General features: G+C 44.1%; 55 protein-coding genes and 1 other annotated feature (1 of these 56 running past the window's edge). Of the genes, 6 read left to right on the forward strand and 49 right to left on the reverse strand.

The features are described from left to right. Nucleotides 1–678: ISAs1 family transposase (locus D7Y06_RS10700; protein WP_330566432.1), on the reverse strand; the 678-nt coding region annotated here is incomplete at its 3' end. Continuing rightward, complete coding sequence (locus D7Y06_RS10705) at nt 674–1,255, reverse strand: hypothetical protein (protein WP_120407788.1); 582 nt, start codon at nt 1,253–1,255, stop codon at nt 674–676. The genes D7Y06_RS10700 and D7Y06_RS10705, both read right to left, overlap by 5 nt. 234 nt (nt 1,256–1,489) lie before the next feature. Next, nucleotides 1,490–1,718, forward strand: a binding site (T-box leader). A 93-nt stretch (nt 1,719–1,811) separates the two neighbouring features. Here D7Y06_RS10705 and D7Y06_RS10710 point away from each other — a divergent pair. Genes D7Y06_RS10710 through dtd form a run of 3 tightly spaced genes read left to right on the forward strand, consistent with a single transcriptional unit; the run spans nt 1,812 to nt 5,779 of the window. Next, entirely contained in the window at nt 1,812–2,840 is a 1,029-nt protein-coding gene (locus D7Y06_RS10710) for a phenylalanine--tRNA ligase subunit alpha (RefSeq protein ID WP_442970414.1), read from the forward strand. Between the two features lie 21 nt (nt 2,841–2,861). Next, nucleotides 2,862–5,303, forward strand: a complete 2,442-nt coding sequence (gene pheT, locus D7Y06_RS10715) for a phenylalanine--tRNA ligase subunit beta (protein ID WP_120407790.1) — start codon at nt 2,862–2,864, stop codon at nt 5,301–5,303. A 14-nt stretch (nt 5,304–5,317) separates the two neighbouring features. Then, nucleotides 5,318–5,779 (forward strand): D-aminoacyl-tRNA deacylase, encoded by a 462-nt coding sequence (dtd, locus tag D7Y06_RS10720; RefSeq protein WP_120407791.1) that lies wholly within the window; start codon nt 5,318–5,320, stop codon nt 5,777–5,779. Between the two features lie 203 nt (nt 5,780–5,982). On the opposite strand, the gene D7Y06_RS10725 is transcribed toward dtd, so the two are convergent. Genes D7Y06_RS10725 through D7Y06_RS10760 form a run of 8 tightly spaced genes read right to left on the reverse strand, consistent with a single transcriptional unit; the run spans nt 5,983 to nt 12,703 of the window. Beyond that, nucleotides 5,983–6,618 carry a cytidylate kinase-like family protein gene (locus D7Y06_RS10725; protein ID WP_120407792.1) on the reverse strand — a complete coding sequence of 212 codons (636 nt, stop codon included), beginning with the start codon at nt 6,616–6,618 and terminating at the stop codon, nt 5,983–5,985. A 47-nt stretch (nt 6,619–6,665) separates the two neighbouring features. Beyond that, a complete protein-coding gene (locus D7Y06_RS10730; protein WP_120407793.1) occupies nt 6,666–7,589 on the reverse strand; it encodes an RluA family pseudouridine synthase in 924 nt (307 codons plus the stop codon). 3 nt (nt 7,590–7,592) lie between these two features. Beyond that, nucleotides 7,593–8,126 (reverse strand): signal peptidase II, encoded by a 534-nt coding sequence (gene lspA, locus D7Y06_RS10735; protein WP_120407794.1) that lies wholly within the window; start codon nt 8,124–8,126, stop codon nt 7,593–7,595. A gap of 46 nt (nt 8,127–8,172) precedes the next feature. Further along, complete coding sequence (aroB, locus tag D7Y06_RS10740; RefSeq protein WP_120407795.1) at nt 8,173–9,261, reverse strand: 3-dehydroquinate synthase; 1,089 nt, start codon at nt 9,259–9,261, stop codon at nt 8,173–8,175. A gap of 14 nt (nt 9,262–9,275) precedes the next feature. Continuing rightward, nucleotides 9,276–10,046 carry a YlmH family RNA-binding protein gene (locus tag D7Y06_RS10745; RefSeq protein ID WP_120407796.1) on the reverse strand — a complete coding sequence of 257 codons (771 nt, stop codon included), beginning with the start codon at nt 10,044–10,046 and terminating at the stop codon, nt 9,276–9,278. Nucleotides 10,047–10,061: 15 nt separating this feature from the next. After that, nucleotides 10,062–10,577, reverse strand: a complete 516-nt coding sequence (locus tag D7Y06_RS10750; RefSeq protein ID WP_120407797.1) for a cell division protein SepF — start codon at nt 10,575–10,577, stop codon at nt 10,062–10,064. 15 nt (nt 10,578–10,592) lie between these two features. After that, nucleotides 10,593–11,285, reverse strand: a complete 693-nt coding sequence (locus D7Y06_RS10755) for a YggS family pyridoxal phosphate-dependent enzyme (RefSeq protein WP_120407798.1) — start codon at nt 11,283–11,285, stop codon at nt 10,593–10,595. A 26-nt stretch (nt 11,286–11,311) separates the two neighbouring features. Then, the gene (locus tag D7Y06_RS10760; RefSeq protein WP_243119257.1) at nt 11,312–12,703 is read right to left on the reverse strand and encodes an HlyD family efflux transporter periplasmic adaptor subunit; all 1,392 of its coding nucleotides are present in this window, start codon (nt 12,701–12,703) and stop codon (nt 11,312–11,314) included. Between the two features lie 114 nt (nt 12,704–12,817). Between D7Y06_RS10760 and D7Y06_RS10765 the strand changes: the two genes are divergently transcribed. Then, on the forward strand, nt 12,818–13,030 hold the full coding sequence (locus D7Y06_RS10765; protein ID WP_120407800.1) for a DUF378 domain-containing protein: 213 nt from the start codon (nt 12,818–12,820) through the stop codon (nt 13,028–13,030). A gap of 60 nt (nt 13,031–13,090) precedes the next feature. Here the strand turns inward: D7Y06_RS10765 and D7Y06_RS10770 are convergent, their stop codons facing one another. The 20 genes from D7Y06_RS10770 to D7Y06_RS10865 form a co-directional block, all read right to left on the reverse strand. Next, on the reverse strand, nt 13,091–13,510 hold the full coding sequence (locus D7Y06_RS10770) for a twitching motility protein PilT (protein WP_120407801.1): 420 nt from the start codon (nt 13,508–13,510) through the stop codon (nt 13,091–13,093). Between the two features lie 135 nt (nt 13,511–13,645). Next, nucleotides 13,646–14,647 (reverse strand): D-alanyl-D-alanine carboxypeptidase family protein, encoded by a 1,002-nt coding sequence (locus D7Y06_RS10775; protein ID WP_243119259.1) that lies wholly within the window; start codon nt 14,645–14,647, stop codon nt 13,646–13,648. Further along, on the reverse strand, nt 14,631–15,026 hold the full coding sequence (locus D7Y06_RS10780) for a methylglyoxal synthase (RefSeq protein WP_120407802.1): 396 nt from the start codon (nt 15,024–15,026) through the stop codon (nt 14,631–14,633). The genes D7Y06_RS10775 and D7Y06_RS10780 overlap by 17 nt, the downstream gene beginning before the upstream one ends. Further along, a complete protein-coding gene (locus D7Y06_RS10785; RefSeq protein ID WP_120407803.1) occupies nt 15,023–16,144 on the reverse strand; it encodes an FtsW/RodA/SpoVE family cell cycle protein in 1,122 nt (373 codons plus the stop codon). The genes D7Y06_RS10780 and D7Y06_RS10785 overlap by 4 nt, the downstream gene beginning before the upstream one ends. A gap of 8 nt (nt 16,145–16,152) precedes the next feature. Beyond that, nucleotides 16,153–16,431 carry a cell division topological specificity factor MinE gene (gene minE / locus D7Y06_RS10790; protein ID WP_120407804.1) on the reverse strand — a complete coding sequence of 93 codons (279 nt, stop codon included), beginning with the start codon at nt 16,429–16,431 and terminating at the stop codon, nt 16,153–16,155. 14 nt (nt 16,432–16,445) lie between these two features. Next, entirely contained in the window at nt 16,446–17,231 is a 786-nt protein-coding gene (gene minD, locus D7Y06_RS10795; protein WP_120407805.1) for a septum site-determining protein MinD, read from the reverse strand. A gap of 20 nt (nt 17,232–17,251) precedes the next feature. Continuing rightward, on the reverse strand, nt 17,252–17,932 hold the full coding sequence (locus tag D7Y06_RS10800) for a septum site-determining protein MinC (protein WP_120407806.1): 681 nt from the start codon (nt 17,930–17,932) through the stop codon (nt 17,252–17,254). 21 nt (nt 17,933–17,953) lie between these two features. Then, nucleotides 17,954–20,806, reverse strand: coding sequence for a penicillin-binding transpeptidase domain-containing protein (locus tag D7Y06_RS10805; RefSeq protein ID WP_120407842.1), 2,853 nt, complete (start codon nt 20,804–20,806; stop codon nt 17,954–17,956). Then, complete coding sequence (gene mreD, locus D7Y06_RS10810; RefSeq protein ID WP_120407807.1) at nt 20,799–21,317, reverse strand: rod shape-determining protein MreD; 519 nt, start codon at nt 21,315–21,317, stop codon at nt 20,799–20,801. The genes D7Y06_RS10805 and mreD overlap by 8 nt, the downstream gene beginning before the upstream one ends. A gap of 13 nt (nt 21,318–21,330) precedes the next feature. Further along, on the reverse strand, nt 21,331–22,197 hold the full coding sequence (gene mreC / locus D7Y06_RS10815; protein ID WP_120407808.1) for a rod shape-determining protein MreC: 867 nt from the start codon (nt 22,195–22,197) through the stop codon (nt 21,331–21,333). Between the two features lie 12 nt (nt 22,198–22,209). Further along, nucleotides 22,210–23,226 carry a rod shape-determining protein gene (locus D7Y06_RS10820; RefSeq protein ID WP_120407809.1) on the reverse strand — a complete coding sequence of 339 codons (1,017 nt, stop codon included), beginning with the start codon at nt 23,224–23,226 and terminating at the stop codon, nt 22,210–22,212. 12 nt (nt 23,227–23,238) lie between these two features. Next, nucleotides 23,239–23,940 (reverse strand): RadC family protein, encoded by a 702-nt coding sequence (gene radC / locus D7Y06_RS10825; RefSeq protein WP_120407810.1) that lies wholly within the window; start codon nt 23,938–23,940, stop codon nt 23,239–23,241. A 66-nt stretch (nt 23,941–24,006) separates the two neighbouring features. Then, complete coding sequence (locus tag D7Y06_RS10830) at nt 24,007–25,311, reverse strand: methionine gamma-lyase family protein (RefSeq protein ID WP_120407811.1); 1,305 nt, start codon at nt 25,309–25,311, stop codon at nt 24,007–24,009. A 17-nt stretch (nt 25,312–25,328) separates the two neighbouring features. Continuing rightward, entirely contained in the window at nt 25,329–26,276 is a 948-nt protein-coding gene (miaA, locus tag D7Y06_RS10835; RefSeq protein WP_120407812.1) for a tRNA (adenosine(37)-N6)-dimethylallyltransferase MiaA, read from the reverse strand. 5 nt (nt 26,277–26,281) lie between these two features. After that, nucleotides 26,282–28,141, reverse strand: coding sequence for a DNA mismatch repair endonuclease MutL (gene mutL, locus D7Y06_RS10840; RefSeq protein WP_120407843.1), 1,860 nt, complete (start codon nt 28,139–28,141; stop codon nt 26,282–26,284). A 29-nt stretch (nt 28,142–28,170) separates the two neighbouring features. Further along, nucleotides 28,171–30,834: a DNA mismatch repair protein MutS gene (gene mutS / locus D7Y06_RS10845; protein ID WP_243119261.1), complete on the reverse strand. Its 2,664-nt coding sequence runs from the start codon at nt 30,832–30,834 to the stop codon at nt 28,171–28,173. Further along, nucleotides 30,831–32,435, reverse strand: a complete 1,605-nt coding sequence (locus D7Y06_RS10850; protein WP_120407813.1) for an NAD(P)/FAD-dependent oxidoreductase — start codon at nt 32,433–32,435, stop codon at nt 30,831–30,833. The genes mutS and D7Y06_RS10850 overlap by 4 nt, the downstream gene beginning before the upstream one ends. A gap of 38 nt (nt 32,436–32,473) precedes the next feature. Then, the gene (locus D7Y06_RS10855) at nt 32,474–33,700 is read right to left on the reverse strand and encodes an NAD(P)/FAD-dependent oxidoreductase (protein ID WP_330566431.1); all 1,227 of its coding nucleotides are present in this window, start codon (nt 33,698–33,700) and stop codon (nt 32,474–32,476) included. Nucleotides 33,701–33,796: 96 nt separating this feature from the next. Beyond that, the gene (locus D7Y06_RS10860; protein WP_120407846.1) at nt 33,797–34,549 is read right to left on the reverse strand and encodes a YdcF family protein; all 753 of its coding nucleotides are present in this window, start codon (nt 34,547–34,549) and stop codon (nt 33,797–33,799) included. 112 nt (nt 34,550–34,661) lie between these two features. Continuing rightward, nucleotides 34,662–34,880 carry a hypothetical protein gene (locus D7Y06_RS10865; RefSeq protein WP_120407814.1) on the reverse strand — a complete coding sequence of 73 codons (219 nt, stop codon included), beginning with the start codon at nt 34,878–34,880 and terminating at the stop codon, nt 34,662–34,664. Nucleotides 34,881–35,001: 121 nt separating this feature from the next. On the opposite strand from D7Y06_RS10865, the gene D7Y06_RS10870 reads away from it, so the two are divergent. After that, nucleotides 35,002–36,258: a ferritin family protein gene (locus D7Y06_RS10870; protein WP_120407815.1), complete on the forward strand. Its 1,257-nt coding sequence runs from the start codon at nt 35,002–35,004 to the stop codon at nt 36,256–36,258. A gap of 3 nt (nt 36,259–36,261) precedes the next feature. Here D7Y06_RS10870 and D7Y06_RS10875 read toward each other — a convergent pair whose 3' ends face one another. The 10 genes from D7Y06_RS10875 to rlmH form a co-directional block, all read right to left on the reverse strand. Further along, entirely contained in the window at nt 36,262–36,630 is a 369-nt protein-coding gene (locus tag D7Y06_RS10875) for a hypothetical protein (protein ID WP_120407816.1), read from the reverse strand. A gap of 32 nt (nt 36,631–36,662) precedes the next feature. Next, entirely contained in the window at nt 36,663–38,330 is a 1,668-nt protein-coding gene (locus tag D7Y06_RS10880) for a putative polysaccharide biosynthesis protein (protein WP_199714690.1), read from the reverse strand. A gap of 15 nt (nt 38,331–38,345) precedes the next feature. Further along, nucleotides 38,346–39,482: a DUF3048 domain-containing protein gene (locus D7Y06_RS10885; protein ID WP_120407818.1), complete on the reverse strand. Its 1,137-nt coding sequence runs from the start codon at nt 39,480–39,482 to the stop codon at nt 38,346–38,348. 16 nt (nt 39,483–39,498) lie between these two features. Continuing rightward, nucleotides 39,499–39,993, reverse strand: coding sequence for an rRNA maturation RNase YbeY (gene ybeY / locus D7Y06_RS10890; RefSeq protein ID WP_120407819.1), 495 nt, complete (start codon nt 39,991–39,993; stop codon nt 39,499–39,501). Continuing rightward, complete coding sequence (locus D7Y06_RS10895; RefSeq protein ID WP_147415639.1) at nt 39,977–41,155, reverse strand: hypothetical protein; 1,179 nt, start codon at nt 41,153–41,155, stop codon at nt 39,977–39,979. Before D7Y06_RS10895 ends, ybeY begins: the two co-directional genes overlap by 17 nt. Nucleotides 41,156–41,166: 11 nt before the next feature. After that, nucleotides 41,167–42,159 carry a PhoH family protein gene (locus tag D7Y06_RS10900; RefSeq protein WP_120407821.1) on the reverse strand — a complete coding sequence of 331 codons (993 nt, stop codon included), beginning with the start codon at nt 42,157–42,159 and terminating at the stop codon, nt 41,167–41,169. Beyond that, entirely contained in the window at nt 42,146–43,399 is a 1,254-nt protein-coding gene (gene yqfD, locus D7Y06_RS10905; RefSeq protein ID WP_120407822.1) for a sporulation protein YqfD, read from the reverse strand. The genes D7Y06_RS10900 and yqfD overlap by 14 nt, the downstream gene beginning before the upstream one ends. Nucleotides 43,400–43,408: 9 nt before the next feature. Continuing rightward, nucleotides 43,409–43,681: a YabP/YqfC family sporulation protein gene (locus D7Y06_RS10910; protein ID WP_120407847.1), complete on the reverse strand. Its 273-nt coding sequence runs from the start codon at nt 43,679–43,681 to the stop codon at nt 43,409–43,411. Between the two features lie 73 nt (nt 43,682–43,754). Then, nucleotides 43,755–45,068: a pyrimidine-nucleoside phosphorylase gene (locus D7Y06_RS10915; RefSeq protein WP_199714691.1), complete on the reverse strand. Its 1,314-nt coding sequence runs from the start codon at nt 45,066–45,068 to the stop codon at nt 43,755–43,757. Nucleotides 45,069–45,079: 11 nt separating this feature from the next. Then, on the reverse strand, nt 45,080–45,559 hold the full coding sequence (gene rlmH / locus D7Y06_RS10920) for a 23S rRNA (pseudouridine(1915)-N(3))-methyltransferase RlmH (RefSeq protein ID WP_120407823.1): 480 nt from the start codon (nt 45,557–45,559) through the stop codon (nt 45,080–45,082). A gap of 112 nt (nt 45,560–45,671) precedes the next feature. Between rlmH and D7Y06_RS10925 the strand changes: the two genes are divergently transcribed. Then, nucleotides 45,672–46,244 carry a xanthine phosphoribosyltransferase gene (locus tag D7Y06_RS10925; protein WP_120407824.1) on the forward strand — a complete coding sequence of 191 codons (573 nt, stop codon included), beginning with the start codon at nt 45,672–45,674 and terminating at the stop codon, nt 46,242–46,244. A 20-nt stretch (nt 46,245–46,264) separates the two neighbouring features. Here D7Y06_RS10925 and D7Y06_RS10930 read toward each other — a convergent pair whose 3' ends face one another. The 9 genes from D7Y06_RS10930 to D7Y06_RS10970 all read right to left on the reverse strand — a co-directional run. Continuing rightward, nucleotides 46,265–47,146, reverse strand: coding sequence for a chitobiase/beta-hexosaminidase C-terminal domain-containing protein (locus D7Y06_RS10930; RefSeq protein ID WP_120407825.1), 882 nt, complete (start codon nt 47,144–47,146; stop codon nt 46,265–46,267). 39 nt (nt 47,147–47,185) lie between these two features. Next, complete coding sequence (gene folD / locus D7Y06_RS10935; protein ID WP_120407826.1) at nt 47,186–48,025, reverse strand: bifunctional methylenetetrahydrofolate dehydrogenase/methenyltetrahydrofolate cyclohydrolase FolD; 840 nt, start codon at nt 48,023–48,025, stop codon at nt 47,186–47,188. 18 nt (nt 48,026–48,043) lie between these two features. Next, nucleotides 48,044–49,714: a formate--tetrahydrofolate ligase gene (locus D7Y06_RS10940; protein ID WP_120407827.1), complete on the reverse strand. Its 1,671-nt coding sequence runs from the start codon at nt 49,712–49,714 to the stop codon at nt 48,044–48,046. 23 nt (nt 49,715–49,737) lie between these two features. Then, nucleotides 49,738–52,635 (reverse strand): FtsK/SpoIIIE family DNA translocase, encoded by a 2,898-nt coding sequence (locus tag D7Y06_RS10945; RefSeq protein ID WP_120407828.1) that lies wholly within the window; start codon nt 52,633–52,635, stop codon nt 49,738–49,740. A gap of 21 nt (nt 52,636–52,656) precedes the next feature. Further along, nucleotides 52,657–53,535 carry an undecaprenyl-diphosphate phosphatase gene (locus D7Y06_RS10950; protein WP_120407829.1) on the reverse strand — a complete coding sequence of 293 codons (879 nt, stop codon included), beginning with the start codon at nt 53,533–53,535 and terminating at the stop codon, nt 52,657–52,659. Nucleotides 53,536–53,606: 71 nt separating this feature from the next. Continuing rightward, nucleotides 53,607–54,296: a ClpP family protease gene (locus tag D7Y06_RS10955; RefSeq protein WP_120407830.1), complete on the reverse strand. Its 690-nt coding sequence runs from the start codon at nt 54,294–54,296 to the stop codon at nt 53,607–53,609. A 72-nt stretch (nt 54,297–54,368) separates the two neighbouring features. After that, nucleotides 54,369–55,820 (reverse strand): glycogen synthase GlgA, encoded by a 1,452-nt coding sequence (gene glgA, locus D7Y06_RS10960; RefSeq protein WP_120407831.1) that lies wholly within the window; start codon nt 55,818–55,820, stop codon nt 54,369–54,371. Between the two features lie 34 nt (nt 55,821–55,854). After that, complete coding sequence (locus tag D7Y06_RS10965) at nt 55,855–56,583, reverse strand: YebC/PmpR family DNA-binding transcriptional regulator (protein ID WP_120407832.1); 729 nt, start codon at nt 56,581–56,583, stop codon at nt 55,855–55,857. Between the two features lie 86 nt (nt 56,584–56,669). Beyond that, nucleotides 56,670–57,671, reverse strand: the 3' portion of a protein-coding gene (locus D7Y06_RS10970) for a hemolysin family protein (protein ID WP_120407833.1). Its footprint extends 306 nt past the window's final position; the window shows 1,002 of its 1,308 coding nt (coding positions 307–1,308); its start codon lies off the right edge, out of view — the gene reads right to left on this strand; the stop codon is at nt 56,670–56,672.

The raw sequence follows: 57,671 nt of genomic DNA on the forward strand, positions 1-57,671 counted from the left end.
CTCTTCCGGGTTATTTTCCCTGTCTTCTGAAAGCCCTTCAAACAGCCTCATTAATTCTGCATACAGTTCCGGACAATTCTTCTTCACCTGAAGGACAAACTCCCCGCCATTGTCGTGGATTGCATTCATGATGTTTTCTGTCGCACCGATCGCATCAATTGTGATGGTACTCCCCTCTATCTCCAACAGTTCCAAAAGTTCAGGGATCGCAGTCATTTCATTTGCCTTCCCATGGATAACAAGCTGTCCGATCACCAGCCCGGACGCAGCATCGATCGCATTCAAAATATACGGTGTCTTTTCCTCCCTTACTTTGCGTGCTGCTGCCCTCAGTCCCTTCCCATCAATTGCGATATGTATCCCCCTTGGATTAAGGATCTCCCCGATCCAGTTGATAAGCGCAAGGGACACCATTTCCTCATCAACTGCAGCCAGCACTCTTGACATGGTCGATACGGATGGCACTCCGTTTGGAAACGGCATATGTCTCCGAAGTTCCTCCAAATGCCTTTTGCTCCATCTGACAATACGGCGCAGCTTTGTTTTTCCTGCCAGCAGCCCCATAATGATACAGACAAAGATTTCCGCCAGTTCATGTGGTTTTGACCGGCTGCTCCTGGGATCGGGGATATCACGCAGCCAGTCGATCAGCGGCCGTGTATGGAAGAAAGCCCTAATCCACCTCCAGTTTCAGATCCAGGCTTTCCAGCAGCTCTTTCTGTTCTTCCGATATTTTGGAAACCAGCTTTTTTCCGGAAACACTGACCATATATATAGAAGAAAGCTGCCTGAGTTCTTTAAGATCAACACCATACTCTTTCTTCATCCTTCTCTGGAGGGCAGCTTTCTGGGCTCCCAGCTGGATATGGGGTTCCAGCTGCGCCGGTACTTGCCGGATCTGGGGGATATAGGATTCCGGAGATTCCCGGACAATGATAAAATCAAGCACTTCCTGCCAGTTTTTGCCCAAGGGCTCCTTCCACCCGGCAGGGCAGAGCGCTTCCACAGACCTTGAAAATCCATACTCCTTCACAATGACCTCTGCATCATTTACAGCAACCTTTTTGGAACCGCTTTTTTTAACCCCTTCCGGGGTAATTTTTCCAATATAGGTATCTACGGGAACTGGATTTTTCTTTCCAGGGACCCGTTTTGAAGAATGCTTATACAGGTAATAATTATTTCCTACCTTTTTTACTGTGGTTCCTGTTGTTTTCTGTTTCTGTACCCAATCCGGATATACTTTTTCTGACATAATCCTTCTCCTTTCTGCATGAATATACTCCTACTATTGAATATATTATACTCTACCAGAAAGAAAAAAGCCAGCTTTTGAGGTTGTATGAGTACAAAACCTAAGTTGGCTTTTTAGAGAGCTTTATTTTATTTTTATATTTCTTCGTGAAACAGCCCTAGTCTTATTGCCATCAAAATGATGTATAAAAAAATGCGCCGGCAGTTGACTTTTCATTACAAATTGTATATAATAACCGGGACTGAGAAAATGTGTAAGTAATCGGCACCAGCGATTTTCAGAGAGGCATACCTTTGCTGCGAGTATGCCAGTCGCCTGCAGATGAATTTCAGCATTGGAGTCTTCCGCGAAAGCTAATACTCTTAGAGTAAGCGGATGTAGTTGCTGCATTAAAGCAAGAAGAGAGCAGATATCCACAAAATATCTGAAATTGGGTGGTACCGCGAATAGTTTCGTCCCATGGCAAGAGCCATGGGACTTTTTTTCTGCCTGGTATCAGTAAATACCCAAAAAATTAAGAGAGAAAGCAGGAAATGATATGCAGGACAAAAACGTATTGTCGGAAAATCTGTCCGCTTTAAAAGCGAAGATTGAAAACGAACTGGATGTACTGAAGAGTTCCAAAGAACTCTATGAATTCAAAAATGTTTACCTGGAAGGCAAGAAGAGTAAAATCAGCGAACTTATGAAGGAAATGAAAAATCTTGCCCCGGAAGAAAAAGCAAGTTACGGGAAATCCGTAAATGAGTTAAAAGAATGGGCCATGGGCCGTTTTTCCAATATGGAAAAAAGAGTGAAAGAGCTGGAACTTTCCCGCAGATATGAGAAGGAGAAAATTGATATCTCCATTCCAGCTGAGCCGGCAAAAATCGGGAATCTTCATCCCGTGACCCTGGTGAGAAACCAGTTGATTGATATTTTTGCAGGGATGGGATTTGAAATTTTTGAGGGCAGTGAAATTGAGACGGACTATTATAACTTTACCGCTTTAAATACCCCGAAAGACCATCCTGCCAGGGATATGCAGGACACTTTTTATCTGTCTCCCGAATTTTTGCTGCGCACCCAGACTTCCGCAGGGCAGATTCATGTGATGGAAAAAAAGAAGCCCCCCATTAAGATTTTATCTCCGGGAAAAGTGTTCCGCTCCGATGATGATGCCACCCATTCCCCCATGTTTAGCCAGATGGAAGGCCTTGTGGTGGATAAAGGCATTACCTTAAGTGATTTGAAGGGAATGTTGGATGTTTTTGTACAGAAAGTCTATGGCGAAGGCACCACCACACGTTTAAGACCCTCATACTTCCCATTTACGGAGCCATCCGTGGAAGTTGACTGCAGTTGTTTTGCCTGCGGCGGAAAGGGCTGCAGCCTCTGTAAAGGAACGGGGTGGATTGAGATTTTAGGCGCCGGTGTTGTAAACAAAAAAGTATTGGAAAACTGCGGCATTGACTCTGAAGAATACAGCGGATTTGCCTTTGGAATCGGCTTGGAGCGCACTGCCATGTTGAAATATGGAATCAATAACATTAAGCTTCTGTTTAATTCCGATATAAGGGTTTTACAGCAGATAAATGACAAATAAAAGGGTAAGGGAGATTTTATTATGATTTTACCATTAAGTTGGCTGAAGGATTATGTTGAGATAGATGTGACGCCGGAGGAACTGGAAAAGAAACTGTTCGATGCCGGGTTTGAAGTGGAAGAGAAATATGAGCTGGGAAAAGATATTAACAAAGTTGTGGCAGGGTATGTGGAAAAATGCGAACCCATTCCCGACACCCACCTTTCTGTGTGTCAGGTAAATGCTGGGGAACAGGGGACTTTCCAGGTCTGCTGCGGCGCTGATAACGTAAAAGAGGGTGGGAAATTTCCACTGGCATTGGTGGGGGCAACAGTTTATGCCACTGCAAAAGACCATAAAACCGTTGAAGGTGTTGCCACAATTAAAAAGGGCAAACTCCGGGGATTTGAATCTTTTGGAATGCTTTGTTCCGGCGTGGAACTGGGGCTGACAGAAGATTTATATCCCGGTGCAGGATATAACGGACTTTTAGTCCTTCCTGAGGACGCAAAACCAGGGGAAGATGTAAAGCCCATGTTAGGTTTGGACGACTGGATTTTTGATATTGCCTTGACTGCAAACAGACCGGACTGCCAGAGCATTTTAGGTATGGCCAGAGAGGTTGCTGCTGTGCTAGGGAAAGAATTAAAAATGCCTTCCACAGATTACACAGAGACGGAGGTAAAGAAAGAAGGTTTTACCGTTTCCGTGGAAGCCCAGGATTTATGTCCCCGTTATTCGGCCCACTATGTTTATGATGTAAAAATCGCCCCATCCCCCGCATGGATGAAACGCCGCCTGGCATTGGTGGGAATGGCTTCCATTTCCAATGTGGTGGATATCACAAACTATGTATTAAAAGAAATCGGACAGCCTATGCATGCCTTTGACTGTTCCTACCTGGAAGGAAATGAGATTCAGGTGAGAAGAGCAGGAGAAGGGGAAAAAATCGTTACATTGGATGAGCAGGTATACACCATGTCCCCGGCAAACCTGGTAATCTGCGATGGGGGAAAACCTGTGGCCCTGGCAGGGGTTATGGGGGGATTAAACTCAGAGATTCGGGACACCACAGAAGGGGTTATCTTTGAATCCGCCAAGTTTGCCAGGGATAATGTGAGAAAAACTGCCCGCAGCCTGGGAAAAAATACGGATGCCAGCGCAAGATATGAAAAAGGGGTGGATGAATATTCCGTGGTTCTTGGAATGAAACGTGCCCTTCATTTAATCGAAGAATTAGGATGCGGCAAAATTTCCTGCACTCACGTGGATGTCAATACAGGCAATTCCATAGAGCCTACCCCCATGAAGGTTAGCATTCAAAAGGTAAACAGCGTTCTTGGTATTACCGTTCCGGATGAAGATATCTTAAATATTATGAAACGTCTTAACTTTAACCCTAAGATTGACGGGGATGAACTTTCCATAGAGGTTCCGGCTTACCGGGAAGATATGCTGCCCCAGGGAGAAGACGTGGAGCGCTACCCGGATGTGGCGGAAGAAGTCATCCGCATGTACGGTTACGACCACATTACCTCCACATTTATGCCCTCCGCCCAGGTGACAATGGGAGGATATACCCTCCGGCAGAAGGGGGAGCTGGCATTAAAGAGAACCCTCTGTTCCATGGGAATCCATGAGTGTATGCATTATTCCTTCTTTTCCCCATCCGATTTGGACCTTTTAAAATTCCCGGAGGATGCAAAAGAGAGGAACGCCATACAGATTTTAAATCCCATAAATCAGGACTTATCCCTTATGAGAACCACGCTGGCAGCATCTATGCTAAACGCTATTTCCAGGAACGAAAAACAGGGCATTTTAGAGGGAAGGCTTTTTGAGACGGCAAAAATATTTGTGCCCAAATCTCTGCCCTTAACAGAGTATCCCCAGGAAAGAGATACTCTGTGTGTAGGAATTTTCGGCCAGGAAGAGACTTTCTATACCATGAAGGGAATTGCAGGCACCATTGCAGAGAGCATGGGCATTGTATTTACCTTTGAGAAAAAAGAAAAGACATTCCTTCACCCTTACCAGACCGTTTCCATATCCTGTCAGGGAGAGGAGATTGGCTATTTTGGAAAAGTGGCTTATGATATTCAGGATGAACTTGATATGCGTACCAGTGCATTTCTTATGGAACTTGACCTGGAACTTCTGGCAAAATGGTACGGCAGCAAGATAGAATTCTGCCCCCTGTCAAAATACGGGGAGGAAAAGCGTGACCTGGCCTTTGTCATGGACAAAGAAATTACCTATGGGAAAGTAGAAGAGTGCATCCGGAAAGCAAATAAATATGTTAAAGAAATCAAATTATTTGATGTATATGAAGGCGGCCAGATTCCTGCAGGGAAGAAAAGTATGGCTTACACGGTGACATTTGAGCCGAAAAACGAGGCATTTGAAGGCGATACCGTTCAAAAATTTGTGGAAAAGATATGCAAGAACTTAAAAAATGAGCTGGATATCGATTTAAGGGCTTAAAACAGGAGTAAAATATGAAATTTTTAATTCAGCGGGTAAACCATGCCAGTGTCAAAGTGGACGGGGAAATAACAGGTGAAATCGGTTTGGGTTTTCTGGTACTTATCGGTGTCTCAGAAAGTGATACAAGGGAAATCGCCGACAAAATGATAAAAAAACTCATTGGCCTTCGGATATTTGAAGATGCGGAAGGAAAAACCAACCTGGCATTAAAAGACGTGGGGGGAAGCCTTTTACTGGTTTCCCAGTTCACCTTATATGCCGACTGTAAAAAAGGAAACCGGCCGTCCTTCACCCAGGCGGGAAATCCGGATAAGGCCAACGAATTGTATGAATATGTTATAGAGCAATGCAGAGCTATGGATTATCCCACAGCCACCGGAATCTTCGGAGCAGACATGAAAATAAATCTGGAGAACGACGGACCCTTCACAATAATATTGGATTCCAGAGAACTTCTGGGAGATAAATTATAATGAAGTTTTATGAAGTTCCCAAAATAGTTTAACGAAACAATTTGTACGAAGTTTCTCAGAATAAAATCTCTGTAGAAATCGTACAAACTTTTCGTTAAACTATTCTTTTGCGAATAGTTTAATCCGTCTTCCTCCATAGATATTTCTTCATAAAAAAAGAATCCGCAAAATTTTTCTGTGGATTCTTTATCATTATTTCAAGTTCATTGTTTTTTATTTGCATCAAATAACTTCCGATAGGCAAGAATCATTTCCACACAGCCCTCAATTCCAAGCTGGCTGCTGTCAAGGCATAAATCATAGCTGCGGGAATCCCCCCATTTTTTGCTGGTGTAATAATTATAGTAGCTTGCCCTTTGTTTATCATTTTTTTGCACCACATCTTTGGCTTTGTTCATAGTCAAATCCATCTCTTTGGCAATTCTGTCTGTTCTGTAGTCAAGCTTTGCGTGAATAAACACGTTGAGACAGTCATTGTGGTCTGCCAGAGCATAATCGGCACAGCGCCCTACAAATACACAGGATTCTTTTTCTGCAATCTTCTTTATGGTGTCAAATTGTGCCAAAAAGACTTTATGGTTTAAAGGCATATCTAAAAATGGCGCCGAGGAATAGCCTCCAAAAGAATAGGTATCCATCACCAGGGAATACAAAAAACTATTCGTAGGTTTCTCGTCGTGATTTTCAAATATCTCCGTACAGAATCCGCTTTCCTTGGCTGCTTCCGCCAAAAGTTCTTTTCCATAGCATTTCACGCCAAGCTTTTCTGCCAGGGCAACACCTACGTCTTTGCCGCCGCTGCCAAATTCTCTTCCGATTGTATAAATTTGATTACCCATAAATCTCCCACCTTTACTTGTATGTTATATATATTATAAGCTATTGTTTAGCTTCTGTCCAGCGTTAACAACAGCTTTTCAAAATATTCCGGCAGGGGTGCGGAAACTTCCATATATTCTCCTGTCTTGGGATGAATAAATCCAATGGTCATTGCGTGCAGGGCCTGCCCTGCCAAGTGATAGGGATTTTTCTGGCTGCCATATAAGACATCTCCCAACAGAGGATGGCCTATGCTGGCCATGTGAACACGGATTTGATGGGTCCGGCCGGTTTCCAGCTGAAATTCCACATAGGAGGCATTGGAAAATTCCCGGATTACCCTGTAATGGGTGATGGCGCTTTTCCCCTCCGGGACAATGGCCATTTTTTTTCTGTCTGTGGGATGCCTGCCAATATTTCCCTCCACCTTTCCCTCCGGCTCTTTCAAATGTCCGAGAAGGATTCCACGGTAAATCCGTTTTACGGAATGAACCTTAATCTGCTCTGCTATGGCAATATGAGTTTCATCATTTTTGCATATAATCAGAGAGCCTGTGGTGTCTTTGTCTATCCGGTGGACGATACCTGGGCGGATTTCCCCGTTAATACCGGATAAACTGTCTTTACAGTGAAACATAACGGCGTTTACCAAAGTTCCTGTGATGTGTCCCTTTGAGGGGTGCACCACCATATTTTTGGGTTTGTTCACAATGAGCAGGTCACTGTCCTCATACAGGACATCCAGTGGAATATTCTCGGGAAGAATTTCTGTTTCCTTTGGTTGAGGCATGACAACTTCAATGTTCTGCCCATATTTTAATTTACAATTTGATTTTGCTTCTCTTCCGTCCACAAAGACAAATTTGTCTTTAATTAATTTTTGGATAAAAGATCTGGAAAAGGAAAAGTCTGTCAATTTATTAAAAAGATATTTATCTAATCTATAATCAACTTCCTTCTCTTCTACCTGAAAATGTATAATATTATCCATAATTTATTTTTCTTTCTTTTTTAGAAACGGCAGGATCTCGTCAATTTCCTCCTCTTTATAATAAAAACAGAAGGTAAGAATGAAAAGAAACGCTCCAACTGTAATATAGATATCCGCCACATTAAAAACTGCAAAATTAATCAGTTTAAAATAAAAGAAATCAATGACATAATTGTGGGCGCACCTGTCAATCAGGTTGCCCACAGCACCTGCCATCAGTAAAACAAGAACAAGTTTTACCCAGACATACCTGTTTTTTTCAGGCAATCTTAGGTATAAATAAAACATGATTAAAAAAAGAATTCCGGTTATGATGACAAAGAATGTCTTCTGTCCCCAGAGGATGCTGAAAGCCGCCCCCTGGTTTTCCAGATAATATAATTCAAAGACATTTGGAATCAGTTCAAAGGCAGGGGAATCTTTTAAATGTGCCACCGCCAAGTATTTCGTGGCCTGGTCTAGTATAATCAAGAATAAAATTATCAGAATTCCTGCTATTTTTTTTGACTTTCCTGTAATGTTTAAAGAATGTTTCATAAACTTTAACCTCTGGGCAAATTCTATTAAAATGAAATAATTTAATCTATAGGATAGACGCTATACCGGCGCGAATTTGTTCCTGGCTTAAATCAGAGGTTACATAGGCATTTCCCACAGAAGAAAGTAAAACAAACTTTATTTTCCCAGCGTTCATTTTTTTGTCGGATTTGCTCACAGAAAAAATTTCATCTGCTTTTATTTTTCCTACTCTAATAGGGATTGCAAAGTGCTGCAGAGTATTTAAAATGTCCAGATACTCCTCTTTGGTAATGCCGCCCAGCTCATAGGAAATATAAGATGCGGCAGCTATGCCGATTCCCACGCACTGCCCGTGAAAGAGCTTAAAATCGGTTAATTTTTCCACAGCATGTCCGATGGTATGTCCAAAATTCAAAAGTGCCCGCTCTCCCTCTTCCTTAGGGTCATTCTGCACTACTTCCTGCTTAATCATGCAGCTTCGGTAAATCATTTCCTCAATAATCGGTATGTTAAACAGCATAATGTCATTATAATGCTGCTGTATCCAGAGATAGTATTCTTTGTCTTTTATTAAACCGTGTTTTACTATTTCTGCCATACCTGATAAATATTGTTCCAGTGGAAGTGATTTTAGAAGGAGAATATTCATGTACACAAGTTTGGGCTGATAAAAAGCTCCCACCATATTCTTATACTGGGAAAAATCCACGCCTGTTTTTCCTCCTATGCTGCTGTCCACCTGGGACAAGAGGCTTGTGGGAATCTGGATAAAATCAATACCCCGAAGGTAGGTAGCCGCCGTAAAGCCTGTTAAATCCCCCACGACGCCGCCTCCAAACGCAATCAGAAGGTCATGTCTGTCAAAGTGGTTTGCGATTAAAGTCTCATAGACTTTCTGAACCGTATCCAGGTTTTTGTTCTCCTCCCCTGCGGGAAAGATAAAAGATACCACAGTGGGAAAGAAAGTCCTAAGTTCCTGCTCTAATTCTTTGAGATGAAACTCTGCGAGATTAGAGTCCGTGACAATACAGGCTTTCTGGCTGGAATCACAGCCTGCGTTTTTCAGTTTCTCAGCCATAGCGTGGAAATCCTGCTCAATTACAATATCATAGCAGGGTTTGTTTTCGTAGAAAACATTAATTATTTTTGACATATGTCATTCTCCTCTTACACATATTTTTTTATATTAATTTTAGTGCGCCCTTTTTTTGTCTCTCCGGTGCATCCCAGAAAGATATATTTTCCATATCCTCGTATGGATATCGTGTCACTTTCCTTGCATTCATAGGCGTTAGAGCTTACTAGTTTTTCATTAACAAAAACTTTCTGGCCCTGTATCAGCAGGACACTTTTTGAACGGGCTTTTCCCGTGAGAAATGCCACCACACTGTCAAGCCTTGGAGAGGACACAATTCCGGAAATTTCTTTAAATTCCTGTGTAATCTGTAATTCTCCTGTCTCTGTTTTTTCCCCCCGCACCGAAGTGCGGCGTATACTTTTCAGGGAAGATAAGAGATAATCGCTAAGCTCCTCCTCGCAAAACAGGTAATATGCCTGGTCCCTTACTTTGATATCCCCTATTTTACAGCGCTCAATTCCCAATCCCATCAATGCTCCAAGAATATCCCGGTGGGTCAGATCTTCTGCAAATTTTGGATTTACCGGCACAAACTTTAAGCAGCATATGGGAAATTTTACCTGATATCCCGGGGTAAGAGAAAGAGCATCAGGGATAAATGACACCATCTGACGCTCTGCAAATTCGTATCCTCCAGAAAGCTTATACTGTGTTGTTAACTCAGAAACAGTCTGGAAAAACAGGTTAATTTCATTCAAATTTAAAAAATTGCTGAAAGTTACCATATCCCTTTTGTCTGCCAGACGGGATAAATCAATAAAACGTTTTTTTAATAAAAGCTCTTCTTCTTGGTATTTCATAATTCACCTTATTATTTAAAAATCAGTATGTATTCCTGAACTGCTGAAAGAATCCACTAGGTTCAGAAAGTCCCCGGAAATGTCCACGGATGCCGGTGTAATAATAAAAATATAATTTGATATTTTCTGCAGATTGCCGCTGATGGCAAAACAGGAACCGGAAGTAAAATCGATAATGCGCTGGGCAATATCCACATCCAGACCTTCCACGTTTAGCACAACGGTGCGGTTTGACAATAGAGTTTCTGTAATCTCCCTTGCATCTTCCACTGTGGTAGGTTTGATTACACAGACTTCCATGCCGCTTGCGCCCTGCTTCTTTGCAGGGCGCATGGGGGTAATCTTCTGCCCCGGTTTATTTTTACTCACTGGTTCATATGTATCTTCCCGGAGGGATTCTGATTTTTCCCTGCGGGAGGTTTTTTTGCTTACTGGTGCTTCCTCTTCTTCATAATAATCATCATCGTAAAAATCATCCTCATCATCCGGATTTAGACGCATCATATTTAAAAAACTATCAAGTACTCCCATGAAAGGTTCTCCTAACTATTTATTGTAATTTCTGGCCCCGAAGATTCCGGTGCCAACACGGACGATGGTAGCCCCCTCTTCAATAGCCACCATATAATCTCCCGTCATGCCCATAGATAGAATATCCATAGATACATTATCAATGTTTTTTGCAGCTATGTCAACAGATAATTCCTTAATTTCCCGAAAATAGGCTCTATTCTCCTCAGGATTTTCCACAAAGGGCGCAATTGTCATAAGTCCTTTGATGCGCAGGCTGTCCAGTTTTGATATCTCTGTCACAAGCTGAAGGGTCTCTTCCCGGGAAATTCCAAATTTTGTGGCCTCCCCGGCAATATTCACTTGTATCAGCACAGGTACAATGCGCTTTATCTTTTTGGCCTGAATATTGATTTCCTCCGCCAGACGGTAGGTATCCACAGAATGGATCAAAGCCACATCCCCGATAATGTATTTTACCTTATTTCTCTGAAGATGTCCAATCATATGCCATTTCATGTCCTTTGGCATCTCTTCTCTTTTATCGCAGATTTCCTGAACCTTATTTTCCCCAAAGTCCCGGACTCCGCAGTTATAAATCTCCTGGAGCATGGAGACAGGTTTTGTCTTGCTCACTGCCACAAGAGTTACCTCTTCCCTCTTTCGCCCGGCGTTTTTGCAGGCTTGTGCTATATTTTCTTGGACATGTGTTAAATTTTCCTTTAACATTTCTATTTCCTTCTTTCTCTTTCTATTTAGTCATTAATCAATGCATTTTCCGTAACGGCGTTTCCGTCCAGTGCGATATGGTCGTACAGGGAAATGCCGTAGTCCGTGTCGCTGCGGATAATGGAGTACTCATTATTTTGGTAAATAATGTCAATCTGTTTAAAAACCGCATATCCTTTGTTGATATTGTAAATTCCCTCCAGCTTTGCCGTGTCTTTTACAGTGTAAGTTTCACTGGAATTTGGCTTTATAATCACATCTCCCTCGGCTATATTTTCTCCGTCCACATAATATTCATATTCTGTGGCAAAATATATTTCAGGGACGACAAATTCTTCTGTGGAAACGCCGTTTTTGTCTGTACGCCGCCGTACAACGCCTTCCCTGTCGGAATTATCCCCCTTCTGGAAATATTCCATGGGCAGGGTAAAAAAGTCCTTTGCGGCGATGGAGGAATTGGGAATTTTTAGTCCCGTCTCCTCGTCAAACAAAAGTTCCAGTTCCACAAAACGCTCTGTGGCAAACCTTACCATAGAATTGTGCAAAGACAGTATCATATAGGTAGTGTCGCCTTTCTCCACAGTCTCAAAGGGAATGCGCAGAATAGAGTTATCTTTTTTAAATTTTACACGCACAGTGGTGGAATCCCGGAGCAGGCGCTTGGTGTCCAGGGTAATGGGAATGATAAGATTCCATTTTTCACTGGTAATAATTTTGTAAGCGTTATCCCCGGATTCCACGGTGGGCCTGTCCTTTAAATTTATTTTTGCGTATCTGGATTCGTCAAACATTTCCTCCGTGAAATTTTCTGGGGTAACCCCTTCATAGCCGTCTGTATAATACACGACTACCCCGTCTCTGGCCGCAGTCCCTTTATGGAACGTGGCATTGCTCTCTGCCATAGTTACCGCATCAGAGATGGAATCTAAGGCCTCTATGCTTAAAGCCTCCGATATCCGGGAATTTAAATCGCTTTTAAATGTGTAGATGTCATAAAATGTTTTCCAACTGTAACTTTTTCCAAATTCGGAAATATGGTTCTGGATATCTGCCAAGTCCTCCTGGGAGAGCTTGGAGGCATCCTGGCTGGCCTGGTTTATCTGCTTTGCGATATAGCCGTCTGTATCCACAGAGTACACCAGATCCCCCGCACCTACCTTTGATGCGTCTTTTACATAGTAATTAATGGAGCCTGCCCTGTCCGTGGGAAAAACTTCCTCTTTTCTTAGGGCAAGGCCCGTATAGGAATTATTGATGGCTATGGTGCCCTGTACCACTTCATATACAGAGGTATGGGTGGACGTAAAATAAGAATATACATAAAACATCATATAAATGAAAATAATTCCAAATGTAATAAATCCTATATTTAAATGAAATGGCTTACGATACCGCACTACTTTCTTGCTTTTTGCCACAAAAATACCGCCTTTACAATTAAATTCTAAATTATATTGTAACATTTTCGGTGAAAGAAAACAATGTATAATACACAGGAAAAAAGAAATACTAAGAAAAAAGGAGGTATGTTTATGAACTCAAAAGTATTAGACTATATATTGCTCACCCTTGTGATTATCGGCGCAGTAAACTGGGGATTAATCGGGTTTTTCCGCTTTGATCTGGTTGCATTTCTCTTTGGGGATATGTCCTGGGTTTCCAGAATCGTATATGCCCTTGTGGGTATCGGCGGCATCTATCTGCTCAGTGTATACGGCAGAATCCGCAGCATTGAGCAGGCTTAACCCAAAGGATGCAAGAAGAAAGGACTGCCCTTGTGACAGTCCTTTTATCCTATGTAGTATTTACAGGGAAACAATGAGTTTTGCCTTTGCACATTCCGGAAGTTCATTCTCATTTTTTGAAACGCTTAAAACAATTTTCACATTATACTTTTCACTGATAATATCCAATTTCTCAATGGCATGTGTAATTTCATCGTCTTTCATATTGGAAATTGTGAGGAAACTGTCAAGATAAAGTTCTTCCAAGTCGTTATCCTGTGATACGATTCCGCAAATAAATCCCATAAACTCGTCACAATTTGTAATAGGATAATCTGTTACGTTTACAAGACGGACTCTGTTGCTCAGCTCGTACATATGCTTCTGGCTTTTATCCAGATACACGATATTACCATTTGCCGCCATAACCGCAGCATTTACCGTCTCTAATAGCTTTTTTGTCTTTCCTTTTCCCTTTTCCCCTGCAATAATTTGAACCATGGCCATTTCCTCCTGTTTTCTCTCTTCAAAAATCCATGCTGTCTTGTGAATTTTTTTCTATAAAATAATTATAATTTATATGTAATGAAAATTCAACCGCTAATTGGTACAACTGTGAAAAAACCTGTAAGAATCTTAAGAATTGCCGGTAAAACCATACAATAATTCATTCATGTAGTAATACAGATTATTCCGGCAGTCCGCCTTCATAACTATGGAGACAATCTGCTCATTATTGCTGTTGGTGGAGTAAAGCACCAGACAGTATCCCGCTGCATGGGTAGTCCCTGTCTTTCCGCCGATTACGGTAATTCCCCTGGGGGCATCCTCTGTTCCCATAAGGTATTTATTTGTGCTGTTCCACACTTGTTCCACAGTCATTCCATCTTTGTCCAGATACTGAGCCGTGTACTCTGTCTCGGTGATGAGATCAATAAATTGGGGATTTTGTATGGCTGCCTGGAAAAAGAGATACATGTCATAAACGGTTGTGTAGTGGTCTTCGTCCTGCAGGCCGTTGGAATTTACAAAATGGGAATCTAAGGCTCCAAGGGCCTTTGCCTCCTCATTCATAAGCTTTGCAAATTCTTCCACGCTCCCTGAAATTCCCTCGGCGATTACAATGGCAGCATCATTGCCGCTGCGCATCATAAGGCCGTAAAGAAGCTGTTTTAAGGACAGGTAATCTCCCTCTTTTAAATTGCACACGGAGGAATCGATTTCCTGATCCGCCGCCCTGGCGCTGACCTGGTAGATGCTGTCTAAATCCCCGTACTTTAATGCCACATAGGCGGTGAGAATTTTTGTTGTGCTGGCCGGATATACTTTTTCATAAATATTCTGGCAGTAAGTTACTTCTTTTGTATCAAGGTTAAATACACCTGCAGCCTTTGCCACCTGGGAATCCGTCTTTTCGATTCCAAGGGCTTTTCCGTCGGAAATACAGTATTTTTCAGCAAAAAAAGGATATGTATTCTGCAGGGATGTATCCTCCACAGATACCATTTGATATTTCTGGGATGTCTGGTAGATTTGATAGGCATCCGAAAAGGTAACTTCCTTATTTTTTTCGCCGCATCCGGGTAAAAGCAGGCAGAGAAAAAGCAGGCATGTCAGTTTTCTATTTATACATTTCACGCCACTCTAAGTCTCCTCGGTCTAAAGATTTAATCAATAATTCTGCTGTTGCAAGGTTGGTTGCCAGCGGGATATTGTGGGTGTCACAGAGACGAACCACACTGTCCACGTCAGGTTCATGGGACTTAGGCGTCAGAGGGTCCCTTAAAAATATAACCAGATCTATTTCGTTGTGCTCAATCTGGGCGCCTAGCTGCTGGGCGCCGCCCAGATGGCCTGCAAGATATTTATGAATGGTTAAATTTGCCACTTCCTCTATCAGCCGTCCCGTTGTCCCAGTGGCAAACAGTTCATTTTTACAGAGGATTCCTCTGTAGGCAATACAAAAGTTCTGCATTAATTTTTTCTTCGAGTCATGTGCGATAAGTCCGATGTTCATGTTAAGTCCCCCATTCCGTATTTTCTAGGCTGTAGTCCTACATTGAGAACCAGTCCGATTCCCATGTAGAGGGTGAGCAGTGATGTCAAACCGTAACTGACAAAAGGCAGCGGCAGGCCGGTGTTGGGCATAAGTCCGGTGGTTACACAAATATTTACAAAACTCTGAAAACAAACCAAAGATGCGATTCCGCAGCAAATCAGCCTTCCGGAAAGATCCTTTGCCTTCCTTGCAACAAGAATGCATTCCAGCGCGATAAGCAGCAAAAGCACAATTACAATGACTGAACCCATAAAACCCAATTCTTCCCCCACGATTGCAAAAATGAAATCTGTCTGGGGTTCTGCGATAAAATTACCGTTTTTTACAGATGTTATCTGGCTGTTATATAAGCCTTTTCCCCACAACTGTCCGGAACCGATAGCCATTTTGGAATTGAGCTGCTGGTAAGCAGCATCCGCATATTTTTCCGGTTCCAGCCATGCCATAATACGTTTGTACTGGTAAGGATCCAGTATTTTCTGGTCAGGCTGTAAGATAAGGCTGATAAATATAATCATGGTGGGCAGGCTGACTGCCAAAACACCTATTACTATTTTATAACTTAATCCCGCAATAAACAAGAGGGCAACAAAAATTAATGCCGTTACAATTGTGGTGGACAAATCCGGTTGCTTTTTAATTAGAATCAGTGGAATTCCTGCTAATATAAAGGATTCCGCCAAAATTTTAACTGTGTTTAAATTTTCCTGGTGTTTCATAAAAAAATAGGCAAAAAATAGAATAATAATTATTTTTGACAATTCCGAAGGCTGAAACCGAATACCTGCAATGGTTACCCACCGGGTGGAGCCATTGGTATTTTCTCCCATATATCTTACCATAACAAGCAGTATAATGTTGATAAAATAGAATATCCAGCTGAATTTCAACAGAAAAGAATAATCTATCATGGAAACCATAACCATAAGCCCAATTCCCATCACAAGCCCCATAATCTGTTTATTCTGCACAGATTCCCTGGCACTGCCTATTACCAGTATTCCAATGATTGTAAGTACCAGAACATATAAGATCAGTCTGAAATTATAATTTCGTAGTTTTATTTGTTTCAGCATAAAAATTCCTATCTTCCAGAGGAGTGATGCAGTTCCTTGATTGGGATATTTGCATACAGCGCAGGAACTGTTCCGTTGTTGTTTTCTGATTCTGTCTGGGTAATCTGGATATCCAGCCCTTCCGCATCTATCTCCATGTATTTTGATATTACATTGATAATATCATTCTTAATTTTCTCCATAACTTCCGGTGAACAGTTGGCGCGATCCGAGACAAGTACAAATTTCAGACGGTCTTTTGCCACATCACCGGAGTTTTTCTTCTTAAAAAAGTCCGCTAATGCCATTTTTTCTCCTCTCATTATTTAAACAAGCTTGCTAATTTGGTAAAAACATTTTCTTTCTTGTCTAAATCAAGAAATGGAACTTCCTCTCCCAAAAGACGTTTACAGATATTAGCGTATGCCTTTCCAGCCATGGCGTCAGTGCCGACTAAGGGTTCCCCCTGGTTTGTGGAAATGACAATCTGCTCATCATCGGGAACCACGCCGATTAATTTGATGGCAAGAATTTCACAAACGTCATCCACTGTCATCATATCCCCCCGCTTTACCATATCCATGCGGAGACGGTTGACGATAAGCTGGGTCTGCTTTATCTCATGGGCTTCCAAAAGCCCTATGATACGGTCTGCGTCCCGGATTGCGGAGACTTCCGGTGTTGTAACCACCAGTGCCCTGTCAGCCCCGGCAATGGCATTTTGAAATCCCTGCTCAATTCCTGCCGGACAGTCTAACAGTATGTAGTCGAATTCTTCTCTTAACTCGTCGGTAAGTTTTTTCATCTGCTCCGGTGTGACGCTTGTCTTATCCCTCGTCTGGGCAGAGGGCAAAAGAGCCAGATCCGGATACTTTTTGTCTTTAATCAGCGCCTGCTTAATGCGGCAGTTTCCTTCCACCACGTCCACCAGATTGTAGACAATGCGGTTCTCAAGACCCATCACCACGTCTAGGTTCCGGAGCCCGATATCTGTATCGATTAAAACTACTTTTTTATTTAGCTGCGCCAACCCGGTACCTACATTGGCAGTTGTAGTGGTTTTTCCCACGCCGCCTTTCCCGGATGTAATTACAATTACTTCGCTCATGACAAAATCCTCCTGAATTTCTAAATATTATTAAATGTATTTTTCGTAATTGGCTCGATTAGAATCTGGCTCCCGGACACGGTTGCAATCTGGGGCTCTGCGGTGGATTTCCTGCGTTCCCTTAAAGAGGCTAAAAATCCTTTGTCCTCGCTTCTGCCAATAACATCCCCTATTTTAATCTGCATGGGGTTCATATCAAGGGCTGCCACAAAGCAGGTGTCATCCCCTGTCTCACCGGCGTAAGCCGTCCCCTTTAGGGCCCCAAGAATCACAATATTTCCGGCGGAAACCACTTTTGCCCCGGGATTTACATCCCCGATGACAATAAGGCTTGTCTCGCTTTCCAGGACATGGCCGGAGCGCAGGGTTCCCTTATATATTTTTCCCGTATTCCCTGCCGCCATACTGTCATACTCGTCCATTTTTTGTTTCACTAATTGTTCCCTGATTTCATTGTTGTCAATTACACAGGCAATGTGAATACTTGTATTTTGGGTGATCGTATCAATAATCTCATACTCTTCTTCCGGTGTAAGTTCCCTTCCCTCAAAGGAAATGGCCATTCTGGCATTTTTGAAAAACTTATCCGATTCTAAAAACTTTTCCTTAATATGGCCAAGCAGTTCCCGAAAGGGCGTGGTCTTATCCAAAATCAAATTGATGCCGTACCTGTTGCTTTTGATAATGACTGGCTGAGACATAAATTCCCTCCTCTTCTATGGTTAATCTGCAAATGAATTGGCGCTTTCATCTATTACGCTGGCCCGTCCGTTTATTAAATCTTCCCTGTCTTCCACTTTAAAGTAGTAAGAGAGAATATCTCTAGATACATCCGCCGCATTGTGGGAAGTGTACCCGAAGGCAATTTTTGTTGCAATGGATATCCTTGGATTTTCATAGGGGGCAAATCCCACAAAAAGTGCGTGATTTGCACGGTTTTTTACCTGTTGCGCCGTACCTGTCTTACCGGCTACAGGAATCCTGAAATCTTTAAAACAGCTTAATCCTTCCGCCACCATGCGCATTCCCTCATGAATGGAATTCCACTGGCTAAAGTCTAAAATATCCACTGTGTTTTTCACCGTGGGCTCATATGTTTTTATCACGTTGCCCTCAGAGTCTTTTAACTCTTTCAAAAGAGTCTCCTGATATACGGTACCCTTGTTTGCCACTGCAGTGATATACCTGGCAAGCTGGGATGTGGTATAGCTGTTGTTACTCTGGCCGATGGAAGCGGTAATGGGGTACTCATCCGCCACCTTGGGCTCTGACTCCGGAATCTCAATACCGGTATTGTCATTTAATCCAAATAACTGGGCATATTTCTGAAGGGTCTTTATGCCTTTGTCTTCATTATAAGTAAATCCGTTTAAACTGAGACGGTATCCCACTTCATAGAAATAGTAATTGCAGGAATGCTCTATGGCCTGGGACACATTGATAGAGCCGTGGTTGGAGGGATATGCCCAGCAAGTAGGCCCTTTTTCCTCAAGCCTTGTGAATCTTCCCTCATCCCGGATAATGGTGGAGGTGTCAATTACGCCTTCCGAAAATCCTGCCACAGCCACCAGAGGTTTAAAGGTGGAACCGGGAGCGGTGCGCTCCTGAGTAGCGTAATTGTACTGGGGATTGGAAAGGTCACTGTTTAATTTTGCAAAATACTCTGCGTCCACCACATTGGCAAGGCGGTTGTTATCGTATCCCGGATAGGAAACCATGGCAAGAACCTCACCTGTTTTTACGTCTGTAATGACACAGGAACCGGAACAGGGGTCAAGTGCCAGCTGTGCCGGGGTAATTTCCAGATTTTGCACTTTCTCACGTATAAAATTATATGCCGAGATATCACCGGATGTCAATGCAAAAACCTGAGATTCATCATATTCCAGCACCCCCTGGTCATAGAGAATCACACAGAGCTGTGCCCCTGCGATTAATTCCTGCTTAATCATATACTTGTAGATATATTTGGAAAAATCGTTGTCCTCCCCCAGCTCCTCAATCAGATAGTCCAGAAGGGCCCGGTAAATTTCATCGGAATCGGAGTATTTTTCCTCCACGGAAAAACGGGTGATGTCTATCCAGTTCTGGGCAATGGCGTAATTTAAGTACTCCATAAGGCTCACATTGCCCTCCGCCCACTGTTTGTACAGGGAATCCTCCGTATCGATTCTGTCGGAGACAAGAATCTTTTCATCTTTCAAAAGGTTTACAATGTAGGAAATGTAGTCTTCCTCTTCCTCTAAAAGGGCTCCAAAGGGCGTGGGCATATCTGTAAGCTCTGTCCTTATCTCGGAGAGCACGGCGGACTGCTTTGCCTGAAAAGCGCTGTAAACCCCCTGCTCTGCGGCGCTGGCATCCTTTGCGGAAAAATGTTTTGTATCGATGACATTATTGTTAATCAGTGCAAAGTACACATCATCGATGGGAATCTTAATGTCAGACTCCTTCCGCTCAGAGGAGGGGTCGTAATTTTTCACATTTATCATTTTGTCGTATACAATTCCCGCAATTTCCTGCTCCAATAAATCGTAAACGGCCTTTGTCAGTTCCGCATCAATGGAAAGGTAGGCGTTTCCCCCGGCTTTTGGCTCTGTGCGCTCTGTGGTTTCCACAACTTTTCCCATATTATCCACGTACACCGTTTCAGAGCCCTTTGTGCCCTGGAGTTCCCCGTCAAGATACCGCTCAATTCCTGACTTTCCAATGACATCCGTAAGGCTGTAATCCTCATTCTCCTTTGACAGATCCTCGTACTCCTCCTGGGAAATTTTTCCCGTATAGCCAATGATATGGGCGAAATATTTGCTGTCCACATACCGGCGGATGGTGTCGTCCTCCACCTCCACGCCCTGGAGCTTATCTGCATTTTCGCTGACGTAGGCCACGGTCTCATCGCTGACATCTGTGGCGATTGTGGTGGAAATATATCTCTGGAAACTGTTTTCCGACATGGCGTAGCGTATCACGGTAATCCGGTATGCCATATCCCCTTCATATTTCTCTGCTATGCCGAATTTACGGCTGCTCTGAAGATATTCCATCACCTGTTCTGCAGTGGCTTTCCCCTCGTCATAGCCCAGTTTATTGTTAAATTTCAGGCTGTCCACGGAGGGATGCCCGTATACATCTGCCAAAAACCTCTGTTTTGCCTTTCCCTCCACATTGAATTCGTAAGAGCCGTTGTCCTTTCTTACAATCTCAAAATCATTGTCAATGGTATCCCCGTTGGCGTCCATTTTTAAAAGAATCTGGTAAAGCTCCTGGTTTACGGAGGTATTTTTTTCTTTTGTGTCCCCGTAACTTCCGTTGTCTTCTATGGTTATGGAATAGGCCAGCTCATTGTAGGCCAACAGGTTTCCGTTTCTATCGTAAATATTTCCCCGGGTGCTCTTTAGTTCCCTCTTTTTTTCAATTTTCAGCCGGTAATTGTTAAGATATTCCTCCCCATTTACAATCTGAAGCACAAACACCTGCTGGATTAAAATGGCGGATAACAAAATCATGGCTGCTGAGAGAACAAATAACCTGGATTTAAAAAAATTTATAATATACTCTTTTACTGTCTCAAACAAATTTTGCTGCACCCCTCTTTTCTTCCGCTTCCAGTTTTTGGTTGACTTTCAAAATAATAAAATATTGGAAAATCATTACCAGTATGGTATACACTAATTCAGGGATAATGATATGGAACAGATAATAGGAAAAAGCAAACTTTTTCCGAAATAAAAACTGGAAAAAATATACGAAAAGGTTACATGCCACGTCACTGGCAGAAAGCAATATGATGGGAAGCTTAATATCCTCCGGAAAAAATATTTTCTGGAAAAAGCCGTTGATATATCCCACATACATATAAAGCAGGGCATAGAACCCAAGGACACTTCCAAAGAAAATGTCTAAGAGCAGGCCGCTGAAAAATCCTACAAGCATTCCTTCCTTTCTCCCCCGCATAAATCCCAGGGAAGCCGTGAGGACGATTAGAAGGTTCGGGGCGATGGAGGCAAAAGAAAGTGCCTGGAATACAGTACTTTGCAGTACAAAGCATAGAATAACCGCAACTGCAAGTATAATTTTACGTTTCATGCCTGCCCTCCCTCTATTTGCTCTCCTCTTGGCCGGACTGTTTTTTGTCCAGTATCACAAGTACCGCTTCAATATGTTCAAAATCCACTACCGGCGTAATGGTGCCGGATTTGGTAAGATTGTTGGAATCCACTTCTATCGTGTTGATATAACCGATTAAGATTCCCTGCAAATATTTGTCGCTGATATAGGAAGTCACCACCGGGTCCCCCACGTTTGCCTCATTGTCGGAATCTTTTAAATTGTTAAACAGGATGTTCTGGTTTTCATTCATCTCCTGTAAGTCCCCGTGGACGATACATCTGTCGGAAGTGGTTAAAAGCATTCCGCTGATTTTGCTGGTATCGTCAATAATGGAGCGGATTTTGGCATAATTGGGCCCCACGTCTGTGACAATGCCCACCAAACCGCTTCCTGCCAGCACATTCATATCCACGTCTATGCCATCTTTTGAGCCCTTGTCAATGGTAAAGGTGGAAAACCAGTTTCCGGCGTCTTTGCCGATAACATTTGCCGCCACTTTCTCATAGCTGGGATATTTCTGGTCCAAATCCAAAAGCTCCCTTAAATTGTCCAGCTCGTACTGTTCCAGCTTTATGGTATTTAACTCTAACGTCAGAGAATGCACCTGCTCTTTTAATTTTTGGTTCTCGGACATCACATCTTTTAAATTTTTCAGATTGTCTGTTTTATCTTTAAGCCAGGAGCCCACATGGTTGATTCCCTGCTGCATGGGCACAAACACATAGCCCGCCACAGTGTTTAAAGGCCCTCCGGAGAGATTCATAGTCAGGCTGACATAAATTAAGGTTCCCGCAATGATGGTGAGTCCCATCAGGAGATACTTGGAGGGAATCTTGAATTTTGATTTTCGCTTCATATAACTCCTCTGTTATCTCAATATTCTTGTGCGCATATTGAATGTCAAACGTTTATATTTTTCATCGGAAACAATTTTAATCAATCCCCGCACCACGGATTCCTCCGGGCTCTCACAGGTATTTACCTGGATGTTAGTAATCTGGGTAAATAGGGAATCCAAAGCCTGGATCTGGGAACCGCCCCCGGTGATGTAGATGCCGGAGTGGATAATATCTTTTGCCACCTCCGGAGGGGTTTTCTCTAAAATCATTTTTATGGAATTGCAGATGGAATTTAAATTGTCCTTGATGGCTTCGTATACGGTCTGGGCATTGATTTCCAGCTCAATGGGAAGGCCGCTTACAAGGTCCCTGCCCACCACCACCATGGTTTCCTCCCTGCCGGGAAGGCCGGAACCCAACGTCTCTTTTAATGTCTTGGCTGTCTTTTGGCCAATGACCAGATTGAAGGTCCGCTTGATATGGTTGATGATGGACTCGTCAATGCGGTTTCCCCCAAAGTGAAGAAGGTCGCTTAACACAAGGCCTCCCAGGGAAATCACGGAAATTTCCGTGGTGTCCGCCCCGATGTCCACAATCATGACGCCGGTGGGCTCGTTTACGTCAAGACCTAAGCCCACGGCGTCTGCAATGGGCTTTTCACAGAGCAGAACATTTTTTGGCTTTGTCTTGCTCTTATAAAACAGGTCAAAAAAGGCCTTTTTTTCCACCTCTGTAATATCTGTTGGCACAGCTACAATGTACTCTGCCCCATGGACTTTTCCCTTTGCATTTTTTTCCAGGAAATCAAAAATCATGGTCTGTACATTATTAAAATCTGCAATAACTCCATTTACGATGGGAAAAGTGACATGAATGCTCTCCGGCGCTTTCTCATACATGGCGTAGGCTGCGTCCCCGTAGGCATACATCTGATTTTTATTTACAATAGCAATGGTGTTTTTTTCGTTTAACACTTTTCCTGTTGATTTACAGAAAACTTTCATGTTACAGGTTCCCAAATCAATGCCGTAAATATTATTGTTCATTGAAATCTCCCTTCAATCTGCGCTAAGAAGCAGATTTTCCTCCTTAAAGCTAAAATATTTGTTATCACCAATGATGATGTGGTCGGATAAATGAATACCCAGCATTTCCCCACTCTGTTCCACCCTGTGGGTTACCTGCCTGTCCATGGTACTAGGTACAGGGTCCCCGCTGGGATGATTGTGGAGTAAAATAATATAAACTGCCTGATTCATAAGTGCAAGCTTAAAAATTTCCCTTGGGGAAATCAGGGAAGCGTTTATGGTTCCCACAGAAATCACTTCCTCCCCCAAAAGCACGCACCGGGAATCAAACATGCAAAGTAACAGTTTTTCCCGCTCCTCATGCCGCAGTGCCTCCATATAGTAAGCTGCCACTGCGGAAGCGCTGTTTAAGGATACATTGGAAAGCCTTGTGGCCATTGTCATTCGCCTTGTAATTTCTGCCAGGCATTTTAGCTGGATTGCCTTGACTTTTCCGATGCCGGAAATCTCCGTCAGCTCTTTAAAACTCAACCGATAGAGGTTTAAAAGATTTTTTTCCCGGCGGTTTAGCACATCCTGGGCCACCTCTACGGATTTTTTCCCTGAGGTGCCTGTGCGGATAATCACCGCCAAAAGCTCTGCGTCGGAGAGATATTTGGCTCCATAGCGCAGGAATTTTTCATATGGTTTTTCAGAATCTGACAATTCTTTGATGGTACAATGTTCTTTCATTTTATGTTCCTCCCAAAACAAGGGAGGATTATATCATACACTTAAAAATGCCACTTATGTTATATTTTAACACATAAGGTCTTTATTAACAAGATTTTGCTCATAAAGTTTTTGCAATGACATTAAAATTCCAAATTTTGCGTGATACCAGGTAAGCCCTCCCTGAAAATACACGGAATAGGGAAGCTTTACAGGGCCGTCTGCGCTAAGCTCAATGGAAGAGCCCTGTACAAATGCCCCCGCCGCCATAATCACATCGCTGTCATACCCCGGCATGGCCCAGGGCTCAGGGGTTACATAGGAGTCCACAGGGGCCGCCGCCTGGATGCCCTGGCAGAAGGCAATCATGGGGGCTTTTTCGTGGAAGGTGACTGCCTGGATAATGTCATGGCGGCTTTCCCCGCCTTTTGGAAAGACGTCAAATCCCAATGCCTCGTAGATATTTGCCGCAAAGACAGCCCCTTTTAAGGCGGAGTTTACCACGGAGGGGGCTAAAAATAACCCCTGGTAGAAAGACTGGATTACTCCAAGGCTGGCCCCTACCTCTTTTCCAAGGCCGGGGGAAGTCAGGCGGTAAGCCGCATGTTCCACACACTCTTTTTTTCCTGCGATATAGCCGCCGATGGGGGCAAGGCCCCCGCCGGGATTTTTAATAAGTGAGCCCACAATCATATCCGCCCCCGCTTCCAAGGGCTCTTTTTCCTCCACAAACTCCCCGTAGCAGTTATCCACCATGCAGATGATCCCTGGTTTTATTTTTTTGATAAAGGAAATCAGCTCTCCGATTTTTGATACGGACAGGGTTGGCCTTACGGCATATCCCTTAGAACGCTGGATAGTCACTATTTTCGTCTTTTCATTTATGGCCTTTTGTATTCCCTCATAATCGAAATTTCCCTCAGGGAGCAAATCCACCTGACGGTAAGTTATGCCGTATTCCGCCAGGGAGCCTTTTGAGGGTCGGATACCGATGACTTCTTCCAAGGTGTCATAGGGTTTTCCCACCGGGGATAAAAGTTCATCTCCCGGCCGCAGGTTTGACATAAGGGCCAGGGCTAAGGCGTGGGTGCCGCAGGTAATCTGGGGGCGCACCAGTGCGTCCTCCCCCCGGAAACATTCTGCGTAGACTTTTTCCAAGGTATCCCTTCCCAAATCGTTGTACCCATATCCGCTTGTGGCGTTAAAACACTCGGCGCTTACCCGGTGTTTTTGCATGGCGGCTATGACTTTCAACTGATTTAACTCCGCTGTCTGGTCAAAGGATAAAAACCTGTCCTTTAACTTCTCTTCTATTTTTCTTCCAAAGGCGTAGACTTCCTTACAAATTCCAAATTTTTCGTATTGGTTTATTATCATAGGATTTTCTTTCATGATCTCTTCCCTTTTCTTTATATAATATTTTTTTCTGACAGGGTGCGGAGCATAAAATCCAGTATCTTCTTTTCATTATATCCAAAGGATGGCTTTTCCATCCAGATAACATCTTTTTCCCTGCCAAACCAGGTGAGCTGCCGCTTGGCAAAGTGCCTGGTGTCGCGTTTTATAATATAAACCGCTTCCTCTAAGGATATCTCTCCGTTTAGGTAAGACAAAATTTCTTTATAGCCCAGCCCCTGCATGGACACCATGCCTTTTTTACATCCCATTTTCTTTAATTTTTCCACTTCTCCGATAAGCCCCCGGGAAATCATATCATCCACCCGTGTTTCAATGGCCTGGTAGAGCTTTTCCCTTTCGTCATTTAGGACAAAATAGGCAAAATTGTAGGGGGAAGATTTTTCCCGCTCTTTTTTGTTGTGTTCCGAGATTTTTTCCCCGCCATTCTCATGGTAATATTCCAGGGCCCGGATCACCCGTTTTATATTGTTGGGATGGATTTCTTCCGCCGCTTTAGGATCTTTTTCTTTCAACATTTCATAAAGGCATAAAGCCCCTTTTTCCCTGGACAAATCCTCCAATTCTTTCCGGTAGGACTTATCCGCTTCTTCCCTGGAAAAATCAATATCGTATACCACAGACTGGATGTAAAATCCTGTTCCCCCGGTTAAAATGGGAATCTGTCCCTTTTCATAGATTTCCTCCATGTAGGATTTGGCATACTTTTGAAAAAGCACAATATTAAATTCTTCCTGGGGCATAAATTCATCAATGAGATAATGGGGAACGCCCTGCATCTCTTCCCTGGTAATTTTGGCGGAGCCGATGTCCATATATTTGTATACCTGCATGGAATCTGCAGAGATAACGGCGCCATTTACCGCTTTGGCAAGTGCAATGGAAAGGGCTGTTTTTCCCACTGCCGTGGGGCCGGTGAGAATAATTAAGGGTTTTTTCATAAAGATTACACAATCCTTCTAAATTTTTTTTCCAGTTCATGTTTTGTCAAGGAAATAATCGTGGGCCTTCCATGGGGGCAGAAGTAAGGGTTTTCCAGATCCAAAAGCTCGTCTATCAAAGTCTTTGCCTCTTGAAAAGATAAGGCATTGTTGCCTTTTACCGCCGCCTTGCAGGACATGGATGCTATTTTTTCCAATACCAGATCCGGGGTTTCTGATTCGTTAAGTTCCCCTGCGCCGTCTAAAATTTCAAGGAGCACCTGTTTGGCGTCCAGGGAATAGAGATTCCCCGGCACGCCGCTGATGGCGTATTCCCTTCCCCCGAAATGCCGGATGTCAAAACCAAAATCGGAAATCTCCTTTTCAAACTTCTTTAATGCACTCTCCTCCCGGATATCCAGGGACACCACAATGGGGGGAGAGACCATCTGGGAGGTAAAGGTCTTTTCTCTTAAGAGCTTTAATGTCTTTTCATATAATACTTTTTCGTGGGCGGCGTGCTGGTCAATGATAAATAGTTTTCCCTCAAATTCCACTAGCCAGTAGGTGTCAAACACATGCCCTATAATTTTGTGGAGCTTTTTGCCATGCTCTGACAAAAATTTTCCCTCATACTGAATTTCTTCCTGCACACAGGACATATTCGGATCTGTTGGGACAGCCGGGGAAGGATGCACATTCTCTTGGCCTAAACGGGCAGGGGATTTATCAAATTTTGGTTCGTAGGGCGTATCCTGCCGGATAGAAGCTGCGATTTGACCTGCCTTTTCCTGCATCAGCCTTTGTTTTTCAAAGGGCTCCGGGGGGCGCTCTTTTGATTTTTCCGGTTTATCTTCCGGTTTTGCCCTCTCCTCCAAAGAGACGTTTCTGATATGTTCCCTGTTTAAAAGCCTTTCTCTGATACAGTCATGCAATGCCTGGTAAATCCCTTCGTTCTGGGAAAAACGCAGTTCCATTTTTGTGGGGTGGACATTCACGTCTAACATTTCCCCGCTAAAGGTAAAATATAACAGGCAAAAGGGGTACTGGTGCTGCATCAGGAAATTTTTGTAGGCATCTTCTATGCTTTTTGCCACCAGGGAACTTTTAATGTATCTCTGGTTGATAAAATAATTTTCAAATTCCCGGTTTCCCCTGGAAACTTCCGGTTTTCCAATATAGCCTGTCACGGAAAACAGGCTGTTTTTTTCATTTACCTCAAGAAGGGATGCGGCAATTTCCCTGCCGTAAATCTGGTAAATGGCATCCTTTGGATTATTATTCCCGGAAGTGTGGAGTTTTGTCTGATTATTTATAATAAGTTTAAAAGAAATTTCCGGGTGGGATAAGGCGAGCCTTTGGGTGAGGGCGTGGATATAGCCCCCCTCTGTCTGGGGGGTTTTTAAAAACTTCCGCCTGGCGGGAGTATTGTAAAAGAGATTCCGCACAATAAATGTGGTGCCCTCCGGCGCCCCGATTTCCTCTAATGAAATTTCTTTTGAGCCTTCTATCACATACCGGGTGCCGGTAAGCCCGGAAATGGTTTTTGTGATAAGTTCCACCTGGGACACTGCGGCAATGCTGGATAGGGCTTCCCCCCGAAATCCTAGGGAGGAAACCGTTAATAAATCTTCCACAGATTTGATTTTGCTGGTGGAATGGCGGAGAAATGCCAGGGGCACCTGGTCTTTTTCAATGCCCTCCCCGTTATCCGTAATGCGGATCATAGAAATGCCCCCCTCCTTGATTTCCACCGTGATGGCGGAGGCATTTGCGTCAATGGAATTTTCCACCAATTCTTTCACCACGGAGGAAGGGCGTTCCACCACTTCCCCCGCTGCAATTTTATCTATGGTTTCCTGGCTTAACGGCGCAATTTCTTTCATGCTGGCTTCTTTTCCTTTCATGGCAGATTTTACCATCGGTTTTTTACTTTGTTCTGGAGTTCATAAAGTTTGTTTAAGGCTTCCACTGGGGTTAAGTTTCCAATATCCACATCCCTAAGCTCCGCAATGATATCGTCATCCCTTACCGTGTCAAAGAGGGACATCTGCCGCATGTCCACCTCGTCTAAAAGTGTTTTTTTCTTTTTCACCTCGGAGACGTTTACCGGGATATTTTTTGCAATATCAGCGATATCATTGGCACTTAGTTCTTCCACAATAGCTTTTGCCCGCTCTAAGACAGTGGAGGGCAGCCCGGCTAGTTTTGCCACCTGGATGCCGTAACTCTTATCCGCCCCTCCCGGGACAATTTTCCGCAGGAATACAATGTCCTCCCCTTTTTCTTTTACGGCAATGCAGTAATTGTTCACATTGTCAAGCTTGCCCTCTAATTCTGTAAGCTCATGGTAATGTGTGGCAAACAATGTTTTTGCCCCTAAAAGTTTTGGGTTGCTGATGTGCTCCACCACCGCCCAGGCTATGCCCAGTCCGTCAAAAGTGCTGGTTCCCCTGCCGATTTCATCTAAAATCAAAAGGGAGTTTCCTGTGGCGTTCCGCAAAATGTTTGCCACTTCGGTCATTTCCACCATAAAAGTGCTTTGTCCGCTGGCCAGGTCGTCCGACGCCCCCACCCTTGTAAAAATCCGGTCCACAATGCCGATATCCGCAGAGTCCGCCGGGACAAAGCTTCCGATTTGGGCCATAAGGACAATGAGGGCGGTCTGGCGCATATAGGTGGATTTTCCCGCCATATTTGGCCCGGTGATAATGGAAATCCGGTGTTTATCGTTGTTTAAATAAGTGTCGTTTTTGATAAACATGTCGTTTGGAATCATTTTTTCCACTACCGGGTGACGGCCTCCTTTGATGTCTATGGTGCCCTTTTGATTTAATTTGGGACGGCAGTAATGGTTCTGTTCCGCCACATAGGCAAGGCTGGAAAGGACATCCAGCTTTGCCACGGCTTTTGCCGTCTTTTGGATTCTTGCCACTTCCCCGGATACCTTTTCCCGCAAAGCGGCAAAAAGCTCGTATTCCAGTACGGAAAGCTTATCTTCCGCCCCTAAAATCACATCCTCTAACTCCTTTAATTCCGGGGTGATAAAGCGCTCCGCATTTGCCAGGGTCTGCTTTCTGGTAAAATACTCCGGCACCAGTTCTTTAAAGGAATTTGTCACCTCAAGATAATAGCCGAAAACCTTGTTATATTTGATTTTCAAGTTTTTTATCCCGGTTTTTTCCCGCTCTTTTTCTTCTAACTGGGCGAGCCAGGCTTTTCCTTCAGTTTTCGCCTTCCGAAGCCTGTCCACCTCCTCATTGTACCCCTCTTTTAGTATGCCCCCCTCGTGGAGAAGAATCGGGGGATCTTCCTCTATTGCAGCAAAGATCCAGCTATAGATATCCTCCAAGGTATCCATTTCCTCTGCAATTTCCTTCAACTGTCCTTTTTTAAAATCCTGTAACAGTTGTTTAATGGGGGGCAGCATGTGGATGGAGTTTCGGAATGCAATAAAATCCCTGGGGTTTGCTGTCTGGTAGGTGATTCTTGTAATCAGCCGTTCCAAATCGTAAATGGAGTTTAAGTATTCCCGAAGCTCTTCCCTTGTGATAGCCTGGCTGTTTAACTCTTCTATGGCGTCAAGCCTTCCCTTTATCTCCTGCTTCTCCACCAGAGGCTGCTCTAAATAAGACCGGAGCATCCTGGCCCCCATGGCTGTTTTTGTCTTATCAAGAACCCATAAGAGGGATCCTTTTTTTGATTTTTCCCGCAAAGTCTCCACCAGTTCCAGATTTCTTCTGGTGGAACTGTCAATAAGCATAAATTTTCCTGTGGTGTAGGAATGAATCACAGACATATGGGCCAGAGAATTTTTCTGGGTCTCATAGAGATATTTTAGCAGGGAGCCTGCCGCAATGCTGCCGCAGGGAAAATCATTTAGGCCAAGGCCCTCTAAGCTATGTACTTTAAAATGTTCTTTTAAAATCCCAAAAGCTGTCTCATCCCCAAAATACCAGGCGTCTAATGCGCTGATACAGATGTTCAGCCTGTTTTCCATATCTGTTAGGTCAATGCCGCTCATGTAAAAAGCTTCATTGCACACAATTTCCGATGGGGCGTATTTTGAGATTTCATCCGTAAGTTTCCGCTCGCTGTCCACTTCCGTTACAAAAAAATCCCCGGTGCTCACATCCGCAACCCCTACGCCGTATTTATCCGCCAAATAGACAACGCACATAATATAATTGTTTTTTGTCTCATCTAACGCCTGGGAATCTGTGGTGGTTCCCGGGGTGACAATGCGCACTACTTCCCGTTTTACCATGCCCTTTGCCATTTTAGGGTCTTCCACCTGCTCGCAGATGGCCACTTTATATCCCTTTTTCACCAGACGGTTTAAATATCCTTCCACCGCATGGTAAGGGACGCCGCACATGGGCGCCCGCTCTTTTAAACCGCAGCTTTTTCCAGTAAGGGTAATCTCAAGCTCCTTTGACACAGTGATGGCGTCCTCAAAAAACATTTCATAAAAATCTCCCAGACGGTAAAAGAGAATACACCCGGGGTTTTCTTCTTTTGTTTTTAGGTAATGCTGCATCATAGGGGTCAGCTCATTCATATCTATATCTCTCTTCATGTTACATCCTTTTCTGTTGGTGCATAAATCCGGGCCACCATTTCCGCTGTTTTTAAGCCGTCCATGGCGGCAGACATAATTCCTCCTGCATATCCTGCCCCTTCCCCGCAGGGGTAAATCCCCTTGATAGGGCTTTCCAGTTTTTCATCCCGCAAAATCCGCACCGGGGAGGAGGTACGGCTCTCCACCCCGGAGAGAATTACATCCTCACGGTTAAAATCCGGGATTTTCCTGGGAAAACTTTCCATTCCCTCTATAAAAGAAGCGTATATTTCTCCCGGTAACAAGGTGTGGAGGGGGGCAAAGGCCGTATCTCCCTTTGTGCAGGAAGAAAAATTCCCGTAGGATTTAGAGAGCCTTTTATTCTTAAAATCCCCGTATAGCTGCTGGGGAATTTTACCCTGGCCCAAGTCGTAAGCTGTTTTTTCCAGGTTCCTCTGAAATGCAATTCCCGCCAAAGGCCCTTCCCCCAAAAAATCCTTTGGGGTAACAGAGACGATAATGGCGCTGTTTGCATTTTTACTGTCCCTTTTGTAATAGCTCATGCCGTTTACCGCAAGCCTTCCCTGTTCCGAAGAGGCATTGACCACGTATCCTCCCGGGCACATGCAAAAAGAATATACCCCTCTCCCATTTGTCAGGTTTGCCGTCACCTTGTAGGGGGCGGGGGGCAAAATCCCAGATGCCTCTTTACCGTGCTGGCTGACGCTAATCATTTCCTGGGGATGTTCCGCCCGAAGGCCCAGGGCAAAGGCCTTGGCCTCCATGGGGATCTTTCTGTCAAAAAGCATCCCAAAGGTATCCCTGGCGCTGTGGCCTATGGCTAAAATCAGAATTTCAGCATCCAGCCAGGTGTCGTGGTTGATACAGAGCCCTGTGATTTTCCCATTCTCTGTGCGGATATCTGTCATACAGGTGTGAAAAAGAAATCTTCCCCCCATGTTTTCAATATCTTTTCGGATGGCAGGGATGACCTGGGACAATTTGTCTGTGCCAATATGGGGTTTTGCCTCATAGGCAATCTCTTTCGGGGCGCCGTGATCCATAAAAATCTCAAGGACTTTCCGGTTTCTCCCTGATTTATCTTTTACCAGGGTATTTAATTTCCCGTCGGAAAAAGTTCCAGCCCCGCCTTCCCCGAAGGATACGTTTGACTCTGTATTTAAGACGCCTGTTTCCCAGAAAAGGGAGACATCTTTCCTCCGCTCTTCTATTTTTCCTCCCCGCTCTAAAATAATAGGGCAATATCCCATTTTTGCAAGGAGATAACCGCAAAAAAGCCCTGCCGGGCCGCTTCCCACAATGACAGGGGAATTATTTAATTTTTCCTTTCCGGGGACGGGAAAAACATATTCTTTTTTCTCCGCCAGGGAAATATTTTTATGGTTCTGCTTTTTATAAACCTTCTCTTCCTTTTCCGTCTCTGCCAGAAGGGTATACACGTAAGAAATTTCCTGTTTTTTCCTGGCATCAATGGACTGCCTTAGGATTTCCAGGGACAAAAGCTGCTCTTCTTTTATATTAAGCATCCGGCAGACTTTTTCTTTTAAATGCCGGCTGTCATGTGTAATTGGAAGTTTTAATTGTTGTATTTCTATCATTTTACACTCTTTATACTTTCATTCATTGTCACCGGAGTTTACTCTGCCCCGTGAAGGCCTGCCACATAGCCGCTGGCCCAGGCCCACTGCAGGTTGTATCCCCCGCATATGCCGTCAATATCTATCACTTCCCCGGCAAAATAAAGCCCCGTTACAAGCTTTGACTCCAAAGTTTCGGGATTTATTTCCTCCGTATTCACCCCTCCGGCGCAGACCTGGGCATGTTCAAATCCCTTCGTGCCTGTGATGGTGATATGCATATATTTTATCTCTTCTGCAAGCTTTTTAAGTTCTCTTTCCGTAAGAATGCCTGCATTTTTGTGGATTTCTATCTCACATTCTTTTAAGAGGACAGGAATCAGCTTTTTGGGAAAAAAGCCAATCAGTGCTTCCTCACAGTCTTTTTTTGCCCCTTCCCGGTAAAAACGCCTATTTAGCTCTTCTTTTAGCTCCTCCATGGATAAATAAGGGGTAAAATCTAAGACTGCCTGGGTATTTTTATTCTCTGCCAAGGCCCGGGCGGCAAAACGGCTGATTTGAAACACCGGGATACCGGAAATACCGTATTCCGTAAGCTGTACTTCTCCCCTGTCCCTTGCAATAAGCTTTTGATTTACATATAATTCCACGGAAATATCCGACCGAATTCCTGCAATAGATTTGAAAAATGACTGTTTTGCCTTCAACTGCACCAAAGCAGGCACAATATCTATGAAAGTATGTCCTAATTTTTCTATATGTGGGAATAGGCTTCCGTCACTCCCTGATTTTGGGAAGGCTTTTAAGCCGCAGGCAATGATGCAGGCATCGCCGTGGAAACTGCTCTGGCTTGTCTCTATGTGAAAGCCCCTTTGGTTCTTTTTTATCTCCTTTATGTCAGCACCTGTCACAACATTTACAGAAAGCCGTGATAATTCCATGCGCAGCACATCTAAGACAGAGGAAGCCTGTCCGCTGGCAGGGTAAAGGTAACCTTCCCGTTCTTTTGGGTATATGCCAAGCTCCAGAAAAAATTTTAAGGTATCTCCAAATCCGAACTGCTTTAAAACTGGCCATGCAAAGGAGGGATTTTCTCCTCTGTAACAGCTCTTATCCTGTACGCGGTTGGTATAATTGCACTTTCCGTTGCCGGTGGAGAGAATTTTTTTCCCCACTCGGTCCATATGCTCTAACAGGGTGACTCCTGCCCCCTTCCTTGCCGCAGAAATTGCAGCCATTATGCCGGAAGCGCCGCCGCCGATGATTATTACTTTTTTCAATTTCACACCTGATTTCTCATAGGAAAGGTTTCAAAATTCTACGTGAACCATTTTAGCATAAGGAAAATAAAGATTCAACGGAAAATTTAAAGATTTCCCACATTAAAACATATAATACAAAATCCCATAGAGCTCCCGCACATAAAACGTGGGCAGGTACAAAAAGAAAGTATGGCTGGGAGTGCTGTAGCTCTTTATGCCCAGTTTTTCCGCCGCAGCATTTGCCCGGTATTCATGAAATTCGCTGGTGATAATAGTAATTGGCCCTTCTAAGCCCTGCTCTTTTAAAATATCCAGGGAAAATTTTAAATTTTCATTGGTGTTGGTAGACTTGTCCTCTTTTAACAGCCGTTCCGGCCCAATCCCTTTTTCTGTCAGATAGCGGTACATACACTCCGCCTCACTGATATCCTCCCCAGGCCCCTGTCCCCCGGAAAGGACACAGTGGGCTTTTTCATTTTCCGACAGATATTTATATGCCGCTTTTAAACGCTCGTTTAATACTGTGCTGGGACGTTCCCCCTTCACACTGCATCCAAGCACCACCGCTGTGGTATTTTCCGGGGGATGGTGCATGGCTGCGCCCACAATTTTCACCGTTTCCCACAAAGCCACAAGGGCCACCACCAGCAGAAAGAGAGACATACAGATCAATACCGTTTTCCCTGCAAAATTCCGCCATAAAAAGTTCAAAAAAATATGTACTCTCTGATAAAAAATCCCATAAAAAACTACCAGAGCAGACAAAGCCATGCCTGTCACGCTCCCGATGCTAAAAATTGCAAAAGACGGCAGGGCAAACCACAGGAAAAATATTGCACCTATTGCTGTTATTACTATATGTAACCGACTCATGATTTTCCTCCGTAAAAATAGAATTTTGTCACAGAATCTCCTGCCTGCGGTAACATTCTGCAATGTAGCGGCATTTTTTAACATTATCATATTCCCCCATCCGGATTTGACATTAGGTGATAAATTCATCCGCCGCTTTCGCAATTGGTTCACAATGCAGCACATCCGCATAACGGTAAATTCTTTCCAATCTCTCCCGTCCCAGGCAATCCACAATCTCGGAACGTTTTCTCTTCCTGTCCCTGCCCATATATTCAATTAAACCGCAGGTAAATGTATATTTATCGTAATTTACAATCTTTATCTGTAATGGTTTTGAACTACTTCTCATTTTACCTGATTTTACGGCAATTTACAAACAATATTATAAAAATCCCCCCGATTTTCAGTAGCTTTTTCCACTGAAATCGTTTATAGTGTAGGAAGAAACTATCTTAAAAAGGAGGATTTCCATGGAAAACAATAAATTTCAATTTATCTCAAATAAAATTACCCGTTTAAAGGACGTCCATTCCATAGGCGTTATCGGGGATCCCGGCTGTGAGGGCCTTGGCACTTACAATATGAAAGTCTACGCAGGGGCCCTAAAAGAGAGCGCAAAGGACGATATCACCCTTATTGCGGGAGATTTAGTGCCTGTGGGAAAAGAGCACTACTATAAAATGATACAGGATATCACGGAAACAACAGCGGAAAACCCGGTTTACGTCCTTCGGGGCAACCATGATACCGGGGAATATGAAACCTATTTCGGACAGAAAAATTACGCCCTGCTTACAGAGGACTTTGCCCTTATTGTTCTGGACAATGCCCTGCGGAAATTTGATGAGGAGGGACTTTCCCTTTTAGGGGAAGTTCTCGCCCTGGAGGAAGTGAATCAGGCAATCATCGCTTTCCATATCCCAGTTCCCAACCATTTTATTGCAAATTCCGTTTCTGAGGAGGAATTTGACAAATTAAAGGCTGTCTATCAAGGGAAAAAAGAGAAAGTAAAGTACCTGCTCTGCGGCCATGTTCATTCCAGGTTTGTGGATGAGGTGGATACTATCCCCTTAATCTGTACCGGAGGAGGGGGAGCCTTAATTGAGGATGTTTCCAGTGAAATCAGGGCCTGTGACGTGGAGCATCACATTGTTCATTTTTCTTTTGAACATGGAAAATTAAATTACAGAATTGCCAACCTCTCGGAGGATTGTTACAGCAAAGAGCGGAAAGACGGGATTTTAAAAGAAAAACTTTTGGAGACGGTGCAGGGGGAAATGATGGCCCATTTGAGGTATCTGATGTTTGCAGACAGGGCAAGGCGCAGGGGAATGGACAAGATTGCCAGCCTCTTTGAAGCCTTAGCGGACTCTGAGTACTGCCATGCAAGGAGTTTTTATTCCGTGCTGGAAAATCCCAAAGAGTTTTCTAAGTCCGTGGAAACTTTTGTCCCCGGGGAGGAATTTGAATACACCTACCTCTATAAAGCTTTAGAAACATACGCAAAAGAACACGAAAATCCCCTGGCAGCCCAGGCCTATCAAGGAGCCTCCCATGCGGAAAAGGTTCATGCCCGGCTTTTAAAAGAAGCATCGGATATGGAAAGCTTTTCAGAAACTTCCATTTATGTCTGCCCTATCTGCGGCTGTGTCATGACAGGGGAAAATATTCCCGATCACTGTCCCGTGTGCGGCGGCCCAAAACGGCAATACAAAGAATTTTCTTAAATGTTACGTGTCATAATTTTCCAGAAATCCGTAAAGCTGCTCTTCATTTTCTATCCAGTAGCCTTTACGGATTTTTTGCCGCAGGGTATCTTCCAGGTCAGAATACCGGATATCCGTATATTCATACACGGTTCTCCGGTCGGCATAGTACACCGTAAGGTAATCTCCCTCTTCTATAATCACGTATTTATAATTGATATTGTGGTTTACTGTTAAAGAAGGCTCCGTGTCCATGGGTATTTCCGTGGGAAGGGCCTGCTCTGTGTCCATGGGTATTTCCTCCTCTGCCCTGTTTCCAAAGTATCCCAGGACAAGAATTAAGGACACAACTGCTAAAACGCAGAGAATGCGAATACGATTGACTTTTTTCATATTAATCACCAGTCATAGTATTCGCATTTTTTTTAAATATAATCATCTTTTTTCATTAAATGGAGTTTTTTTGCCAATCTCACAATAACAGCCCCTTTGGGGAATTTTAATATTTCCTCTTCTGTCAGGCCGCCCTTTAACATGCAGATTCCATAAACGCACACCCCTGCAAAAATAGAGAGCATAGTGGAAATTGTATTGGATTCCGTAGCATTAAATAATCCTTTGTAAGAAAAGTATACACATACTCCCATAATCAGGGAAGAAATTCCCGGCAGAACAAACACATGTACTACGTCCATCACATATCCGCTGTATTTTTTTATGCTTATCCCATTTAAGATACACATGAAAAGGGCAAATAAGGTGTTGGCATGTATCACCGCATAAATGTTCAGATCAAAAACCCAGAGGAAAAGCACCAATACAAGTAAGTGCCCCATAAGGGCGATGGCTGCGTTTGTCACAGGCTGGCGCATCCGGTTGATTCCCTGCAAAATTCCGTTGGATAAAGTGGAGATAGAGAAAAACAGTATGGCAACCGCCCCCATCTGAAGCATAAGCTCTGTCTGCCTGGAAGAATCCTTTAATAAAAGCTGCATAATGGGGGAAGCTAAAACGCCCATACCCACGGTACAGGGAAAGACAATAATCATATTAAACCGCATAGCCGCCTGAATCTGGCTGCGCACCACATCCATTCGCCTGTTGGCATAGGAAGCCGCCAGGTTTGGCACGCAGGAAGCCGCCAGGGCGGAGGCTATGGATATGGGCACGTTTATCAAAAGCTTATACTTTCCGGAAAAAATTCCCCATAGCACTTCCTCTTCATCCTTGCTGTAACCCTTTAACAACACCAGGTTTTTAAAAATTCCCTGGTCTAAAATTCCGCTGATATTGTAGATGGTGGTGCTTAAAAGCACAGGAAGAATAGTGAGAAGTATAATTTTTGCCACTTCCCCGTAGGACTCGGTCTCCACCCGGCGTTCCCTTCCCTTCCTTCGGCCAAGGGCTGTCCGGTAGGCAAAGAATACAAACAGGAGAAAGATAAAACCTGCCAGAGCCCCTGCACATGTTCCAAGGGTACTTCCGGCGGCACCGTAGGCGGCGGCAAATTTGTCCGGGCTTCCCAGGGCATCCCCCACTTTTTTTCCGTAGCCGAAAAGGTAATAGGCGGCCCCCATGCTTACAAGGGCGTTGATAATCTGTTCAATTACCTGGGAGATAGCGCTTGGCACCATGCTGCCAAGGCCCTGGAAATATCCTCGCAAAACCCCAAGGATGGCCACAATCACAAGGGTTGGGGACAAAACCTTAAGGGCATAGACGGCCATGGGGGTTTTCAGCAAATCCGTAATATATTCCGCACCAAAATATACAATCAGCGCTGCCGCCGAGCCTGACAGTGCGGCAAATACAAACGCCCCCTTTACAATGCGGAAAGCGTTTGTTTTTTCTCCTCTGGAAATCCGGGCTGACACCAGTTTGGACACCGCCAGAGGAAGGCTAAAAGACGAAATCAGGAGAAATATATTATAAATTTCAAATGCACAGCTGTAATAGTCGTTTCCCACATCCCCGATAATATTTGTCACCGGCAGCCGGTAAAACATGCCGATAATCCGGCTTAACAGGGATGCCGCCGCCAGAATAGAACCCTGGAGAAGAAAACTTGTATTACTCTTCTTTCTCTGACTCATAATTTACCTCAAAGTTTATTTACGTGCTGCCTCAAAGTCACTTTTACTTGCATAGATTCCCATTTTGTCTGCGGAATCATTTAAAACGGCGCATACAAATGTCTTGCCCTGGTTGATGACAAGTTCATTGCCGTCTGCGTCAAAATAGTGGGGCTTTCCGTTTTCCACAGACTTTGTCCAGGTAATGTCAATGGCTTTTCCGTTGGTAATATACTTTCCGGTTCCCACCTGGTCATAGGTGGCTGTCTTTACATCCAGATATTTGTTGTCCGGCTCCATCTTGTAGTCACATACCCGGAAAATAATATTTTTAAAGGCAAGCTGTTCTCCGTTGCCCCCGTCAATATGGGCGCCTTTATACTGGAAACGCTTGTAAAGCCCTGTGGATTCGTCATACTCAAACCAGGGTTTGTTTACCGGAAATCCCGGCTCCACCACCGCTGCATCCTCCCCGTTCTCTAAGGTGACTTCCTCCCCGTCTTTGGCAAAGGTGTAATGTTTAAAATCATCCGGCAGTGTGGTGCGGTATTCTCTCTTTTCAATACCTGCAATAATGCTGTCCCCGTTAATATAGGCGTTGTGGGGAGATTTCCTGGAGTTGTCCCGAAAGAAGGTAACATCCGCCAAATCTCCGTCAAGTCCGTTTAAGTCATCCATGCTTTTTAACATTTCCGTTGCATAAATTGCCTGTCCGTAATGCACGTAAATAGCGTCAAATTCATTGGAAAAATAGGCAAAATAATGACGGCAGCTTCTCTGGGACATAATGGTGGGCAATTCCCTGTAATCCTGGAAAATAGGCATAATCCTGGTAAGCCCTCCCTCTGCGGGAGCCTCGTAAATCACATCCGCATTGGAAATCCCATACTGGGGCATGGCATCTGTGGTGTTTCCCACCATACAGGATGCAGGGCGCAGGTGTGCAACCACTTCATCCACAGGTTCCCCTGTTAAAAGTCCCCGGTTTCCCAGATCCTCCGCTGTCTCTGTCTCCGTATCCATCACAATTTCCCCTTCTAAGGATTCGGATTCCGTCTCCATCACCAGCAGTTCTTCAGTGCTTTCCGGTGCCTCCTCATTCCCTTTTCCGCAGCCTGCAAAGGCCAGACAGCAGAGAGATGCAAAAAGAATCGTTTTTTTCCTATGTCTCATTTCCTTTAACCTCCTGTTATCTTAAAATGTTCATCTCATTTAAGATATCTTTTTGTTTATTTTCCATAAGGGCTGCCTCATCTCTTGTCATATGGTCATAACCTAATAAGTGCAGCACACTATGTACAAGTAAAAATGCAAATTCCCGTTTTGGGGAATGTCCGTAGCTCTCCGACTGGCTGAATACTTTATCTGCGGAGATTACAATGTCCCCAAGAAGTGCTTCCCCGGTATCCGGGTTAAAATTTTGGAAAGACTCGTCCACTTTGGAGAAATCTCCAGCCTGTTCGTATTCAATCATGGGAAAGGAAAGCACGTCTGTGGGGGAATCCATATTTCTCTGTTCCCGGTTAATGATGCGGATTCCCTCATTGTCCACGATGGTAAGGTCAATTTCCGCCTCAAAGGGAAATTTTTCATAATCCAGGGCAAAAGAAATGACTTTCCCTGCCAGCTCCCTGTGGTCAAAGGGAAAATCCACAGATACTTCCTCCTCAATATTTATTGTCATAGCTCATTCCCTCCCGCACTAAAAGTTCCCTCACTTTTAAGAACTGATTCATACTAAGACCGGATTCGTCGTACATGCCTGTGGCAGACAATTCATTTAATGTCTGGTATATCACCATATCCTGGTTCCAGGAAGTGGAGAGATTATGTTCATTTAACATTTCTATTTTTTTCAGGCAGGCATCCACCATATGTACAATGGCGGACTCACGGGAGGAGGGAAGTTTCTGTTCCCCGTTATATTCCGACAGGATTGTAATGATCACTTCCGGAAAACATTTTTCCTGGGCCAGTTTCACACCGTTTTCAATAAAGGGTTCCCCCTCTAATACCCCAATCCTGTAATAAAAACCTGCCGCGGCCACAATTTTTTTGTCTGCGCCGATTTCCTTTGCGCATTTTCTGGCAAGGGTGGATACTTTCATGGCATGTACATATTCAGCCATGGAATAATTTTTCACTTCCTGAATCAGGGGATAATCCTCTTTGATAATTGCCTCTATGGAGTCCGTTGCTGCACGGTCCACTTTGTCGTACATGCTGCTGGACATAATCATATATATCATAATCACCAAAAGATTAATCACCAGGTTCCACTGCAGCACATCCATGCTGCTTGTCCCGTTTGCCAGATAATAAAATAACATGGGAACCGCCAGGGCCACTGACAAAAGAATCATGCACCCCCAAATCCGGTAGTTCTTATCGTGCATCGTCTTTGCAATCTGGGCACCTACCAAAACCAGGATGCAGTAAGCTGCTAGTTCGTAAAACACGCCCCCTGTGGCCACACACAAAAGGACGCTTAAGAATATTCCTGTGGCAACGGCAATTTCCGGGTTTGCAATCACACTCATAAAAAGCACCAGGGCCACCGCAGACATGGTGTAGGCGGGGGTAAAATAACCGATTGCAATAATCAGACAGGAAAATGCATAGCACCCGGATATTCCTTTGTAGTCGGTAGATGTGTTATTTAAAAGGTTTCCCGAAAGCCTGTTATTTTCTAAAATATAAATGAAAACCGCCAAAAACATGGCATCTATTGCCAGATATACCGCATAGCCATCCAGCATAACCCCGTTAAAGTAACCAAATGCAAGGGATAAAACAATCGTCAGAAAAATCATAGCATTCACATGTAGTCGTCTCTTCCATGGCATCTTTTGTTCTTTTACCTCCTAACTGCCTGTCTCTTTTTCTTTTTCTCTAACTGGCCCTCGTAATCCTCATAGGCTTTTACGATTTTCTGCACCAGGGGATGCCTTACCACATCACTGCTGGTAAGTTCACATATTCCAATATCCTCCACTTTTCTAAGCACCCGCAAGGCCACGTCCAGGCCGGATTTTGTGCCGGGGGCCAGGTCTTTTTGGGTGGCGTCCCCGGTTATCACCACTTTGGATCCAAAGCCGATTCGGGTGAGGAACATTTTCATCTGGGCCGGGATGGTATTTTGGGCCTCGTCTAAGATAATAAAGGCATTGTCTAAGGTGCGACCCCTCATGTAGGCAAGGGGGGCCACTTCTATCAGCCCTTTTTCCATATTCCTCTGAAAACTCTCCGCCCCCATAATCTGATATAAAGCGTCATACAGAGGTCTTAAGTAAGGATCAATTTTACTCTGCAAATCCCCGGGGAGAAACCCTAATTTTTCCCCGGCCTCTATGGCGGGCCTTGTGAGGATAATCCTTCCTACTTCCTCGTTTTTAAATGCCGTCACCGCCATGGCAATGGCAAGATAAGTCTTTCCCGTGCCTGCAGGCCCGGTGCCAAATACAATCATTTTCCCCCGGATATTATCCACATAGCTTTTCTGCCCCAGAGTCTTTGGCTTTACAGGTTTTCCCTGGACCGTGTGGCAGATGCATTCCTTATCAATTTCCACAATGGAGGAAGTGTTCTTTTCCAAAGCCAGGGATATGGCATAATTTACATTTTGTTCCGTAATGGTATTCCCACGTTTGGAGAGTTCTAAGAGCTGCTCAAACACATTGGCGGCATCTCTTGTCTGATTGGAACTTCCCAGAATCTTGATGGACTCATTTCGGTTTACCACTGTGACATGAAATGTCTTTTCAATTTTTTTAATATAGGCGTCAAACTGCCCAAACACATTGGCAATGTGTTCCGGCGGTATGTTTAAGTTTAATTCAGTCAGACTCATATTCCTTGGTTTCCTCACCGGTATGAATTTTTTCTATTTCGGCAGGTTCATATCTGCCGATTTTTTCCAGGGCGTTAATACTGCCCTTTACATAGCACCGATTCTCCTTAAATTCTATCATAACATTTTTATCTAGTATTTGAATACCCTTTTCTTCCAATTTTTTTAAAAACTGTAAAATATTTTCATTTGCCTTTTGTTTTGCTTGGGTTTTTGTCAGGGTTATATTCTGGTAAACACAGGCGGAATAGGTGATTTTTTTAATGGTTGCCGGGATATAGTAATCCTTTGCTATTGCAAGCTGGTGGTTTTCCTTGTAAATCATATAAGGTTCTTTTGGCTTGGTGAAAGGCGGAATTGTTATTTTGTAGGAGCCCAGATATAATTCATAGCCAAAAGACGTTTCCCCTGTTTTTACTTTTTGGGTAAACTCCAGGGGGAAACTATCTTCATAAGTATATGTAGTATGTCCGTAAATATCCGCATCGGAGCAGGTATATACATAATTTATGATTTCCTGGCTGTCGTTGTAGATATCAAGCCTTGAGGATACCAGCATATCCCCCGCTTTTACTGTATCCCCCGCCTTTACACCGGGAGTCCCTTTTCTTGTGATAATGGAACTTATCACCGCATCCTTCTCCGCCACAATATCATAGGCCCCATCCATGGCCTCCTTGGACTCTATGTGGTTTTTGCTCCCTAAAAGGTTTTCCTGGATATCAATGGTCATTTTTGTGCCGTTTAACCGCACAGAGGCCCAAATGACATCGGCATACCGGCTCCTTAAATCTTCCTCCAGTTTTTCACAGTCAATTTTACTCTTTTTTGTCCCGAAGGCAGAATGTTTTTCCTCCAGGAAAGATAGGATTGTCTCATCGGTAATGGAAGAATTGCCATTAATGTCTATCAGCCAGATAAAGGTTGTCAGATATAAAAGGAATGCGATGCACCCGGCAATTCCAAGAAAAAATATTTTCCGTTTCCGGTATCTGTATAAAAAAAAGGGAAAACCCACCCGTTTTAAAATGGTCAGATGGGTTTTTGTCTTTTTTAGCAGGGGTTTTAATCTTCGGAAACCCTTGATACTGATATAAAATTCATAGTATTCCCCCCGGCTGTTAAGATTCCAAATCAGAATATTGTGGTTGCTGCATAAATTTAAAAAACGCTCCGGTGAATATCCCCTTAACCGCACCAGTAAAAAGCCCTGAAAATATTTTACAATGGAAAGGAACATGGCCTCCTCCTAATTTTCATACATGACAGAATCAATGATTCCCGTTATTTTCATCTCTTCATTGGTGTAGTAACTAATATGCAGATTCTTCCCCTGTATCAAAAGACGGCAGTTTTTGGCCTGCAGATGGATACAGGTCTGGTTATATTCCAATATTCCCCGGTAATTTTCCACAAGCATTTCCTGCCTGCCGGTAATGGACACTAAAACTGCGCCGTACATAAGGTCTTTGGGCAGTTCCAGAGTTTCCACTAATCCTTCTTTCCATTTTCCTAAATTCATTTTTCCCATGTTTCACTATATGTAAAAACCTGTTCATTTATGCGGCCTATGCCTATTTCATGTATAAAATAGTTTAAATTCTGGGAGAAATTTTTAACTTAATCATGGGTTTTTCCACTGGCCTTGTTTTGCCTATTGTATAAGCGGAGGAAACCTGCTCCCCTGCCCTTTGGATTTTCTCTTTGTCATTGCCGTAAATGACTGCCAAAACTTCCCCTTTTTCCACAATCGTTCCTTTTTTCTTTTTCAGCATAATCCCCACGGACAAATCGATGCTTCCCTCTTTTGTCTCCCGGCCTCCCCCTAGGGCCATGCAGGCATTCCCGATACGCTCCGCCTCTATGGCTGTGACAAATCCCTTTTCCGGGGCACATACCCCCTTTTCATATGCCGCTTTGGGAAATTTCTCCGTATCCCATACATAAGAACTGTCCCCTCCCTGGGAAGAGATAAATTCCCCAAACTTTTCTTTTGACTTTCCACTTTCCACACAGTCCATCATCATTTTTTCTGCATTTTCCTGGTTTTCCGCCATCCCCGCCAAAAGAAGCATTTCTGCTCCCAGGGCATACACTACTTCCATCAAATCCTTTGGCCCTCTGCCGGATAAGGCTTCTATGGCTTCCATGACTTCCAGGGAATTTCCCACTGCATTTCCCAGGGGCTGGTCCATATCCGTAACAATGGCGCTTACCCGTTTTCCTGCCCTGGTTCCGATATCCACCATAATCTCTCCCAGTTTTTTAGAATCCTCAAGGGTTTTCATAAAAGCCCCGGAGCCCGTTTTTACATCCAGCACGATAATGTCACTCCCGGCAGCCAGTTTTTTGCTCATAATGCTTGCGGCAATGAGAGACATTTGGTCTACGGTGGCTGTCACATCCCTAAGGGCGTACAATTTCTTGTCCCCGGGGGCAAGATTTGCCGTCTGGCCTGCCAGGGCAAGGCCGATGTCATTTACGTTTTTTATAAAATGTTCCATGGAAATTGCTGTGGAAAATCCGGGAAAACACTCCAGTTTATCAATGGTTCCCCCGGTAAATCCCAGCCCCCTGCCGGACATTTTGGCCACCTTAAGCCCCAGTGCTCCAAGAATAGGGGCAAGTACCAGGGTGGTCTTATCCCCCACCCCCCCGGTGCTGTGCTTATCGGCTTTTAACCCATAAATCCCGGATAAATCCATAATTTCCCCGCTGTCCCTCATTGCCATGGTCAAATCATATGTCTCCCTGTCGTCCATTCCCTGGAAACAAATGGCCATAAGCATGGCGGACATCTGGTAATCTGGAATTATGCCCTTGGTGTAATCCCTTATCATATAATTTATTTCTTCCGTAGACAGAATTTTTCCCTCTTTTTTCTTCTGAATCAAATCATACATCCGCATAGCTTTTCCTCCTATTTATGATACGGCTCCCTATGGATAATCCTGTAAGAGCGGTAAATCTGTTCCAGCAAAATCACCCGCATGAGCTGGTGGGGAAATGTCATGTTAGAAAAGCTTAAAAGTTCGTCAGCCCTTTTTAAAACATTTTCGGAAAGTCCAAGGGATCCTCCGATTACAAAGACGATATGGCTTTTTCCCTCTAGGCCCAGCTTATCTATTTGATCCGCCAATTCCAGGGAATCCGGCATTTTCCCCTTTATGGCAAGGGCGATGACATAGGAATCTTCTGTAAGCTTCCGCAAAAGCCGCTCCCCCTCTTTTTCTTTTATCTGCTCCATAAGGGTTTCACTTGCCCTCTCCGGGGTCTTCTCGTCCGGCACTTCTATAATTTCCGGTTTACAGTAGCGGCTTAAACGTTTCATATACTCTAAAACCGCCTTTTTATAAAAATCTTCTTTTATTTTTCCCACGCATAATATGGATATTTTCAATGTTTTGCCCTCAAAAAATTCTGTTGTTCTTCTATGATTATAACAGTTCCTGTATCCACCCGTCAAATTATGTGTTATACTGTTTGTATCAGTTTTTAGGAGGAAAATACATATGGATTTGTTAAAAGAGCGCATCCTTGCAGAGGGAGTTGCGGAAAGTGAAAGTATTTTAAAGGTGGACAGTTTTTTAAATCATCAGGTTGACCCGGAATTAATGGAAAAGGTGGGGGAAGAATTTGCCAAAGCCTTTCAGGATAAGGGGATTACAAAGGTTGTGACTATTGAGAGTTCCGGTATTGCCCCTGCCCTGATGACGGCCCGGTTTCTCAATGTCCCCATGGTGATTTTAAAGAAAGAGCCTTCTAAGGTGCTGAATAAAGACCTTTTTCAGACAGTTGTCACATCCTACACCAAGGGCATCAGCTATGAACTGACTCTCGCAGGAAAATATATCAATGAAAATGATCATGTGCTGATCATTGACGACTTTTTGGCTGACGGGGAATCCACAACCGGGGCGATCCGTCTTTTGAGAAAAGCCCATGCCACTGTGGGGGGAATCGGTGTTGTCATTGAAAAAGCTTTTCAGCCGGGGAGAATCAAACTGGAAGAACAGGGATTTTCCGTGTATGCCCTGGCAAAAATTGAGAGTTTAAAAGACGGGAAAATTACGTTTGCAGAATGAAAAATGCGCCAAAGGGCGCATTATTCTTTTCGGATGGTATACAATGCCTTTACTACTTCGCTGTATATCCCCTTGGGGCTTTTCGTCACTGCCGACACCAAAGATGTGCCGTTTTTTAAGTTTAATTCTCCCCGGTAAAGCTGACCGGATACGGTTGGGTCGCTTCCGTCTGTGGTATAATAGATATCGTATCCCTTTGAGGATGTAATCTCAATTTGTTGTTTGTCTGTATAGGTACCGGAAATCCGGCTGAAGGAAGGCTGGTCCACAAGGTAATCCTCAAAAAGATCTAAAAGGCTGCTTCCCCGCACCTCCTCACAGAGTTCCCGTATTTTATCATAATTTTTCTGGCTGTCATAGATAGCAATTAATTTTTTACAGTTTGTCTCATCATATCCGTGAATTTCAATGACACGCTGTATCACTGATACAGCCTCATCTTCTCTTCCTTCTTTCACATAGATATCCGCAATCTCATAGGGGGCATTTGTATCCTCAGGAGATAATTCCCAGGCCCGGTTATAGTAAAGTACCGCATTATTAAAATCTTCTATTTCCTGGTACTCTTTCCCCAGGCTGTACTGGTAGTCATAACTCCTGTCCTGGGCCTTTTTTATCTTGCCATGGACACAGAACAATGCGAATGCTGTGGCAATTACCAAAACAAGTACTGCGCCCCAGATAAATACATATTTGTGGTTTGTTTTTTTGCCGCCCTTGCCTTTTTCCGATGAAAATTTATTTTCTCCCTCTGTGGCACCCTTCACTCCCCTGGACACAATATCGCTTAACATATCATCTTCTATGAAATTGTAATCCGGTATGAGCTGTACTGCTGTACCGCAGACGCTGCAATATATTTTTCCCGCCGGAATAAGGGCGCCGCATTTTGAACATATCATCTTTTATTCCCAACTTGTTGAGTGTCTGTTTACGGTGAATCAGGATTTCATTGCCAAGACACAGTTGTGCATCAGCATTGCAATGGTCATAGGGCCTACCCCTCCCGGGACAGGGGTTATCTTGGAAGCTTTTTCTGCCGCTTCCTCATATTTCACATCGCCGGAAAGCTTATTGTTTTCATCTCTGTGAATTCCCACATCGATGACAACGGCTCCCTCCTTAATGTATTCTCCTGTGATAAATTCTTTTTTCCCAACTGCTACAATTAAAATATCTGCACTCTTACAGATTTCTTTTAGGTTTTTTGTGTGGGAGTGGGTTATGGTCACCGTGGCGTTTTCCCGGAGCATTAAAAGAGCCATGGGTTTGCCAACGATATTGCTCCTGCCCACCACAACACAATTTTTCCCGTCTATGAAAACATCCGAACGCTTTAAGAGTTCAATAATTCCGGCGGGGGTGCAGGATACAAATCCTTTCTGCCCGATGGTAAGGCTCCCTACGCTTTCCGGGTGAAAACCATCCACGTCCTTTTTCGGGGAAATGGCATTGATGATGGTTTTTTCCTCAATGTGCCCTGGAAGGGGCAGCTGCACCAAAATCCCGTTTACGGAAGAATCAGCGTTTAATTCCCCGATAAGTTTTAATAATTCTTCCTGGGTGGTATTTTCCGGAAGTTCAAAGGATTTTGAATGGATGCCAATGTATTCACAGGCCTTTTTCTTGTTCCGGACATACACAGAGGAAGCCGCATCATTCCCCACCTGAATCACTGCCAGGCAGCCTTCGATTCCCTGGGCCTTTAATTTTGCCACCTCTTCTTTTAATTCCTCTTTGATTTCACTGGAAATTCTTTTTCCGTCTATAATCTCTGCCATAAGCCCTCCTAATTTATCCTAAAACAATCCGGTGATTCTTCCATTGTCGTCCACATCAATGCCGTTTGCCGCAGGTACTTTGGGAAGGCCGGGCATAGTCATAATTGCCCCTAAAACAGCCACCACAAATCCTGCCCCGGCAGACACATAAACCTCTCTGACATTTATCGTAAAGTCCTGGGGTCGTCCCAGCTTTGTCTGGTCGTCTGAAAGGGAATACTGGGTTTTTGCCATACACACAGGAAATGTGCCCATGCCAAGCTCTGTAATGCGCTTTAATTCTTTTTCTGCAGCGGGAGAATATGTCACCTGTCCTGCCCCATAAATTTCTTTTGCAATAGTCTCTATCTTTTCGGTAAGATCCCCATCCTCCGGGTACAATACCTGAAAACGGCTCTCTTTTTGGGAAAGGGTATCAAGAACTTTCTCTGCCAGGGCAATTCCCCCCTGGCCGCCCTTTTCCCACACTTCCGATAAGGCGAAGTCACAGCCTCTCTTCCGGCAGAAGTTTTCCACAAAATCCGTCTCCGCCTTGGTGTCAGTGACAAAAGAGTTTAAAGTAACCACAATGGGCACCTGGTATTTTTGCAGATTCTCAATATGTTTTTCCAGATTTACGATTCCCTTATGAAGGGCTTCCATATTTTCTTTCGCAAGATCCTCTTTCTTTACACCGCCGTTGTACTTTAAGGCACGGACAGTTGCCACCAGCACCACGCAGTCCGGTTTTAACCCGGCCATCCGGCATTTGATGTCAAAAAACTTTTCCGCCCCAAGGTCTGCCCCAAACCCTGCCTCTGTCACCACAATATCCGCCAGTTTTAAAGCGGCCTTCGTTGCCCTTACACTGTTGCACCCGTGGGCGATATTGGCGAAAGGCCCGCCGTGTATAATGGCAGGGGTATGCTCTAAGGTCTGAATCAGATTTGGCTTTAAGGCGTCTTTTAGCAGTGCGGCCATAGCCCCCGTAGCCTGCAAATCCTTTGCGGTAACAGGTTTCCCATCAAATGTATAGGCTGCGATAATGCTGTCTAACCGTTTTTTCAAATCTTTCATATCCTCCGCCAGGCAGAGAATCGCCATAATTTCAGAGGCAACGGTAATTACAAAATGGTCTTCCCTCACCATTCCGTCCATTTTGCTACCCAGGCCCACAACGGTATTCCGAAGGACACGGTCATTCATGTCCATGCAGCGTTTCCACACAATCTGTCTGGGGTCAATATTTAAGGCATTCCCCTGCTGGATATGATTATCCAACAGGGCTGCAAGCAGGTTATTGGCGGAAGTAATGGCGTGGAAATCCCCGGTAAAGTGCAGGTTTAAGTCCTCCATAGGCACTACCTGGGCATATCCCCCTCCGGCGGCCCCTCCCTTTATTCCAAAACAGGGACCTAGGGAAGGCTCCCTTAAAGCCAGAACCGCTTTTTTCCCCAGACACCCAAAGGCTTCCCCCAGCCCTACGCTGGTGGTGGTTTTTCCCTCCCCGGCAGGCGTGGGGTTAATGGCTGTCACAAGGACAAGTTTTCCCTGGGGATTGTCTTTTGTCCTATCCAAAAGTTCATCGGAAAGCTTTGCCTTATATTTTCCGTAAAACTCCAAATCCTCCGGCGAAATATCAAGCTGTGCCGCTACCTCCTCTATGGGAATCATGTTTGCTTCCTGTGCGATTTCAATATCTGATTTCATTTGGCTGTTTCCTCCTGTAATTGCTATACATACTCTTCTATATACTGCTCAAACTCCTCCGGGGACATCAGTACTTTTCTGGGTTTTGTCCCCTCCTCAGGCCCTACAAGGCCAGCCTCCTCCAACTGGTCCATAATCCGGGCCGCCCGGTTAAACCCTACTTTAAATCTCCTTTGGATAGAGCCGATAGATCCCTTTTCGCTCTCTATCAAAAATTTTCCCACCTCTTTAAACAGGACGTCCCTGTCATCCCCGCTGTTTCCTCCACCATCGGAGATTGACATGGATAGATTTTGGGACTGTTCTACGCTTTCCTGGATATGGGAACTGTAATTTGCCGCCCCGTTTTCATCTTTGATAAATCCAACCACGGCGCTGACTTCGTCATCGCTGACAAAAGCCCCCTGTACCCTTAATGGTTTCTGGTAATTCTGGGGGAAAAACAGCATATCTCCTTTTCCCAGAAGTTTTTCTGCTCCGTTCATATCAAGAATGGTTCTGGAATCCACCCCTGAGGTGACGGCAAAAGCCACACGGCTTGGCATGTTTGCCTTAATCAGCCCGGTGATGACGTTGACGGAGGGCCTTTGGGTAGCGATAATCAAATGGATGCCCGCCGCCCTTGCAAGCTGTGCCAGACGGCAGATAGCCGTCTCCACCTCATTGCTGGCCACCATCATAAGATCTGCCAGCTCGTCAACGATAATCACAATCTGAGGCATCTTTTTGGGTTTCTCCTCATCGGGGATATCTTTGATGGCCTCCACCTTAGCATTGTAGCCTTTTATTTCCCGGACGCCGTATTCCGCAAATTTATTGTATCTGTCCGTCATTTCCGCCACCGCCCAGTTTAAGGCCCCGGCAGCTTTTTTGGGATCTGTGACAACAGGAATCATAAGGTGGGGAATCCCGTTGTACACGCTTAGCTCCACCACTTTCGGGTCCACCATAATCAGCTTCACATCATCTGGGTGGGCCTTGTAGAGAATACTCATTATAATGGTATTGATGCACACGGACTTACCGGATCCTGTTGCCCCCGCAATCAGCACATGGGGCATTTTGGCGACATCTGCCACAATCACTTTTCCTGCAATGTCTTTTCCCGCCGCAAAGGCAATGTTCGAGGTGTTTTTCTGGAAGTCTTTCGATTCTACCAGGTCACGGAACATAACGGGAACCGTCTCCTTGTTGGGGATTTCAATGCCGATTGCCGCTTTTCCCGGAATGGGCGCCTCCATACGGATATCCGCCGCAGCTAAGTTTAACTTGATATCATCTGTAAGATTCACAATTTTGCTTACCTTTACCCCCATCTCCGGCTGAATTTCATATCTGGTGACAGAAGGACCGCTGCTCACATTTGTAATGGTGACGTTGACTCCGAAATTCTTAAGGGTCTGCTGGAGTTTATTGGCTGTATCCATCAAATGGCTTTTGGAATCTCCCATGGCCCGCTTATCTCCGGGTTTTAACAAATCAATAGGGGGAAAGACATATTCTTTTGGCTGTACCTGCTCCACGGCGGCGTCCATCTGCTGGGCAATAGCGTCGTTTTCCTCCTGGGTATTTTTTTCGGCTTTTTTTGCCTCTTGTTTTTCTGTCCTTGAGGTCTTTGATACTTCCGGTGCAGGCACTGCCCCGCCCTTTGGCCCGGACACTTCTATCATTTCCTGCACATTTTGAGAAATGTCATCGTCCACAGCAGATGTCATCGTCCCAACGTCAGCTAAAAGCGCTTCTAACATAGCCGCATCCTCGTACTGGGGAAACTCAGGGCTTTCTGCCATATCACCGAAAATATTCTCCATCTGGGAATCTGCGCTGTGCTCCTCAGGGAAGATATTTTCTGGAAAGGATTTTGGGGTTTCCTGTGAAAAAATACTTTTACTTACTGGGTCTAGGGATACAGATTCCGGTTTTGTAAAAATGGTATCTTCAAAGTCCGGTTCTTTAAAGTTGGGCTCTAAAAAATCAGGCTCCCCAAAAGCCGGATCAGGAAAAACGGCATCTTCCTGTAATTCTGTTATCTCCTGGATATTGTCGAGGGTAATTTCATTGAGTTCGTCTCTTCCCTTGGGTTTTGGCTTGGTGATGGTGGTGTCAAGTGCCACTCCGGCAACTCTTTTTTCCACGCGTCTTGTCTCTTTTTCTTTCCGTGGGGCATTTTCCTGGTGTTTGGCCAAAAGAAGCTGTTTTTCCTCCCGCTCTCTCGCAAGCGCTTCCTGCCTTGCCTCCCGCTCCAGTCTCCGTCTCTCCTGATTGTCGTGGTAACGGATGGCGTCCTCCCTGGCAGATTCATACATTCTTATGCCGCCTCTTCTCATACCTGAAAATATGGAGCGCTCCGTAATCAGTACAAGGGCAATAATCATAACAATAACACTTATGACAAAGGAGCCGAATGTCCCAAAGTTTGGTTTGCACAGCCACACAAAGATGCCGCCTAAGGCACCTCCTCCCTTTTTAAAATTGGAACCGTATGTATAAGCATTTTTAACAATATCAGAAGCTTTTGTTCCATTGTCTTCGATTAAAAGCTGTGCAAACATGCAAAGGGCGCAAAACAGCAGAATACAGGCTATAAATTTAAATACTGCAAAATGATTGTTTCTGTTTGAAATAAGAAAACAAATGCCTATAAATAATACCACCGGAAATATGTATGCCAAAAATCCAAATATACCAAAAATCAGGGAACTGGCAGCACCTCCTATTTTTCCACCAATGCCAAAATTGCTGATAAATAAAAGTATGGAGACTGCCAGTAAAATCCATAGGATAATCTCATTTTCAAATGTGAGCTCCTTTGGGGAACTTTTTCCCCCTGTGCTTTTCCTGGCGGAAGTTTTTCTCGTTGTGTTTGTTTTTGCCTGTGTCTTCCTTCCGGCGGTCTGTGTTTTCTTTTTCACGGTTGCCATAACTGTTTCTTACTCCTTACTCTATACCGCATAAAAATACCCGCCGATGGAAATCAGTCCAACAACCAGGCAGTATGCGGCGAAAATTGTGAATTTCTTTTTGCGCACTACCACCAGCATGGTCTTAATGCAGATATATCCCACCACCGCTGCACATAATACTCCTGCGGCATAACTCCCTGCCTCCACAGGGGTGATTTTTAAACCTGACAAATCTTTTATCTCCAATACCGCAGCGCCAAGGACTGCAGGTATAGACATGATAAAAGAATATTTCACTGCAAATTTACGGTTAAAACCGCTTAAAAGACATGCTGTTATGGTAGTTCCTGAACGGGACAATCCCGGCAGCGTTGCAAAACCCTGGCATATTCCAATAAAAAAGGCATTGGAATATGTGACATTTTTCGGTGTTTTCTTACCGTCCTTTGCCCTGTCAGAGACAAAAAGCAGGACGGAGGTAATCACCAGGCAGATACCGGGCACAAGTAATATCCCTGAGGACGCCTCTACCACATCTTTTCCCACATACCCGATAATCCCCGTGGGAATGGTGGATACAATCACCAGCATAATAAATTTACGATAAGAGGAATCCACCAGTTTATAGTAAGGTTCATCGCTGTGATGAATCACATTTCTCACAAAAATCCCAATATTTTTAAAGAAATCCACCACCAGGTCAACTCCTTCTTTAAACATTTGGAAGATATCGCTGTAAAAGGCAATAAAGATTGCTATTAAAGTTCCAAGATGCAAAAGAACGTCAAATAAAATGCCGGTGTCCACCTCCACATCAAAGAGTATTTTAAACAGTGCCAAATGCCCTGAACTGCTTACCGGCAAAAATTCTGTCAGTCCCTGGATAATTCCCATGATAATCGCTTGTAAAAATGACATACCTACCTCCTGCTAAGAATCAATTATGTTTTAGTGTAGCATATTTTGGGCAGAATGTCATTAACAGGATTTTATTTTGTCATTTTTCCTGATTTTACTTGGTCAATCAGCTCATGAAGCTTTAAAACTGCCTCTTTTATGCCCCCTACTTCACAGATCAGCCCCTCGTTGACCGCTTCTTTTCCCACCAGGATAGTGCCTAAGTCTTTGGAGAGCATATCCGTATTCATCATCATCTGCTCTAACTGCTCTAACCTGGCCTTGGAATGGCGCTCGATAAATGTCAAAATCCTATCCTGCATCTGTTTGAAATAATCATATGTCTGTTTTGCCCCAATTACCGTACCGCTCATGCGCACGGGATGAATCACCATGGTGCCGCTGGGCACAATAAAAGAATAATCCGTGGAAACCGCCAGGGGCACACCGATGGAATGGGAACCGCCCAAAACCAGGGATACGGAGGGTTTGCTGATGCTTGCCACCATTTCCGCTATTGCAAGGCCGCTCTCCACATCACCTCCCACGGTATTTAAAATCAGAAGAAGGCCGTCCACATCTTCGCTGTCTTCAATCACAGCAAGCTGGGGCAGGACGTGTTCGTATTTTGTTGTTTTCGTGGTGCTTGGCAGACATTCATGCCCTTCGATTTCACCGATCACACTTAGTAGATGAATATGATGATTCTTTTTTGGATTATCTAAAACTGCCTGTCCGTATTCTTTTATGGTATCTGTTTTGTTTGTCTCTGTTTCACTCATAAATTACCTCCAGTATATACATGAAAGAGAGGGCTTATTCCCTCTCTTTCTGTAGTATATACTGAATTTTTATTAATATCCCAAGAGGTAATTATACAAATTCTGGTATTTTTCTTTGGAGGCACGCCAGGAATAATCCATGGTCATCCCCCGGTCTACCATCTGGTTCCACTGTCTCTTTCTGTCAAAGAAAATATGTTTGGAATAGTTAATGGTAGCCAGCATTTCATCTGCATTGTAGTTGCGGAAGGAGAAACCTTCCCCTGTATTTTCATACTCGTTAAAAGGTGCAACCGTATCCTTTAATCCGCCGGTTTCCCTTACAATAGGCACTGTGCCGTAACGGTAGGAAATAAGCTGTGTCAAACCGCAGGGCTCAAAGCGGGAGGGCATCAAAAATGCGTCTGCAGATGCATAGAGTTTATGGGCCAAATCATCAGAATAACAAATGTTTGCAGAAATTCTGTCAGGATATTTCCACGCATAATGGCGGAACATATTTTCGTACCGGATATCCCCGGTTCCGATAATGACAAACTGGGTATAGTCGTCTGCGATATAATCCATCATATAGTTAATCAAATCAAGGCCCTTCTGGTCTGTGAGCCTGGAAATAAGCCCAATCAGATATTTTTTCTTGTCCACAGCCAGACCCAGTTCCTGCTGGAGTTTCACTTTATTCAGGGCTTTTTTCTGGCGGAAGGACTCTGCGTCATATGTGACGTAAATCTTCGGGTCCGTGGCTGGATTGTAGATATTGTAGTCGATACCGTTTACAATTCCCTGCATATCGTAATGTCTGGCGGATAACAGGCCGTCTAACCCTTCCCCGTATTCCGGAGTCTGGATTTCGTTGGCGTAGGAATCACTCACCGTAGTGATATAGTCCGCATACACCAGGCCGCCTTTTAACATATTGGCATCCTTTTTAAACTCCAGCTTGTCCGGGGTAAAAAGGTTTTTGCCGAAGCCGGTAAGGCCCTGCATGGTCTGGATATCCCACACGCCCTGGAACTGCAGATTATGTATGGTAATCACTGTTTTAATATTCCAGTAGAAAGAATCTGCGCTGAACTCATTTTTCAGGTACACCGGGATAAATCCGGTTTCCCAGTCATGGCAGTGAATCAGATCCGGTCTAAAATCAATGGCTTTTAAGATAGACAATACAGCTTTGTCGAAGAAACAGAATTTTTCAATGTCGTAGCGGATGTTTCCGTAAATCTGGAAACAGTTAAAATATTCCTGATTGTCAATGAAATAATAGGTAATTCCGTCCAAAACATATCTGAAAATACCCACATATTTTTTGGGAATATAGCTTCCGGTTCCCATGTAGAAATTGGTGATGTACTCAAAATTATTTCTGAAATGCTCTGGAATACAGCTGTACAAGGGCATAACCACCCGCACATCCCAGTCTTCTTTGGAAAATTCCTTGGGCAGCGCCCCGCAGACATCTGCAAGTCCTCCTGTTTTGATAAAGGGCACACACTCCGATGTGGCAAAAAGTATTTTTTTCATTCTATTTCCCTCCTATAAGCTATAAGCTCTAATCTTATTCATCCCAGTTATGATACACTTCCTGAACATCATCATCCTCATCTAAAAAGTCAAGAATCCTCTGTATATTATTTAAGTCCCCATCCTCGGAGAGGGTCACATAAGTCTGGGGCAGCATGGTAACCTCAGCGCTTGCCATGGGCACGCCCTGCTGTTCTAATGCTTCCCTCACAGCGGAAAAATTTTCCGGGGCCGTTAAAATTTCGTAACTGTCCTCCTCCTCGGAGAAATCATCCGCCCCTGCATCTAATGCCATCATCATAAAATCATCCGGGTCTGTGTCATACTCCTCTTTGTCCACGATAATCTGTCCTTTTTCATCGAACATATATGACACGCAGCCCTGGGTTCCGATACTGCCCTGTCCCTTGGTGAAGGCGTTGCGCACATTGGCTGCGGTACGGTTTTTATTGTCCGTTAAAGCTTTTACTATGATGGCCGTTCCGCTGGGGCCGTATCCCTCATATGTAACCTGCTCATAATTAACATTACCCATATCTCCCGCTGCCTTTTTGATTCCCCTGTCTATGGTATCATTCGGCATGTTATTGGATTTGGCCTTTGCGATTACATCTCTGAGTTTGCTGTTGTTTGACGGGTCCGGGCCGCCCTCTTTTACAGCAATGGCAATCTCCCTCCCGATAATTGTAAAAATCTTCCCTTTTGCCGCATCATTTTTTTCTTTCTTGTGTTTGATGTTGGCAAACTTGGAATGTCCTGACATATCTGTTCCTCTTTTCTATCTGTTTTCTTTTCATTTTATCATCAATTCCAGTTTATGACAAGGATTTCTGTATGGCAATTTGGCTTTTATCCGCTTGCCAGGTGAGGGGTGGAAGGCTGTGTCCCGCTCTTTGGAATCTTTGTGACCAGCACTTTCTGGATGATTCTATTTTCGATTTTTAATACCCGGAAAGTATATCCGTTTTCCTCAATGGAAATTTTATCATTGTCCTCCGGGATTTTGTCAATTTTGGAGATGAGATAACCATTTAGGGTCTCGTAGGTGTCCTCCTCCTCATCCTCGGGAAAATCCAATATTTTGGCAACGTCTTCATAATCTGCCATGCCGCTCATAATATAGCTTCCCGTAAACTGTTTTATGATGAGTTTTTCCTCCACGTCGTGCTCGTCTAAGATATCCCCCACAATTACTTCGATGATATCCTCCAAAGCCACAATGCCTGAGGTCTGTCCGTACTCATCCACCACAATGACCATATGGTTTTTCTCCGATTGCATTTCCTGGAATAAAAGGCTGATGTTTCTTGTCTCCGGAATAAAGTCAACCTTCCGCACCAAACCTTTGATATCTTTAATGGGCGTGTCATAGCACTCCGGTTTTCTTGCAAAAATCAATGCCTCTTTAATGTGCAGCACGCCGATGATATTATCGATGTCATCCACATATACCGGAAAACGGGAGTTATTGCTCTCTGATATTACATCCAAAGCTTCCCCAAAGGTTATGGTGCCCTCCAGTGCGGAAATATTTTTTCTGTGTGTCATAATATCTTTTGCCTCTTTATCTCCGAATTCAAAGATATTGTGAATCATCTCCGCCTCGTTTTCCATAAGGACTCCCTGCTCGTGGCCCTCTTTTACCATGGAGATAATTTCTTCCTCTGTCACGTCATCCCAGTTTTCATTGGGGTCCACCCCTAAAATTCCCGCAAAAAGATTGGTAATCTGTTCCAGGATCCATACAAAGGGGAAACAAACCGTTATGCAGACCCGGAGAAAACCTGCGGTTTTCATCCAGCCTGCCGGGTTTCTCGGGGCAACTTTCCACGGCACAAAGATTCCAAGCAC

This window comes from Roseburia sp. 1XD42-69 (genome assembly GCF_003612565.1).
In the GTDB taxonomy this organism is placed as follows: Bacteria; Bacillota; Clostridia; order Lachnospirales; family Lachnospiraceae; genus Roseburia_B.

What these genes read in the sequence shown, in the direction of transcription:
- D7Y06_RS10705 (WP_120407788.1), bottom strand. Translation starts at nt 1,255, where the DNA reads ATGTCAGAAAAAGTATATCCGGATTGGGTACAGAAACAGAAAACAACA.
- pheT (WP_120407790.1), top strand. Translation starts at nt 2,862, where the DNA reads ATGATTTTACCATTAAGTTGGCTGAAGGATTATGTTGAGATAGATGTG.
- dtd (WP_120407791.1), top strand. Translation starts at nt 5,318, where the DNA reads ATGAAATTTTTAATTCAGCGGGTAAACCATGCCAGTGTCAAAGTGGAC.
- D7Y06_RS10725 (WP_120407792.1), bottom strand. Translation starts at nt 6,618, where the DNA reads ATGGGTAATCAAATTTATACAATCGGAAGAGAATTTGGCAGCGGCGGC.
- D7Y06_RS10730 (WP_120407793.1), bottom strand. Translation starts at nt 7,589, where the DNA reads ATGGATAATATTATACATTTTCAGGTAGAAGAGAAGGAAGTTGATTAT.
- lspA (WP_120407794.1), bottom strand. Translation starts at nt 8,126, where the DNA reads ATGAAACATTCTTTAAACATTACAGGAAAGTCAAAAAAAATAGCAGGA.
- aroB (WP_120407795.1), bottom strand. Translation starts at nt 9,261, where the DNA reads ATGTCAAAAATAATTAATGTTTTCTACGAAAACAAACCCTGCTATGAT.
- D7Y06_RS10745 (WP_120407796.1), bottom strand. Translation starts at nt 10,046, where the DNA reads ATGAAATACCAAGAAGAAGAGCTTTTATTAAAAAAACGTTTTATTGAT.
- D7Y06_RS10750 (WP_120407797.1), bottom strand. Translation starts at nt 10,577, where the DNA reads ATGGGAGTACTTGATAGTTTTTTAAATATGATGCGTCTAAATCCGGAT.
- D7Y06_RS10755 (WP_120407798.1), bottom strand. Translation starts at nt 11,285, where the DNA reads ATGTTAAAGGAAAATTTAACACATGTCCAAGAAAATATAGCACAAGCC.
- D7Y06_RS10765 (WP_120407800.1), top strand. Translation starts at nt 12,818, where the DNA reads ATGAACTCAAAAGTATTAGACTATATATTGCTCACCCTTGTGATTATC.
- D7Y06_RS10770 (WP_120407801.1), bottom strand. Translation starts at nt 13,510, where the DNA reads ATGGTTCAAATTATTGCAGGGGAAAAGGGAAAAGGAAAGACAAAAAAG.
- D7Y06_RS10780 (WP_120407802.1), bottom strand. Translation starts at nt 15,026, where the DNA reads ATGAACATCGGACTTATCGCACATGACTCGAAGAAAAAATTAATGCAG.
- D7Y06_RS10785 (WP_120407803.1), bottom strand. Translation starts at nt 16,144, where the DNA reads ATGCTGAAACAAATAAAACTACGAAATTATAATTTCAGACTGATCTTA.
- minE (WP_120407804.1), bottom strand. Translation starts at nt 16,431, where the DNA reads ATGGCATTAGCGGACTTTTTTAAGAAGAAAAACTCCGGTGATGTGGCA.
- minD (WP_120407805.1), bottom strand. Translation starts at nt 17,231, where the DNA reads ATGAGCGAAGTAATTGTAATTACATCCGGGAAAGGCGGCGTGGGAAAA.
- D7Y06_RS10800 (WP_120407806.1), bottom strand. Translation starts at nt 17,932, where the DNA reads ATGTCTCAGCCAGTCATTATCAAAAGCAACAGGTACGGCATCAATTTG.
- mreD (WP_120407807.1), bottom strand. Translation starts at nt 21,317, where the DNA reads ATGAAACGTAAAATTATACTTGCAGTTGCGGTTATTCTATGCTTTGTA.
- mreC (WP_120407808.1), bottom strand. Translation starts at nt 22,197, where the DNA reads ATGAAGCGAAAATCAAAATTCAAGATTCCCTCCAAGTATCTCCTGATG.
- D7Y06_RS10820 (WP_120407809.1), bottom strand. Translation starts at nt 23,226, where the DNA reads ATGAACAATAATATTTACGGCATTGATTTGGGAACCTGTAACATGAAA.
- radC (WP_120407810.1), bottom strand. Translation starts at nt 23,940, where the DNA reads ATGAAAGAACATTGTACCATCAAAGAATTGTCAGATTCTGAAAAACCA.
- D7Y06_RS10830 (WP_120407811.1), bottom strand. Translation starts at nt 25,311, where the DNA reads ATGAAAGAAAATCCTATGATAATAAACCAATACGAAAAATTTGGAATT.
- miaA (WP_120407812.1), bottom strand. Translation starts at nt 26,276, where the DNA reads ATGAAAAAACCCTTAATTATTCTCACCGGCCCCACGGCAGTGGGAAAA.
- mutL (WP_120407843.1), bottom strand. Translation starts at nt 28,141, where the DNA reads ATGAAAGAAATTGCGCCGTTAAGCCAGGAAACCATAGATAAAATTGCA.
- mutS (WP_243119261.1), bottom strand. Translation starts at nt 30,834, where the DNA reads ATGAAGAGAGATATAGATATGAATGAGCTGACCCCTATGATGCAGCAT.
- D7Y06_RS10850 (WP_120407813.1), bottom strand. Translation starts at nt 32,435, where the DNA reads ATGATAGAAATACAACAATTAAAACTTCCAATTACACATGACAGCCGG.
- D7Y06_RS10860 (WP_120407846.1), bottom strand. Translation starts at nt 34,549, where the DNA reads ATGAGTCGGTTACATATAGTAATAACAGCAATAGGTGCAATATTTTTC.
- D7Y06_RS10865 (WP_120407814.1), bottom strand. Translation starts at nt 34,880, where the DNA reads ATGAGAAGTAGTTCAAAACCATTACAGATAAAGATTGTAAATTACGAT.
- D7Y06_RS10870 (WP_120407815.1), top strand. Translation starts at nt 35,002, where the DNA reads ATGGAAAACAATAAATTTCAATTTATCTCAAATAAAATTACCCGTTTA.
- D7Y06_RS10875 (WP_120407816.1), bottom strand. Translation starts at nt 36,630, where the DNA reads ATGAAAAAAGTCAATCGTATTCGCATTCTCTGCGTTTTAGCAGTTGTG.
- D7Y06_RS10880 (WP_199714690.1), bottom strand. Translation starts at nt 38,330, where the DNA reads ATGAGTCAGAGAAAGAAGAGTAATACAAGTTTTCTTCTCCAGGGTTCT.
- D7Y06_RS10885 (WP_120407818.1), bottom strand. Translation starts at nt 39,482, where the DNA reads ATGAGACATAGGAAAAAAACGATTCTTTTTGCATCTCTCTGCTGTCTG.
- ybeY (WP_120407819.1), bottom strand. Translation starts at nt 39,993, where the DNA reads ATGACAATAAATATTGAGGAGGAAGTATCTGTGGATTTTCCCTTTGAC.
- D7Y06_RS10895 (WP_147415639.1), bottom strand. Translation starts at nt 41,155, where the DNA reads ATGCCATGGAAGAGACGACTACATGTGAATGCTATGATTTTTCTGACG.
- D7Y06_RS10900 (WP_120407821.1), bottom strand. Translation starts at nt 42,159, where the DNA reads ATGAGTCTGACTGAATTAAACTTAAACATACCGCCGGAACACATTGCC.
- yqfD (WP_120407822.1), bottom strand. Translation starts at nt 43,399, where the DNA reads ATGTTCCTTTCCATTGTAAAATATTTTCAGGGCTTTTTACTGGTGCGG.
- D7Y06_RS10910 (WP_120407847.1), bottom strand. Translation starts at nt 43,681, where the DNA reads ATGAATTTAGGAAAATGGAAAGAAGGATTAGTGGAAACTCTGGAACTG.
- D7Y06_RS10915 (WP_199714691.1), bottom strand. Translation starts at nt 45,068, where the DNA reads ATGCGGATGTATGATTTGATTCAGAAGAAAAAAGAGGGAAAAATTCTG.
- D7Y06_RS10925 (WP_120407824.1), top strand. Translation starts at nt 45,672, where the DNA reads ATGGATTTGTTAAAAGAGCGCATCCTTGCAGAGGGAGTTGCGGAAAGT.
- D7Y06_RS10930 (WP_120407825.1), bottom strand. Translation starts at nt 47,146, where the DNA reads ATGATATGTTCAAAATGCGGCGCCCTTATTCCGGCGGGAAAAATATAT.
- folD (WP_120407826.1), bottom strand. Translation starts at nt 48,025, where the DNA reads ATGGCAGAGATTATAGACGGAAAAAGAATTTCCAGTGAAATCAAAGAG.
- D7Y06_RS10940 (WP_120407827.1), bottom strand. Translation starts at nt 49,714, where the DNA reads ATGAAATCAGATATTGAAATCGCACAGGAAGCAAACATGATTCCCATA.
- D7Y06_RS10945 (WP_120407828.1), bottom strand. Translation starts at nt 52,635, where the DNA reads ATGGCAACCGTGAAAAAGAAAACACAGACCGCCGGAAGGAAGACACAG.
- D7Y06_RS10950 (WP_120407829.1), bottom strand. Translation starts at nt 53,535, where the DNA reads ATGTCATTTTTACAAGCGATTATCATGGGAATTATCCAGGGACTGACA.
- D7Y06_RS10955 (WP_120407830.1), bottom strand. Translation starts at nt 54,296, where the DNA reads ATGAGTGAAACAGAGACAAACAAAACAGATACCATAAAAGAATACGGA.
- glgA (WP_120407831.1), bottom strand. Translation starts at nt 55,820, where the DNA reads ATGAAAAAAATACTTTTTGCCACATCGGAGTGTGTGCCCTTTATCAAA.
- D7Y06_RS10965 (WP_120407832.1), bottom strand. Translation starts at nt 56,583, where the DNA reads ATGTCAGGACATTCCAAGTTTGCCAACATCAAACACAAGAAAGAAAAA.